General features: G+C 70.9%; 37 protein-coding genes (1 of these 37 only partly in view). 27 read left to right on the plus strand and 10 right to left on the minus strand.

Annotated elements, in window-relative coordinates:
- On the minus strand, window positions 1-67 hold the beginning of the coding sequence (locus tag PSH03_RS20395; protein ID WP_238690093.1) for a winged helix-turn-helix domain-containing protein. The gene continues 458 nt to the left of window position 1, outside the view; only the first 67 of its 525 coding nucleotides appear in the window; the start codon lies at window positions 65-67; its stop codon lies off the left edge, out of view.
- Between the two features lie 240 nt (window positions 68-307).
- Here PSH03_RS20395 and PSH03_RS20400 point away from each other — a divergent pair, with 240 nt between their 5' ends.
- Complete coding sequence (locus PSH03_RS20400; protein WP_238690094.1) at window positions 308-4,732, plus strand: S8 family serine peptidase; 4,425 nt, start codon at window positions 308-310, stop codon at window positions 4,730-4,732.
- Window positions 4,733-4,805: 73 nt separating this feature from the next.
- Here PSH03_RS20400 and PSH03_RS32700 read toward each other — a convergent pair whose 3' ends face one another.
- On the minus strand, window positions 4,806-5,312 hold the full coding sequence (locus PSH03_RS32700) for a winged helix-turn-helix domain-containing protein (RefSeq protein WP_210786315.1): 507 nt from the start codon (window positions 5,310-5,312) through the stop codon (window positions 4,806-4,808).
- 233 nt (window positions 5,313-5,545) lie between these two features.
- On the opposite strand from PSH03_RS32700, the gene PSH03_RS20410 reads away from it, so the two are divergent.
- The 4 genes from PSH03_RS20410 to PSH03_RS20425 are packed head-to-tail and all read left to right on the plus strand — an operon-like array spanning window position 5,546 to window position 9,225.
- Window positions 5,546-6,559, plus strand: a complete 1,014-nt coding sequence (locus PSH03_RS20410) for a phosphatase PAP2 family protein (protein ID WP_238690095.1) — start codon at window positions 5,546-5,548, stop codon at window positions 6,557-6,559.
- Between the two features lie 16 nt (window positions 6,560-6,575).
- Window positions 6,576-7,268: a response regulator gene (locus PSH03_RS20415; protein ID WP_210786604.1), complete on the plus strand. Its 693-nt coding sequence runs from the start codon at window positions 6,576-6,578 to the stop codon at window positions 7,266-7,268.
- Complete coding sequence (locus PSH03_RS20420) at window positions 7,265-8,725, plus strand: ATP-binding protein (RefSeq protein ID WP_238690096.1); 1,461 nt, start codon at window positions 7,265-7,267, stop codon at window positions 8,723-8,725. Before PSH03_RS20415 ends, PSH03_RS20420 begins: the two co-directional genes overlap by 4 nt.
- Entirely contained in the window at window positions 8,722-9,225 is a 504-nt protein-coding gene (locus PSH03_RS20425; protein ID WP_238690097.1) for a hypothetical protein, read from the plus strand. The genes PSH03_RS20420 and PSH03_RS20425 overlap by 4 nt, the downstream gene beginning before the upstream one ends.
- A gap of 18 nt (window positions 9,226-9,243) precedes the next feature.
- Here the strand turns inward: PSH03_RS20425 and PSH03_RS20430 are convergent, their stop codons facing one another.
- From PSH03_RS20430 to PSH03_RS20450, 5 genes are all read right to left on the minus strand, one after another.
- A complete protein-coding gene (locus PSH03_RS20430; RefSeq protein ID WP_238690098.1) occupies window positions 9,244-10,269 on the minus strand; it encodes a D-alanine--D-alanine ligase family protein in 1,026 nt (341 codons plus the stop codon).
- Window positions 10,266-11,408, minus strand: coding sequence for an alanine racemase (alr, locus tag PSH03_RS20435; protein ID WP_238690099.1), 1,143 nt, complete (start codon window positions 11,406-11,408; stop codon window positions 10,266-10,268). Before alr ends, PSH03_RS20430 begins: the two co-directional genes overlap by 4 nt.
- Window positions 11,405-12,568 carry an acyltransferase family protein gene (locus PSH03_RS20440; RefSeq protein ID WP_238690100.1) on the minus strand — a complete coding sequence of 388 codons (1,164 nt, stop codon included), beginning with the start codon at window positions 12,566-12,568 and terminating at the stop codon, window positions 11,405-11,407. Before PSH03_RS20440 ends, alr begins: the two co-directional genes overlap by 4 nt.
- Before the next feature lie 267 nt (window positions 12,569-12,835).
- A complete protein-coding gene (locus tag PSH03_RS20445; protein WP_238690101.1) occupies window positions 12,836-13,744 on the minus strand; it encodes an alpha/beta fold hydrolase in 909 nt (302 codons plus the stop codon).
- Entirely contained in the window at window positions 13,737-14,204 is a 468-nt protein-coding gene (locus PSH03_RS20450; RefSeq protein WP_210786592.1) for a hypothetical protein, read from the minus strand. The genes PSH03_RS20445 and PSH03_RS20450 overlap by 8 nt, the downstream gene beginning before the upstream one ends.
- A gap of 196 nt (window positions 14,205-14,400) precedes the next feature.
- Here PSH03_RS20450 and PSH03_RS20455 point away from each other — a divergent pair, with 196 nt between their 5' ends.
- Window positions 14,401-16,452 carry a serine/threonine protein kinase gene (locus PSH03_RS20455; RefSeq protein WP_372494819.1) on the plus strand — a complete coding sequence of 684 codons (2,052 nt, stop codon included), beginning with the start codon at window positions 14,401-14,403 and terminating at the stop codon, window positions 16,450-16,452.
- Window positions 16,453-16,516: 64 nt separating this feature from the next.
- Here the strand turns inward: PSH03_RS20455 and PSH03_RS20465 are convergent, their stop codons facing one another.
- A complete protein-coding gene (locus PSH03_RS20465; protein ID WP_308194391.1) occupies window positions 16,517-18,778 on the minus strand; it encodes a catalase in 2,262 nt (753 codons plus the stop codon).
- A gap of 184 nt (window positions 18,779-18,962) precedes the next feature.
- Between PSH03_RS20465 and PSH03_RS20470 the strand changes: the two genes are divergently transcribed.
- The 12 genes from PSH03_RS20470 (at window position 18,963) to PSH03_RS32930 (ending at window position 35,240) form a co-directional block, all read left to right on the plus strand.
- The gene (locus PSH03_RS20470) at window positions 18,963-19,862 is read left to right on the plus strand and encodes an alpha/beta hydrolase family protein (protein WP_210786585.1); all 900 of its coding nucleotides are present in this window, start codon (window positions 18,963-18,965) and stop codon (window positions 19,860-19,862) included.
- Between the two features lie 137 nt (window positions 19,863-19,999).
- Window positions 20,000-20,788: an ABC transporter ATP-binding protein gene (locus PSH03_RS20475; protein ID WP_238690102.1), complete on the plus strand. Its 789-nt coding sequence runs from the start codon at window positions 20,000-20,002 to the stop codon at window positions 20,786-20,788.
- The gene (locus tag PSH03_RS20480) at window positions 20,785-21,507 is read left to right on the plus strand and encodes an ABC transporter ATP-binding protein (protein WP_210786581.1); all 723 of its coding nucleotides are present in this window, start codon (window positions 20,785-20,787) and stop codon (window positions 21,505-21,507) included. The genes PSH03_RS20475 and PSH03_RS20480 overlap by 4 nt, the downstream gene beginning before the upstream one ends.
- A gap of 30 nt (window positions 21,508-21,537) precedes the next feature.
- Window positions 21,538-22,416 carry a branched-chain amino acid ABC transporter permease gene (locus PSH03_RS20485; protein WP_091399163.1) on the plus strand — a complete coding sequence of 293 codons (879 nt, stop codon included), beginning with the start codon at window positions 21,538-21,540 and terminating at the stop codon, window positions 22,414-22,416.
- Window positions 22,413-23,525, plus strand: coding sequence for a branched-chain amino acid ABC transporter permease (locus tag PSH03_RS20490; RefSeq protein ID WP_238690103.1), 1,113 nt, complete (start codon window positions 22,413-22,415; stop codon window positions 23,523-23,525). The genes PSH03_RS20485 and PSH03_RS20490 overlap by 4 nt, the downstream gene beginning before the upstream one ends.
- Window positions 23,526-23,610: 85 nt before the next feature.
- Window positions 23,611-24,897, plus strand: coding sequence for an ABC transporter substrate-binding protein (locus tag PSH03_RS20495; protein ID WP_238690104.1), 1,287 nt, complete (start codon window positions 23,611-23,613; stop codon window positions 24,895-24,897).
- A gap of 145 nt (window positions 24,898-25,042) precedes the next feature.
- Window positions 25,043-25,810, plus strand: coding sequence for an SDR family oxidoreductase (locus PSH03_RS20500; RefSeq protein WP_238690105.1), 768 nt, complete (start codon window positions 25,043-25,045; stop codon window positions 25,808-25,810).
- A 94-nt stretch (window positions 25,811-25,904) separates the two neighbouring features.
- Window positions 25,905-26,516: a TetR/AcrR family transcriptional regulator gene (locus tag PSH03_RS20505; RefSeq protein ID WP_238690106.1), complete on the plus strand. Its 612-nt coding sequence runs from the start codon at window positions 25,905-25,907 to the stop codon at window positions 26,514-26,516.
- Window positions 26,517-26,580: 64 nt separating this feature from the next.
- Complete coding sequence (locus PSH03_RS20510; protein ID WP_238690107.1) at window positions 26,581-29,406, plus strand: AAA family ATPase; 2,826 nt, start codon at window positions 26,581-26,583, stop codon at window positions 29,404-29,406.
- A 46-nt stretch (window positions 29,407-29,452) separates the two neighbouring features.
- Window positions 29,453-30,601, plus strand: a complete 1,149-nt coding sequence (locus PSH03_RS20515; protein ID WP_238690108.1) for an acyl-CoA dehydrogenase family protein — start codon at window positions 29,453-29,455, stop codon at window positions 30,599-30,601.
- A 17-nt stretch (window positions 30,602-30,618) separates the two neighbouring features.
- Window positions 30,619-31,083 (plus strand): MaoC family dehydratase, encoded by a 465-nt coding sequence (locus PSH03_RS20520; protein ID WP_238690109.1) that lies wholly within the window; start codon window positions 30,619-30,621, stop codon window positions 31,081-31,083.
- A 512-nt stretch (window positions 31,084-31,595) separates the two neighbouring features.
- The gene (locus PSH03_RS32930) at window positions 31,596-35,240 is read left to right on the plus strand and encodes an nSTAND1 domain-containing NTPase (RefSeq protein ID WP_238690110.1); all 3,645 of its coding nucleotides are present in this window, start codon (window positions 31,596-31,598) and stop codon (window positions 35,238-35,240) included.
- A 19-nt stretch (window positions 35,241-35,259) separates the two neighbouring features.
- Here the strand turns inward: PSH03_RS32930 and PSH03_RS20530 are convergent, their stop codons facing one another.
- Both PSH03_RS20530 and PSH03_RS20535 read right to left on the minus strand, forming a co-directional pair.
- Window positions 35,260-36,258 (minus strand): acetylxylan esterase, encoded by a 999-nt coding sequence (locus tag PSH03_RS20530; RefSeq protein WP_238690111.1) that lies wholly within the window; start codon window positions 36,256-36,258, stop codon window positions 35,260-35,262.
- 20 nt (window positions 36,259-36,278) lie between these two features.
- Window positions 36,279-37,316, minus strand: a complete 1,038-nt coding sequence (locus tag PSH03_RS20535; RefSeq protein ID WP_238690112.1) for a LacI family DNA-binding transcriptional regulator — start codon at window positions 37,314-37,316, stop codon at window positions 36,279-36,281.
- Window positions 37,317-37,634: 318 nt separating this feature from the next.
- On the opposite strand from PSH03_RS20535, the gene PSH03_RS20540 reads away from it, so the two are divergent.
- The 9 genes from PSH03_RS20540 (at window position 37,635) to PSH03_RS20580 (ending at window position 51,503) form a co-directional block, all read left to right on the plus strand.
- Complete coding sequence (locus tag PSH03_RS20540; RefSeq protein ID WP_238690113.1) at window positions 37,635-39,998, plus strand: beta-xylosidase/alpha-l-arabinosidase; 2,364 nt, start codon at window positions 37,635-37,637, stop codon at window positions 39,996-39,998.
- A 10-nt stretch (window positions 39,999-40,008) separates the two neighbouring features.
- The gene (locus PSH03_RS20545) at window positions 40,009-40,998 is read left to right on the plus strand and encodes an ABC transporter permease (protein ID WP_210786522.1); all 990 of its coding nucleotides are present in this window, start codon (window positions 40,009-40,011) and stop codon (window positions 40,996-40,998) included.
- On the plus strand, window positions 40,995-41,903 hold the full coding sequence (locus tag PSH03_RS20550) for a carbohydrate ABC transporter permease (RefSeq protein WP_238690114.1): 909 nt from the start codon (window positions 40,995-40,997) through the stop codon (window positions 41,901-41,903). Before PSH03_RS20545 ends, PSH03_RS20550 begins: the two co-directional genes overlap by 4 nt.
- 56 nt (window positions 41,904-41,959) lie before the next feature.
- Window positions 41,960-43,597 carry an ABC transporter substrate-binding protein gene (locus PSH03_RS20555; RefSeq protein ID WP_238690115.1) on the plus strand — a complete coding sequence of 546 codons (1,638 nt, stop codon included), beginning with the start codon at window positions 41,960-41,962 and terminating at the stop codon, window positions 43,595-43,597.
- A gap of 88 nt (window positions 43,598-43,685) precedes the next feature.
- Window positions 43,686-44,375, plus strand: a complete 690-nt coding sequence (locus tag PSH03_RS20560; protein WP_238690116.1) for a DUF624 domain-containing protein — start codon at window positions 43,686-43,688, stop codon at window positions 44,373-44,375.
- Window positions 44,372-46,405: a beta-galactosidase gene (locus PSH03_RS20565; protein WP_210786514.1), complete on the plus strand. Its 2,034-nt coding sequence runs from the start codon at window positions 44,372-44,374 to the stop codon at window positions 46,403-46,405. Before PSH03_RS20560 ends, PSH03_RS20565 begins: the two co-directional genes overlap by 4 nt.
- Complete coding sequence (locus PSH03_RS20570) at window positions 46,402-48,540, plus strand: alpha-glucuronidase (RefSeq protein WP_238690117.1); 2,139 nt, start codon at window positions 46,402-46,404, stop codon at window positions 48,538-48,540. The genes PSH03_RS20565 and PSH03_RS20570 overlap by 4 nt, the downstream gene beginning before the upstream one ends.
- A gap of 310 nt (window positions 48,541-48,850) precedes the next feature.
- Entirely contained in the window at window positions 48,851-50,176 is a 1,326-nt protein-coding gene (locus tag PSH03_RS20575; protein ID WP_238690118.1) for an extracellular catalytic domain type 1 short-chain-length polyhydroxyalkanoate depolymerase, read from the plus strand.
- Window positions 50,177-50,216: 40 nt separating this feature from the next.
- Entirely contained in the window at window positions 50,217-51,503 is a 1,287-nt protein-coding gene (locus tag PSH03_RS20580; RefSeq protein WP_372494820.1) for a glycoside hydrolase family 10 protein, read from the plus strand.
- Window positions 51,504-51,530 lie beyond the last annotated feature (27 nt).

Here is a 51,530-nt window from a genome sequence, read left to right on the forward strand (position 1 = left end):
CGATCAGCAGTGGGAACGGCTCGTCGGCCGGATCACCCCTGTTCACCGTTGCCTCGTCCTCGGCCACCGCACCACCCGGGATCGATGGGCATCCCTGCCCAGCTCTCGTCACGGTTCTGACAATGATTGGCAAGCGTGCCGCCAGCCAGGGCAACTCTTAGCGACAAGTTGCTCACGGCAAGTTCTTGATCGTCCGTTCTTCTCGATCATAGTGTCCACTCGGGCAACCGGCGTGACCCGCGCGGTGCATGGGGGAGGTCCACCATGGCCCATTACACCCTGGGTCGTTCTGAGGGAGGCAGCACCGATGTTCAGACGTCCACAATGGCGGCGCGCGGCCAGATCACTGGTGAGCGCCGGCGCGGCGACGATCCTCGCCGCGACATGCTTGGCGACGATCAGCTCGGGCGCGCAGGCCGCGCCGGGCGGTGCGATGGGGGCGGGCGCCCAGACCGGGGACAAGATCCGACCGGAGCTCGCCAAGCAACTCCAGGCCAAGAGTGAAGGGGACTTCTGGATCCGGTTCAAGGACCGGGCCGACCTGAGCAAGGCCAGCGCCATCAAGGACTGGTCGAAGCGTGGCACGGCGGTGGCGGACGCGCTGCGCAAGACCGCCGCAGCGAGCCAGGGCAAGATCCGGGCCGACCTCGACAGCTCGGGCACCAAATACCAGACCTTCTGGGCCACCAACGCCATCAAGGTGAACAGCGGTTCGCTGGCGATGGCCCAGAAGTTCGCCGGGCACTCGGAGGTCGAGGGCCTCTACGCGCCGGTCGCGTACAAGGTGCCGGAGACGACCAAGGGCACCGACGAGAAGACCGTGAACGCCCTGGAGTGGGGCATCGCCAACATCAACGCCGACGACGTCTGGTCCCAGTACGGCGTCAAGGGCGAGGGCATCACCGTCGCGAACATCGACACCGGGGTGCAGTTCAACCACCCGGCGCTGGTGAACTCCTACCGGGGCAACAACGGCGACGGGACGTTCGACCACAACTACAACTGGTTCAACGCCGCCAACGCGACCGGGGCCTGCGCCACCGCCCCCTGCGACGGCGACGGCCACGGTACGCACACGATGGGCACCATGGCCGGCTCCGACGGCGCGAACCAGATCGGTGTCGCCCCCGGGGTCAAGTGGATCGCGGCGAACGGTTGCTGCCCCAGTGACGCCGCTCTGGTCGAATCCGGTCAGTGGATGCTCGAACCGCTGGACCTCAACGGTCAGAACGCGGACGCGAGCAAGCGACCGAACATCATCAACAACTCGTGGGGCACCCGGGACCCGTCCAACGAGCCGTTCATGGAGGACGTGACGAACGCCTGGGCCGCGTCCGGGATCTTCGGCGCCTGGTCCAACGGCAACAGCGGGCCGGCCTGCCAGACCAGTGGCTCGCCGGGCAGCCTCGTCAGCAACTACTCGACCGGCGCGTACGACAGCAACAACAACGTCGCCGGCTTCTCCTCCCGCGGCGCCGGTCAGAACGGCGAGATCAAGCCCAACATCTCGGCGCCGGGCGTGAACGTCCGGTCGAGCATCCCGGGCAGCGCCTACGGCAGCATCAGCGGCACCTCGATGGCCTCACCGCACCTCGCGGGCGCGATCGCGCTGCTGTACTCGGCCGCGCCGTCGCTGGTCGGCGACGTCAACGCGACCCGCGCGCTGCTCAACGGCGCCGCGATCGACAAGGCCGACGACCAGTGTGGCGGCACCGCCGCCGACAACAACGTCTACGGCGAAGGCCGACTCGACGCCCTCGCGCTGCTCAACGCCGCCCCGACCGGCGACGTCGGCACGCTGGCCGGCACTGTCACCGACGCGACCTCCGGCGCCCCGATCGCCGGCGCGACACTGACGCTCACCGGCGCCTCCGAGCGTGAGCTGACCACCGGTGCCGACGGCACGTTCTCCACCCAGCTCCCCACCGGCGACTACCAGGTCGCCGTCGCGGCGTTCGGCTATGCCAGCACCACCAAGACGGCAACTGTCGCCAAGGGCGCCACCACGACGCTCAACGTCGCCCTCACGGCGGTGGCGAGTATCAACGTCACCGGAGCGGTCACCGACGGCTCCGGCCACGGCTGGCCGTTGTACGCGAAGGTGACAGTGACCGGCGTGTCCGGCGTCTACGACTACACGACCCCGTCCAACGGCCGCTACAGCATCAAGCTGCCGGCCGGGCAGACGTACACCCTGAAGTACGAGCCGCAGTACCCGGGCTACCAGACCGTCACCAAGCAGGTCGTGGTCGGCTCGGGCAACGCCACCGCCAACGTCGCCGTGCCGGTGGACAGCAGCGTCTGCACCACCGCGCCCGGATACACGACCGGCTCCGACGGTGAGTACGAGACCTTCGACGCCACGACCACGCCGGCCGGCTGGACCGTCGTGGACGACGCGGGCAGCGGTCAGGTCTGGAAGTTCACCGACGACGGCGACCGGGGCAACCTGACCGGCGGCAGCGGCAACTTCGCGATGATCGACAGCGACAACTACGGTGCCGGCACCAGCCAGGACACCTCCCTGGTCAGCCCGATGGTCGACCTGACCAGCGTCACGGCCCCGGTCATCCGGTTCAACCAGGACTTCAACCAGCTCAACGACGACACCGCCGACGTGGACCTGAGCATCGACGGCGGCGCCACCTGGACCAACGTGCTCCGGCAGGAGACCGACGTCCGGGGACCGAAGCTGACCGAAATTCCGATCCCGCAGGCGGCCGGCCAGGCGCAGGTGCAGGTTCGGTTCCACTACTACGACGCCTCGTACGAGTGGTGGTGGGAGGTCGACAACGTCCTGATCGGCAGCCAGGTCACCTGCGTGCCGGTCGACGGCGGTCTGGTCGTCGGCAACGTCCGCGACAAGAACGACGACAGCTACGTCAACGGCGCGACAGTCACCAGCAAGGACCGGCCCGCCGAGAAGGCCGTCACCGTGGCGACCCCGGACGACCCGGGGCTGGCCGACGGCTTCTACTGGATCTACTCGTCGCTCACCGGCGAGCACCCGTTCACGGCGACCGCCGGCAACTACGTCAGCCAGACCAAGCCTGTCGACGTCGAGGCCGACTGGGCGACCACCGCGAACTTCCAGCTCGCGGCCGGTCGACTGGCGGTGACGCCGACGCAGTTGAGCGCGACGCTCCAGATGCCCAACGGCAAGACCAGCAAGTCGTTCACGGTGACCAACACCGGCGGCGCGCCGGTCGAGGTCAAGTTCGGTGAGCGGGACAACGGGTTCGAACTCCTGCGGGCGGACGGCTCAAAGGTCACCCGCCAGCAGGTGCTCGGGTCCAGCGGCGCGCCGGAGCAGCGGCTCACCGTACCGACGTCGTTCGCCGCCAAGGCGTCCGGCAAGGAGGCCAAGGCGGCTGCCGCGGCGGTCGGCCCGCAGGCGGCGCCGTGGACCGACATCGCCAACTACCCGGCCACGATCATGGACAACCGGGTGGTGAACCTGGACGGCAAGGTGTATTCGCTCGGTGGTGGCGACGGTGAGGCATCCACCACCAAGAACTACGCCTACGACCCGGCCGCACAGACCTGGACGGCGATCGCCGACCTTCCCGGCGCGCGTAACGCGGTGACCGCGGGCGTGGTGAACGGCAAGATCATTGTCAGCGGTGGCTGGGGCGACGCCGGCCCGGACTCCGCCACCTGGTCCTACGACCCGGGGGCCAACACCTGGACGGAACTGGCCGACAACCCGGCACCGCGGGCTGCGGCCGGTCAGGCCGTCGTCGACGGCAAGCTGTACGCGGTCGGTGGCTGCACGACGGCGGCCTGTCTGCCGATGTCGAACAGCGTCGTCCGGTACGACCCGACCGGTGACAAGTGGGAGACGATGGCCAACTACCCGAAGTCGGTGGCCTTCGCCTCCTGCGGCGGGATCGACGGCGTCCTCTACTGCACCGGCGGCAACGACGGTTCCGCCGCGCAGAAGTCCAGCTACGCCTTCGACCCGGGCGCCAACACCTGGACCGCCATCGCCGACGCACCGGCCGACAACTGGGCCAGCTCGTACGCCGTCGCCAGCGGCAAGCTCCTGGTTGTCGGTGGCTCGCAGGGTGGGGCCATCAGCAACGCCGGCTTCGCCTTCGACCCGGCCGCCGGTTCGTGGTCCAACCTGCCCAACTCCAACACCGCGCGGTACCGCGGCGGCGCGGCGTGCGGCTTCTACAAGATCGGCGGCTCGTCCGGCAGCTTCAACGCGGCTCCGGACAGCGAGGTGCTCCCGGGCTTCGAGGGATGCTCCGAGTCGGCGGCCGACGTCAGCTGGATGACCATCGACAAGTCGGCGGTCACCCTCGCGCCGGGTGCGAAGGTCACTGTCACCGTCGGTCTGACGGCGAACGTGGACCAGCCGGGCACCTACTCCGGCGCGGTCGCGATCTCCGAGAACACCCCGTACTCGGTGGCGCCGGTCGCGGTGACCATGACCGCGAACCCCCCGAAGACCTGGGGCAAGCTCATGGGTACGGTCACCGGCACCAGCTGCCAGGGTGCGACCTCGCCGCTCACCGGCGCGGTAGTGCAGGTCGACTCGTGGGCGGCGTCGTACACCTTCGCCACCGACGCCGAGGGCAAGTACGCCTACTGGGTGGACCGCCGCAACAACCCGCTCACGATGATCGTGGCCAAGGACGGCTGGAAGCCGCAGACCCGTCAGACCAGGATCGACACCGCCACTCCGACGGTGGAGAACTTCGGGTTGGCGCCCATCAAGTGCTGACGCCCGAGCACTAGCCGAAGAAGTCCGGCCCGCCTGGTCCCCGACCAGGCGGGCCGGACCGCGCCCGGGGTGATCAGACGGGGGCGAGCCGGAAGCCGACGCCGCGTACCGAGTGGATCGTCGCCGTGGCGTTGAGACTGGCGAGCTTGCCGCGCACCCGGCGGATCACCGAGTGCATGTCGGAGCCCCGGCCGAGGTGCCGGTTGCCCCAGACCTCGAGGTGCAGGCGCTCGTAGGTCCAGACCTGACCGGGCGCGTGCACCAGGCAGAGCAGGACGTCGTGCTCCAACCGGGTCAGGTCGATCTCCTGGTCGCGCCAGCGCAGCACCCGGCGGTCGGAGTCGACGGCCAGATCCGGTGGGGGTGGCTGTGGGCTCGGCGCCACCTCGGCGAGCGCCACAGCGGTCGGGGGAGCCGGGGCGGCAGGCGCCTCGACCACCCCGAGGAACCCTCGTGCCTGCTCGACTGTCGAGACGATCAGAAAGGCGTCACTGCCGCCGAGCAGTCGGGCCAGATGTCGCCGCTCGGCCGGCGAGGATGCGATGCCGATGACCAGGCTGGCCACTGGAATTCCCTGCATTTGCCAACACCTTCCGGTTCCCCAACTCACTCCGGATGGATTTTTCGCACCGCCGACCGAAACATCGATCGGCGTCCTGACCCTAGTGGTGGCTGATCTCGGCTGGGTAAAACATCGTTGCATGTAAGCATGTGAATCCCGCCGCGCCGTCCAGGTCCACCCGGCCCACCGCCGACGATCCGCTTTTCCGGAAGCGGTGTGGGTGGTTGTGACAGAACCAAGACAATCCGAGCATGGGGTACGGACCTTCCGGGGCGAGCATGGTCGCCATGTCCATCGGATCGTTGTACTCCGTCGGGCGGTCGACGCCCGGTCCGGCGCGACCGCTGCCCCACGCCCGCGCGGCGGTGCCGCTGGGGCTTCGACTGCTCGTGGCGGCGCTGTCCGGTCTGGTTGCCCTGACCCTCACCGCCGCCGTCTTCGTCCGGACGTACCCCGGGCAGTGGCTGGACGGGGTGCTCCTGCCGCGCGCCGAGCGGGGCGGAGGGTACGAGCAGCAGACCGTGCTGGTGGGCCCGGCCAAGACCGTGCTGGCCACCTTCGGCAGCCCGAGCCTCATCGCGGCCCTGCTCGGTGTGGTGCTGCTGGTGGGTGTGCTCCGCCGGCGGCTGGTGGCGGGGGTGGCCGGTGTGGGCATTGTCGTCTGCGCCGTGCTGCTGGCCGGCGCTGTGAAGTCGGAGCTGCCCCGCCCGGATCTCCAGATCCTGAGCTCCACCACCCACAACAGCTTCCCCAGCGGCCATGTCGCGGCGGCGACCGCCCTGCTGCTGGCGTTCATGCTGGTCCTGCCCGGGTGGGCCCGGCGCTGGCTGGCGGCGCCGGGCGCGGCGGGTGTCTCGGTGATCGCCGCCGCCACGATGATCGCGGGCTGGCACCGCTTCAGCGACGTGCTCGGTGGCGTACTGCTCGGGGCGACTCTGTTCTGCCTGGCGGCGGCAGCGTTGGCGGCCTGGTCCGACGGCCGCGACACGACCGGAGGTTCGGACGGTGGCAGCCTCTGGCGCAGGCTGGCCGAGGCCGCAGTCGGGCTGGTTGTACTGGTCTGGGCGCTGCTGGTGGTCGTGCCCGGTCTGGCCGCGTCGGTGCAGCGCGGCTTGTTGATCGCCATCGTGGCCGCAGCCGCGTCGACGATGTTCCTGGTGGGCGCTGTGGTGTTCCTGGTGCGTTCGACGGAGTTCGCGGTGCCGCCCTCCCCGCGGAGCCGAGCGCAGCCACCGCCAACGACCGAAACCCGAAAGATCTCATGATGGGATACTTGACGACATGTCCCAGGTGCTGTTGATCGAAGACCACCAGACGGTGCGCGACGGACTGCAGTTGGCGCTCACCCGACAGGGCCACACCGTGCACGCCGTGGGCACCGGTGAGCAGGGGTTGGAGCGGCTGCGCGCGACCCCGTCCGATGTCGTGGTCCTCGATCTCATGCTGCCCGGGATGGACGGGTTCGAGGTCTGCCGCCGGATCCGGCAGCTCGGCGACCTGCCGATCATCATGCTCACCGCCCGCAACGACGACATGGACGTGGTCGCGGGCCTGGAGGCCGGCGCCGACGACTACGTGGTCAAGCCCGTGCAGGCCCGGGTGCTGGAGGCGCGCATCCGCGCGGTGCTGCGACGGACCGGTGGCGACTCGCGGCGCGGCGGCGAGCGGACCGGCCTGGAACAGCACGGTGAGTTGACCATCGACCGGGCCGCGCTGGTGGTCAGCAAGGACGGAACGCCGGTCAGCCTCGCCCCGACGGAGCTGCGGCTGCTGCTCGAACTCTCGCACACGCCGGGCCAGGTGCTCAGCCGCCAGCAGTTGCTGGAGGCCGTGTGGGAGCACGGCTATCTCGGCGACTCGCGACTCGTGGACGCGTGCGTCCAGCGGGTACGCGCCAAGATCGAGGCCGATTCGTCGGCGCCGGTCTTCATCCAGACGGTACGTGGTTTCGGATACCGGTTCGGGCCGCTGTGACACAGTGGCGCCGGGTCGGCGCATGGGTCTCGGGTCTACGGGTCCGGCTCGTCCTGGCGTTCGCGCTGCTGGGCGTGACCACGACGGTGGCGGTGGCCGGTGGCAGCTACTTCCAGGCTCGGAACGTCATCCTCCAGCAGGCGCAGGACGCCGCGGTGATGTCGCTGACCGACCAGCTCACCAAGGTCTACCCGATCGCCCAGCTTCCGCCGACCCAGGACGACCTCCAACTGTTGGCCCAGCGCCTCAGTGACCGGGAGAGCTTCGCGGTGGTCGTCTACCGGGACATGCGGGCACAGGGCGGCTCCGAGCTCGCCGACCCGCTCACCCCCGAGCTGCGGCAGAAGGTCCGTGACGGTCGCATCGCCTGGCAACGGGTCTCACTCTCCGGAGAGCCCGCGCTGCTCATCGGTACCCAGTTGGCGCTGGACCGCCCGGACGGCACGTCCCGCCCGTCCGGGGTGGAGGTCTACTCGGTGCGCAATCTCGTGCCCGAGCAGCAGAGCATCGACCGGCTCGCCAGCAGGGCGTGGTTGACCGGCGGATTGTCCCTGGTCCTCGCCGTCCTGCTGGCCCTGCTGTCCGCCCGCGGCGTCCTGCGACCCGTCCGCGACCTCAGTCGGGCGGCGCGCCGCCTCGGTGAGGGCGACCTGAGCACCCGGTTGACGGTCCGGGGCGCCGACGAGCTGGCGGATGTGGCGCGGACCTTCAACGACACCGCGGGCACGCTGGAGCGGCAGGTCGGCGAGCTGCGGCGGATGGAATCCGACGCCCGCCGCTTCGTGGCCGACGTCTCGCACGAACTCCGGACGCCGCTGGCCGCGATGACGGCGGTCACCGACGTGCTCGACGAGGAGGCCGAACACCTGCCCGGGGACGCGGGCCGGGCCGCCCGGCTGGTCAGCCAGGAGACGCAGAACCTCACCCAACTGGTCAACGACCTCATCGAGATCAGCAGGTTCGACTCCGGCACCGCGCGGCTCGCCCTGGACGACGTGGACGTGGCCGCGGCGGTGACCGCGACCCTGCGGATCCGCGGCTGGCTGGACCGGGTACGAACGGAGTTGCCACCCGGCATCGTGGCTCGACTCGACCCTCGCCGACTGGACGTGATCGTCGCCAACCTGGTCGGCAACGCCTTCCGGCACGGTGCCGAACCGGTGTCGGTACGACTCGGCGCCGACCCGGGCTGGGTCACCATCGAGGTGGCCGACCGGGGGCCCGGACTGGACCCGGAGGTGTTGCCGCACGTCTTCGACCGCCTCTACAAGGCCGACACCGCGCGAACCCGCTCCGAGGGCAGCGGCCTCGGCCTCGCCATCTCCTGGGAGAACGCGCGTCTGCACCGCCACGGCGAGCGACGGGGGAGTCTCGTAGCGGGCAACGGCACCCACGGCGGCGCGGTGTTCACCCTCCGCCTGCCCCGCGAAACGGCGGACACCGGAGGTGTCCGGTGACCGGCCGACGAACGGGCCGTGCGCTGCTCGCCGGCGGACTGCTTCTGACGCTGCTCGCGGCGGGCTGTGGGGTACGACCCAGTGCGGTCATCACCGGTCGTCCGCCGATCAGCGGCCCCGCCCAGGGCAGCTGGCTCTACCTGCTCGCGCAGGACGAACTGGTGCTGGTCCTCCGCCCGGTCAACACGGACCCGTCGCCCGCCGCCGCGCTCTCGCTGCTCGCAGCCGGTCCGCAGGAGAACGAACGCGCCCAGGGTTTCACCAGCGACGTTCCGGCCGGCCTGGACCCGGTCACTGTGACGGCGGGCGACAACAAGTCCGGTGACCTCACGGTGCGGGCGAACATCGCCGCGCAGGCGTTGTCAGGGCGCGCGGTCGACCAGATCATCTGCACGACGGTCGCCGCCGCGGCGCAGGTCAGCGCGGCGAACGCCGCCACCACCGTCACCATCGTCGGGTCCGACGGCGCCCGAGCGCCCCGGGCGTGCCCGATCAGGTGACCGGGCACCGACCGGCGCTCACACCAGGTGGTCGACCGCTCGGGCCGGCCGGGGCAACCCGCTGTGGTGGCCGTGGTCCTGGTCGGCCAGCGCACCGGCGATCAGGATGTCGATCAGTGCGGCGAACTCGATGCCGGCCTGCTGCCAGATCTGCGGGAACTGGGACGCGGCGGTGAAGCCGGGGAACGTGTTGACCTCGTTCACGATGGGCTCGGGCGACCCCTCGGTGGGCAGGAAGAAGTCGACCCGCAGCAGCCCACGGCAGTCGAGGGCCTGGAAGGCGCGAATCGCACGGTCCTGAAGCACCTCGGTGGTCGCCGCGTCGAGTGGGGCGGGAATTTGGAAGATCGCCCCGCCGTCGTACTTCGCGTCGTAGTCGAAGAATCCGGAGCCGGTCACCCGGATCTCCAGCGGCGGGCCGGCCTGTACCCGGCCGTCCGGGTGCTGGAGGACGGCCACGTCGATCTCGCGTCCCCGCGCTCCCTGCTCGACGAGCACCTTCGGGTCGACCTGGCGGGCCTGCTCCAGCGCGGCGGGAACTCCCGCCCAGTCGTCCACCCTGAAGACGCCCAGGCTCGACCCGGCGCGGGCCGGCTTGACAAAGACCGGCAGCTCCAGCCGACGCTGGTCCTCGGGCGACAGGGCCTCGCCGGGACGTAGGGTCACCCCCGGGCTGACCCGCAGGCCCTCCGCCGCGAGGAGCCGCTTGGTGACCCCCTTGTCCATGCCGGCGGCGCTGGCGAAGACGCCGTTGCCGACGTACGGCACGCCGAGCCACTCCAGCAGCGACGACACGGTGCCGTCCTCGCCGTACGGGCCGTGCAGGGCCGGGAACACCACGTCCTGGGCACGCAGGACGCGCAACGCCGCAGGCAGGGGCGTCGGTCGACCGCCGACGTGCCACCCGCCGTCGCGGTCGATGAGCACCTCGGTGACCTGGTACCGCCCACCGTCCAGGTGGGCGAGGATGCTCGCCGCCGAGCGGCAGGACACCTCGTGCTCGCCGCTCTGCCCGCCGTACAGCACTGCCAGTCGGGTTGTCATGAGTTCCGTGCCCTTCCATGGAGGTGCTCGCGGGCCACCCGGGCCCCGATGCCGGTCAAGATCTCGTGTGGGTTGGTGTCGGCCCAGCGCGCCCACTCGACCACCGTCGGAGGGTGCTGGTCGCCCTGGGCCGGGCCGAACACCACGACCGGGTCGCCGATCGTCACCGGAAGATCCCCGGCGTCGACCACGCACTGGTCCATGGCGATGCGCCCGACGATCGGGCACCGTCGGCCGGCGAGCCACACCGAGGCGCGGCCACCCGCGGCCCGGGGCAGCCCGTCGGCGTAGCCGAGCGGCAGCAGCGCCAGCGTGGTCGCCGCGCCGGTCACGTGCTCGGGCCCGTAGGAGACGCCGGTGCCGGCCGGCACCCGCTTGACGTTGACCACGCTCGTCCGCAGGGTCATCGCGGGGTGCAGCCCGAACTCGCCCGGACCACTCACGCCGAACGGGTCCACGCCGTAGAGGGCGATCCCGATCCGGCAGAGGTCGAAGCGGGTCCGCGGTGCGGAGAGCGCGGCCGCCGAGTTGGCCAGGTGGACGAGATCAGGGTCCAGGCCAGCCGACCGTGCGGTCCGCAGCGCCTCCTCGAAGATCGCCACCTGACGGGTGAGCGCGGGGGCGCCCGGCAGGTCGGCGTCGGCGAGGTGGGACCACACCCCGCGCACCCGGATCCCACCCTCTCGTTCGTACTTGCGGGCCCAACCGACCAACTCGGGCCAGTCATCCCCGGCGGCCCCGTTGCGGGACAACCCGGTGTCCGCCTTGAGCTGCACCATCGCCGGTACGCCGAGCAGACGGGCCGCGTCGGCGACGGCGTGCAGGTGCGTCGTCGTGGACACGCCGACGTCGACGCCACTCTTGATCAACATACCGAAGTCGTCATCCGGGCTGTGCAGCCAGCTCAACGTGGGCGCTGTCACACCCCCGTCGCGCAGGGTCAGCGCCTCGGCCGTCGAGGTCACTCCCAGCCAGGAGGCGCCGGCGCGCAGCGCGGCCCGGGCCACCTGCACCGCGCCGTGGCCGAACCCGTCGGCCTTCACCACAGCCATCAGTCCGGTGCCGGTGACCGACGCGATCGACCGTACGTTGCTGGCGATCGCGTCCAGGTCGATCAGGGCTTCGGCGAGGGCGCTCATCCGGCCGCCTCCAACCGGCGCGTGCCGGGCAGCGCGAACAGCCAGCCCGCGCGAACCGCCAGCAGCCCGCGGTGAACGACCAGGCTCAGACCGATCACCAGCCCGCTCAGCAGAATCGGATAACCGAGCACGATCAGGCCCTGAGCCGACCCACCCAGCCCGGAAACCGGTACGAGCAACAGCCGGTGCAGTAGGGCCAGGACCGGCATGTGAATGACGTAGATCGGCAACGTGATGCGGCCGAGCCTAGCCAGCGGTTTGCTGAGCGCCGACCACCGCGACAGCCGGGCAGCAGCGGTTATGCCGAAGATCACTGCCACCACGGAGACCGCCGGCCATACCCCGAGCCACTGCTGGGCGCCGGTCACCGCCATCGCGGCGAGCGCCAGGACGTAGCCACCCGAGGTCAGCAACAGCCGGCGGCGGCTGGCGGTGGCGGCCCACTGCTGGATCTGCGGCCGCAGGTACAGGCCGGCGAGGAAGAAGACCAGGTTCTGGTAGAGGCCGGCGCGGTTGCCCGGGGTGTCGAGCAGGCCGGCGGCGGCGACGGCGGACAGTGCGGCGGCGGGGACCAGGACCAGCGCGCGGGGCGCCCGGCGGGTCAACTTGGCGATCGTGAAGTACAGCGCCAGGGCGTACAGGTACCAGAGGTTGGACGGCGTGATGGTGAGCTGCTCCAGCAGGCCGAGCGCCGAGGTGGCCCGGTCGGTCGGCAGTTCCGGCGCGGCGGCGAGGACCACTGTGTGGATCAGCAGCCAGACGGCGTACAGGTAGAGGAACCCGGCGATCCGGCTGCGGGCGACGACCCGCCACGGCCGCTGGGCGGCGTTCGCCGCGAAGACGCCCGAGATGGTGAAGAACAGCGGCATCCGCAGCGGAAGGAACTGCTCGCCCAGCGTTCCCCAGAAGCCCGGCACCGGTACGCCGATGTGCCAGTCGATCTGGAGGTAGTCCTTCACGACGACGTGCCACAGGACGACGAGGATGATGCAGACGCCCTTCGCGGCATCCGCCCACTGCGCCCGGTGTGATCCGGCGGCAGGTGCGGGCGCGGAGGCAGGGGCGGGTCCGGTCCGTTGGCGGTGGCGGAACCGGACGCGCGGCGCGTTGGGCTCCAGCTCGGCGGGCCGGGGCTCGGTGGGAGACAGCTGTTGGATCACCCACCGAAAGCTGCCAGCCGGATATCCGCACGTGATCCACGAATTGTCATGGTGCGGTAATGAACGCCGCCGGACCCGATCCGTAGGCGGTTCCGAGCCGGGGTGAGCGAGGTGCAGGTGACGCCTGATCGGGACCCGATCGAGTTCGCCCGGCGGCTCGGCGGCGAGGTGCTGCCCCGGCTGGCCGACATCGGCTGATTCCGCCGCGACCGGTGCGGGTGCCACCCAGGGCCCCTTCGCCAGGAGGCGGGCTCCTGCGGGCCGCCCTCAGTTGTGAGGGTTGAGAAAGTCGGTGATGAGGGTGGCGAGCTCCTGTGGGCGTTCGGCGACCATCGCGTGGCTGGCGCCGGCGAGCTGCCGCACCCGCAGAGACGGGTTGTCCACGGTGGCAAGCCGTTCGGCGGTGACCTTGCGGTACGCCTCGTACAGGCTGTGGAACGGCTGTTGTTCGGGCAGGTCCTCAGTGGCGAGGACGAGCAGCAGCGGGCAGCGGACGTCGCGGTAGGCGGGCATCAGCTCGAGGGAGTCCATGGCGTCCCGGAGTTGCCGGGTGAGGTCCGGGCCGGGCCGCAGCCGGCTGCGGCCGTCGTCGCCGGGCACGAGGTTGCGTTCGACGGCCGCTACCCAGTCGTCGGGTGCGGCGCCGTAGCGTTGGGCCATGGCCCGCTGCCCCGCCAGCATGGCGGCCACCTGTTCGGCGGTGAGCGGCTCGGCCAGCATCGCGGCCATCCCGTCGAATACGGCCCGCAGCTTGGCCAGCTCGGTCTCGGTCTGCGCCGGATCCAGCCCGGTGAGCTGGTCCGGACGGTTCAACGGCGGATTGCCGTCGAAGCTGACGGCACCGGGGCACTCCGGGTGACGCTGTGCCCAGAGAGTGGCGAGCATGCCGCCGAGGGAGACGCCGACCACCGCTGGGGAGGTGAGGCCGAGGTGGTCGGCGACGGCGGCCAGGTCGGCCAGTACGGCGTTCCAGCGCCACGGGCCGTCTCCGGACCGGCCGTGACCGCGCAGGTCGACGGTGACCACCCGGTGGGTCGGGCGCAGGTGCTCGGCGAGGGTGGTCATCTGGGCGAGGTTGCCGCCGGCGCCGTGAAGGAGCAGCAGCGGTTGTCCGGGTCCGCCGAAGTCGCGGATCGCGATGGGCACGGTCCCGGAGTCGATGATGGTCTCAGACACGTCGGTTCCCTTCCTTGAGCAGTCGGTCGCGTACGGAGGCGGAGCGCACGCCGCCTTCGGGGTGGCGGGCGAGCTTGTCGCGGGAGACCAGGTCGTGGACGCCCTGGCGGGTGATGCCGAGCATGGCGCCGGCCACCGCGTACGACACGGATTCGGCGGTCGGGTGGCCGACCCGTCGCGCGACGGCCTGGCCGAAAGGGCTGCGCCACCAGTCGTTGGGTGGGTCGAACGGTCCGTCCCCCGGGTAGAGGGTGGCGATCGCGCGCATGACCACGCTGACGGCGGCCCGGTCGTCGCCGCTGACGATTGTGGTCGCCCAGGATCGGGCCCGATCCCGGATGACGGTGCGCAGCGGGTCGATGGCGTCGTGGCCGTCGACCAGGATTTCCAGGGGGTCGAGCAGGCGGATGTCGATCAACCGGATGAGCTGCTCGGTCAGTTCCTGGTGGGTTGGCGACATGCTGCCTCCTCCGCTACTTGACACCCATCGTCAAGCACTTGACGTCGAGTGTCAAGCACCATGGCGCGAGCGCGGTTGGCCCACGCCGTCTTTCGCTCCACAAACGACGTTGCCGGCGGGGATGAGCCGGATCACATACGGTGGTTCGCTTCGACTGCCGGAAATTGTTCGACGACGTGCCAGGTAGCCTCTCCGGGTGTCGCAGATGTTGCCGCTTCTTGTTACCGATCGGTATGACGTCGTCGAGCTCATCGGCCAGGGCGGAATGGGTCGAGTGTGGAAAGCCCGCGACCGAATGCTGCAACGGGACGTCGCCATCAAGGAAATCGTTCCACCCCCCGGCCTGACCATTGAGGCGCGACAGGAATTGCGGGTCCGGTCACTTCGGGAGGCCCGGGCAATCGCGCAACTCGACCACGTCAACGTCGTCCGGGTCTTCGATGTGCTGTTGAGCGCCGACGGCGACCCGCAGATCGTGATGGAGTACGTGCCGTCCCGTTCGCTGCACGACACCATCACCACCGACGGCCCCGTCGCGCCGGTGCGGGCGGCCGAGATCGGGCTGGCCGTGCTCGGCGCGCTGCGCGCCGCCCACCGCGCCGGGATCATGCACCGCGACGTCAAACCGGCGAACATCCTCGTCGGCGCGGACGACCGGATCGTGCTCACCGACTTCGGCCTGGCCACCGCCGTCGAGGACGTGAACCTCACCCTCAGCGGTGTGGTGCTCGGCTCGCCCGCGTACGTCTCTCCCGAGCGGGCCATGCGGGGCACGGTGGGCCCGGAGGGGGATTTCTGGTCGCTCGGCGCGACCCTGTACGCCGCCGTCGAGGGCCAGTCGCCGTACGCCCGGCCGTCGAGTCTGATGAGCCTCACCGCGCTGGTCACCGAGCCGCCACCCGCGGCGCGACGGGCGGGTCCGCTCGCACCGGTGCTGGCCGGTCTGCTGCGCAAGGACCCGGCCGAGCGGATGGACGCCGACGCGGCCGAGCAGTTGCTCCGGGCCGTGCTGGAGGGCACACCGCGGCCACCCATCGCGGTGACGTGGCGTCCGGCGCCCGCCGTGCCCGCACCACCGGCGATCACGGCCCATCCGGTCGACGCGTCCGACGTACCCCGGTCGTCGGCCCCGGTGGCGGCGGATCGTGCCGGTCCGGGACCGGCCCGCCGACGGCGGACCTGGCTCCTCGGTGGTCTCGCGGCAGTGGTCGCGCTCGGCCTGGCGGTCGGGGTTCCGCTGGCCACCCGCCGGGCGTCGCGGCCGGCCGGGGGAGGGGCCGAGCTGGTGGACGCCGCCGTGGCGGGTGCGCCGTCGACGCCCGGTGCCCTACCGACGACCGCTGCGCTCCGGCCGATCTCGTGGTCGGTCTACCGGGACAGCAGTGGCTTCTCGATGCCGGCGCCGCGCGACTGGCAGATCCTCCGGCGCGGCCAGCGCGTCGAACTGCGCGAGCCGGGCGGCGAACGGATGCTTGTCGTCAGCCAGACCGACTCGCCGCGCGGCGACCCGTTGGCCGAACTCGGCGGCCCGGCCGTCAGCGAGCGGTACCGCGACTACCGCCGGGTCGAGCTGCTCGCTGTCAACTACCAGCTCAAGGCCGCCGACCTGGAGTGGGTCTACACCAGCGAGGCGGGTACCGCGATGCGCGGACGCCAGCGCACCTTCACGACGGCTGCGCGTCACGGCTACAGCATCGCCTGGTTGACACCCGAGTCGGCCTGGCCGGCGGCCGGGGCGGACGCGTTCCGGGAGGTCACCGCGGGCTTCCGGCCGGCGTCGACGGCGGACGGGGCCACGCCGTCCGCCACGCCGGACCGTCGAGTGTCGCCGAGTCCGAGCGTGCCCCCGGCGCGGTCGGGCAACCGGCTCGTCGGGGTGGCGAGCAAGCGGTGCCTGGACATCAGCGCGCCGGACTCACCCGACCCGGTCCGGCTCGGGATCTGGGACTGCCGGGATGATCGCGCCTCCCACCAGCTCTGGGCGATGCGCTCGGACCGGAGCGTGCAGTTGGGTGGGCGTTGCCTGGACGTGCTCGCCGCGTCCAGCGACGCCGGAGCGGCGATCCAGCTCACCACCTGCAACACGACCCCGGCGCAACAGTTCACCCTGAACGAGGCCGGGCAACTCGTCAACGCGCACAGCGGACTGTGCCTGGGCACTGTCGGCCAGAGCACAGCGAACGGCGCGATGATCGAGCAGCGCAGCTGTAGCGCCGGCACGAGCCATCTGCGGTGGACCCGGCGATAGCGCCGGACACCGACGAGGGCCGTCCTCCCAGTGGTGCGGAGGACGGCCCTCGTCGGTGGTTGGATCAGGCGACCGATGCGGGGAACCGTTCCCAGACCCGGTGCGCGGCCATCAACTGCTGCACCGCGGTCAGCGCTTCGGCGCCCGAGCCCGCCGCCACGACGCCCGGGGTGCCGGCGACGCCGGCCTGCTCCAGCACTGTGACACCGGCCCCCCAGGCGCCGATCGCCTTGGCGTGCCGCCAGCACTCCTCGACGAGCAGCAGGACGCGGGGGTCCACGGCGGCCGGGCCCGGCGTGCCCGCCTTGGCGTCGCGGGCGGGCAGGGCATCCGGTGCGGGTGCCGGCGCTCCGGCCAGCAGGACCGCGTCGAACTCGACCGACCGGCCGGTGGCGAAGGTGCGCTGCACCGGCAGGTCGCCCACCATGCCGCCGTGCGGGGCGATCAGCAGCGGCACCATGCCGGCGCTGAACACCGCCCGGCGAACCTCGTCGACGCCGTCCAGGTCACCGTCGGGGTCGACGACGATCCCGACCATGCGGCCGTCGCTCGGCCACTCCCGACCGACCTGCGACAGCGCCGGGCTGGGCGTGACGTCGGGGAGCGGCACTGTCGGCTGCGGCGCGGGCAGACCCAGGCCGGTGGCGACCTGCTCGCACAGCACCGGGTCGATGTTGGCGAGGCTCCGCAGCTGACGCTCCTTGATCGCCTGGTGGTAGCACTTGCCCAGCTCGAAGGTGTACGCCCGGATGATGTGTTCCTTCTCGACCGGCGACATGCTCAGCCAGAACAGGCGGACCTGGCTGTAGTGGTCGTCGAACGAGGCCGGGTTCGCGCGTACCTTCGGCGCCTGCGCGACAGTGACCGGCACGTCGACGAAGGCGTGCTCGGCGTCCCCGGCGGGGAACGGGTTGCCGCCGTCGAGCGAGTTCGGTCGGTACGGTGCGACGCCGGCGTGCACGGCGTGCTGGTGGAAGCCGTCGCGCAGCATGTCGTTCACGGCCGCGTGCGGGCGGTTGATCGGGATCTGCGTGAAGTTCGGCCCGCCCAGCCGGGTGAGCTGCGTGTCGACGTACGAGAAGAGCCGGCCCTGCAACAGCGGGTCGTTTGTGACGTCGATGCCCGGGGGCAGGTGACCGAGGTGGAAGGCGACCTGTTCGGTCTCGGCGAAGAAGTTCGTCGGCGTCCGGTTGAGCACCAGCCGCCCGACCGGCTGCACCTCGGCCAGCTCCTCCGGCACGATCTTCGTCGGGTCGAGCAGGTCGATGCCGGCGAAGGTCTCCTCGGGCGTGTCCGGGAAGACCTGGATGCCCAGCTCCCACTCGGGGTACGCGCCGGCCTCGATGGCGTCGTACAGGTCGCGTCGGTGGAAGTCCGGGTCGATGCCGCCGATCAGCTGCGCCTCCTCCCAGGTCAGCGAGTGCACGCCCAACTTCGGCTTCCAGTGGAACTTGGCCAGCACCGTCTCCCCGGCCTCGTTGACGAGGCGGAAGGTGTGCACGCCGAAGCCCTCCATCGTCCGGTACGAACGCGGAATGCCCCGGTCGGACATGTTCCAGATGGTGTGGTGCTGCGCCTCGGTGTGCAGCGACACGAAGTCCCAGAAGGTGTCGTGGGCGCTCTGCGCCTGCGGGATCTCCCGGTCCGGGTGCGGCTTGCCGGCGTGGATGATGTCCGGGAACTTGATCGCGTCCTGGATGAAGAAGACCGGGATGTTGTTGCCGACCAGGTCGAAGGTGCCCTCGTCGGTGTAGAACTTCGTGGCGAAGCCACGGGTGTCGCGGACCGTGTCGGCCGAACCCCGCGAACCGAGCACCGTGGAGAACCTGACGAAGACGTCGGTCTCGCGTCCCTTCTTGAGGAAGCCGGCCCTGGTGACCGCCTCGGCGGTGCCGTACGCGGTGAACACACCGTGCGCGCCGGCGCCCCGGGCGTGCACCACGCGCTCCGGGATGCGTTCGTGGTCGAAGTGCGTGATCTTCTCGCGTAGGTGGTGGTCCTGCAGGAGCACCGGGCCGCGCGGGCCGGCCTTGAGGGAGTGGTCGGTGTCGCGTAGCCGTGCCCCGTTCGCGGTCGTGAGGTAGGCCCCCTGCTGACCGTTCGCGATCGTCGGCGCGCCGGTCTCCGCGCCAGTCGGCGTGCGCGTCTGCGGTGCCCCCTGTTCCGGCTGCGGCGGCAGCGGGTCGTGCGGCGTCGTCGGCTCCTCGAGCGGCGGTGGCGCGCTCCCCGGTGCACCGGGGACATCCGGGCTGAGGGCGTCGGCGATCTTTCCTGATGCGGTCTTCACGACGTTCTTGACCGCCTCGGCGGGCTTGCTGGAATCCACTGGCTGAACCTCTCCATGGCGCGTGTGCGGGCCGGCGCCTGCCCTGCTACCCCAGGTCAGAGGGTCGAAACACGACTCATCCCGGCATCCTGCGCCGGGACTGGTGATTTCGCCGATGCCGGGATCGGCGGAGCAGCCAAAACTGACACACGTCGATATCCCTCGACTTTAGGGAGTGCCCGACGTGTCCTCACCAACCACCACCCGTCCCCGTTCCGTCGCAGCTCGTGCCACCCGGCTCGCATTGGCCGCCGTCCTGGCCGCCGGTGGCGTCCTGGCCGGATCGTCCGGCGCCGCCCAGGCCGCCGGCCCGTACGAGCGGGGCCCCGCCCCGACCACCGCGATCCTGGAGGCCAGCCGCGGCCCGTTCGCGACGTCCTCGCAGAGCGTGTCCTCGCTGAGCGTCACCGGCTTCGGCGGCGGCGTCATCTACTACCCGACCAGCACCAGCGAGGGCACCTTCGGCGCCATCGCCATCTCGCCCGGTTACACCGCCGCGTGGTCCAGCATCAGCTGGCTCGGACCGCGCATCGCCTCGCACGGCTTCGTGGTGATCGGCATCGAGACCAACAGTCGGCTGGACCAGCCGGACAGCCGGGGCCGGCAGTTGCTCGCCGCGCTGGACTATCTGACCCAGCGCAGTTCGGTGCGTACCCGGATCGACAGCAGTCGGCTCGCGGTGGCCGGCCACTCCATGGGTGGCGGGGGCAGCCTGGAGGCGGCCTCGTCGCGGCCCTCGTTGCAGGCCGCGGTGCCGCTGGCGCCGTGGAACCTGGACAAGAGCTGGTCCGAGCTGCGGGTGCCGACGCTGATCGTCGGTGGCGAGAACGACAGTGTCGCGTCGGTCTCGTCGCACTCGATCCCGTTCTACAACAGCATCCCGGCCTCCGCCGAGAAGGCGTACCTGGAGCTGAACGGGGCGAGCCACTTCTTCCCGCAGACCACGAACACGCCGACCGCGCGGCAGATGGTGGCCTGGTTGAAGCGGTTCGTCGACGACGACACCCGCTACGAGCAGTTCCTCTGCCCCGGCCCGAGCGGCTCGCAGATCGAGGAGTACCGCAACACCTGTCCCAGCGCCTGACGGCGGTCACGGGGCGGTCGCCGCTGGCGGCCGCCCCGTCCACGTGCGTGAAGGCGGCATTGAAGGTCTTGACGCCAAACCCGAGAAACGTACACTGCGAGTGTAAATAAACACCCGCCACGACAGAGGGATGGGTGATGGAGCGCGGCCTCGAACTGCACCACATCGGCGTCCGTTTCGGCGGCCTCACCGCCCTCGACGACGTGTCCCTGCGGGTGCCACCCAACCGGGTGGTGGGCGTCATCGGGCCCAACGGCGCCGGCAAGACCACGCTGTTCAACGTGATCTGCGGCTTCGTCGCACCGGAGACGGGCTCACTCACCCTCGACGGCCGGCCGCTGCGGCCACGGCCGCACCGGCTGACCCGGCTCGGCATCGCCCGGACCCTTCAGGGCACCGGGCTCTTCGCCGGGCTGAGCGTGCTGGAGAACGTGATGACCGGCGCCTCGCACACCGCCCGTGCCGGCTTCGTCCCGGCGCTGCTCGGGCTGCCGGCCAGCGACCGCGACGAGCGCCGGCTCCGCGGGGACGCCCTGGCCATCCTCGACGAGCTGGGCATCGCCGAGCACGCCGGGGCCGCGCCGACCACCCTGCCCTTCGCCGTACGCCAGCGGGTCGCCCTGGCCCGCGCGCTGGCCGCCCGGCCCCGGCTGCTCCTGCTCGACGAGCCGGCCGGTGGCCTCGGGGCGGACGACATCGCCGAGCTGGCGGAGCTGGTCCGGCACCTGCCCCGGCGGGACACCGACCCCTGCGCCGTGCTCCTGGTCGAGCACCACATGGACCTGGTGATGGCCGTCTGCGACGAACTCGTGGTCCTCGACTTCGGCCGGGTCATCGCCGCCGGCACCCCGGACGAGATCCGCGACGACCCCGCAGTCACCGACGCGTACCTCGGTGCCACAGTCGAGGAAGAGGTCTCCCCATGAGCGGCACGGACCTGCTCGTCGTGCGGGGGCTGGTCGCCGGTTACGGTGCCGCGCCCGTGCTGCGGGCCGTCGACCTCACCGTCCCGGCCGGCACCATCGCCGCTGTCGTCGGCGCCAACGGCGCCGGCAAGACCACCCTCCTGCGCGCGCTCTCCGGCATGATCCGCCCGGCCGCCGGCCAGGTCCTGCTGGCCGGGGAGGACCTTCGCGGCACGCCGGTGGAGCAGCTCGTCCGGCGCGGCATGGCGCACGTCCCGGAGGGCCGGGGCGTGATCAGCGAGCTGACCGTCGACGAGAACCTGCGGCTGGGCGGGCTGTGGCGACGCGACCGGGCCGACGCCGGGCGGGCCCTCGACGAGGTCTACCAGCTCTTCGAGCCGCTGGCCCGACGCCGCCGGCACCTCGGTCACCAGCTCTCCGGCGGCGAGCGGCAGATGCTCGCGCTCGGTCGGGCCCTGGTCGGGCGCCCCCGTCTGCTGCTGCTGGACGAGCCGTCGCTCGGCCTGGCGCCGCGGGTCGTCGCCCGGACCATGGCCCTGCTCCGCCAACTGCGCGACCGCACCGGGCTGACCGTCCTGCTGGTCGAGCAGAACGTGCGCAGCGCGCTCGCCGTCGCCGACCAGGGCGTCGTGATGTCCCTCGGTCGGGTGGTGATCGCCGCCCCGGCGGTGCAGCTACGCGACGACGTCGACCTGCGCCACGCGTACCTCGGTTTCTGACCACCACCTCGTCCCCCGGAGGGAGGACTGTTGGACCGCTTCGTCTTCCTCACCGTCGACGGCCTGTCCCGGGGCGCGGTGTACGCCGCGTTCGCGCTGGCCCTGGTGCTCATCTGGCGGGCGGCGCGGGTCGTCAACTTCGCCCAGGGGGCGATGGCCGTAGCCGCCGCGTACGTCGCCTACACCGTCAGCACCGCGACCGGTTCCTACTGGCTGGGCTTCGTGGTCGCGATCGTCGCCGGCCTGCTGCTCGGTGCGCTGGTGGACCGCGTGGTGATGCGGCACGTCGATCACGCCTCACCGCTCAACCCGGTGATCGTCGCGCTCGGGCTGGTGCTGCTGATCCAGGCCGTGCTCGGCATGGTTTACGGCAGCGAGTTCCGCCCCGCCGAGGCCCCGTTCAGCCGGTCCGCCCTCACCGTGGGCGGGGTCGCCGTGCTGTCCCCGTACGACCTGTTCGTCTTCGCCACGATCGGCGTGGTGGTCAGCGGCCTGGCCTGGATGTTCGCCCGTACCCCGGTGGGGTTGCGGATGCGCGCGGCGGCCTTCGCTCCGGAGGTCTCCCGGCTGCTCGGGGTCAACGTCGGCGGGATGCTGACCCTCGGCTGGGCGCTCGCCTCCGGGGTGGGCGCGCTGGCCGCCATGCTGGTCCTGCCGACCGAGTTGGGCCTGCACCCGCACGCGATGGACCTGGTGTTCGTCTCGGCGTTCACCGCGGCGGTGGTCGGCGGGCTGGACAGTCCACCGGGAGCGGTGGTCGGTGGGCTGGTGGTCGGGTTGCTGCTCTCCTACGTGAGCGGCTACGCCGGCAGTGACCTCACCCCGCTCGCGGTGCTGGTCCTGCTGCTGGCGGTGCTGCTGGTCCGGCCCGGTGGGCTGTTCGCCCCGGTCGCGGCGAGGCGGGTGTGAGCGCCACGAGGGCGGCAGTGCCGCCGAGAGAGCAGCTCGACGACCCGGGCGGCCGACCGGTCGACCGGCGACGCGGCTCCACACTGCTGCGCCACCTCGCGGTGGTGCTGGCCGCCGGGTTGCTGCTGGTGGCGATCAGCTACTCCGTCGAGCCGTTCCGCAACTTCCAGCTCGCCACCGTGGCCGCCTACCTCTGCGCGACCGCCGGGCTGACCGTCCTCACCGGGCTCAACGGTCAACTGTCGCTCGGGCACGGCGCGCTGATGGCCACCGGGGCGTACACGGTGGCGCTGTGCCAGACCGCGTTCGCCGACCGGGGGATGACCGGCGGCTGGCTGTTGCCGCTGTCGTTGGCTGCGGCGATCGCCAGCACTGTCGCGGTAGGCGCGGTGGTCGGTGTGGCAGCGGCCCGACTGCGCGGCCCCTATCTGGCCGGGGTCACCCTCGCGGTGGCCGTGGTGGTGCCGGCGCTGGCGGTCACCTTCGACGGCGTGTTCAACGGCGAGCAGGGGCTGTCGGTGCCGGTGGAGCCGCCGCCGCTGTCGCTCGGCCCGTACTTCCCGTACGAGCGGTGGCAGCTCTGGGTCACCGGCGCGGCCACCCTGCTCGCGTTGCTGCTGTTGGCGAACCTGATCCGCAGCCGGTACGGGCGTACCTTCCGGGCGGTCCGCGACGACGAGGTGGCGGCCCGCCTCGCCGGCATCCACGTGGCCCGCACCCAGGTCCTCGCGTTCGTGGTCAGCGCGGCCACCGCCGGGCTCGGCGGTGCGCTGCTGGCGGTGCTCGCGCAGAGCGTCTCACCCGGCGCGTTCTCGCTGACCCTGTCGCTGTTCCTGCTGATGGCCGTGGTGATCGGTGGCCTGGGTCGACTGACCGGCGCGCTGTGGGGGGCCGTCCTGCTGGTCGCCCTGCCCGATCTGACCCACTCGGTGACCGAGATGCTCACGCTCTCGCCCGCTGTGGCGCAGCGGCTGGAGGGCAACCTCCCCCTGGCGATCTTCGGACTCACCCTGATCGTCGTCATGATCGCCGCCCCCGGCGGTGTGCAGGGTCTGCTGTCGCGTCTCGGCCGGGCGTTGCTGGCCAGGCGTCCGACCCGGCGTTCCTGAGCTGTCCTCGGTCCGGCCTCGGCCGGGCGCCCCACCACCACACCGTTCCCACAGACAACCGGACCGAGAAAGGTCGGTGTTTCCCATGCACCGTAACGCGCATCGCGGCCTCGCGATCGCCAGCACCCTTGCCCTGCTCATCACCGCTGCCGGCTGTAGCGGCGACGACGGCCCCGGCTCCGGCGGGGCGTCGGTGCCGGGCGTCACCGACACCGAGATCGTCGTCGGCACCCACATGCCGCTGACCGGTCCGGCCTCGGCCGGCTACTCGAAGATCGCCCCGGCGACGAAGGCGTACTTCGACTACGTCAACGCCAACGGCGGAGTGCACGGCCGGAAGATCACCTACAAGATCATGGACGACGGCTACAACCCGGCGAACACCCAGCAGGTGGTACGTCAGCTCGTCCTCCAGGACAAGGTCTTCGCCGTCCTCAATGGTCTGGGTACGCCGACGCACACCGGGGTGCTCGACTTCCTCAAGAGCAACCGGGTGCCAGACCTCTTCGTCGCCTCCGGCAGCCGCAGCTGGGACCAGCCGGACAAGTATCCGGGCACGTTCGGGTTCAACCCCGACTACACGGTCGAGGGCAAGATCCTCGCCAACTACGCGAAGGCGAACCTGGCCGGGCAGAAGGTCTGCTTCCTCGGTCAGGACGACGACTTCGGCCGGGACAGCCTGGCCGGCGTGGAGAAGGTGCTCGGCGCCGGTGCCGTGGCGGTCAAACAGACGTACGTCACCAGCAACACCAACGTGGCGCCGCAGATCGGCGCGTTCAAGGCGGCCGGTTGCCAGGTCGTCGTGCTGGCCACCGTGCCCGGCTTCACCGCGCTCTCCGTCGGCACGGCGGCACGGCTGGGCTTCAAGCCGCAGTGGCTGGTCTCCAACGTCGGCGCCGACCACCCGACCCTGGCCAAGCAGCTCGGCGCCGCCGCGCCGCTGCTGGAGGGCATGGTCGGCACCAACTACCTGCCGATGCAGAACGACACCGCGAACCCGTGGATCCAGCTCTTCACCAAGGTCAACAAGGAGCACAACGGGGACGCGCCGTTCGACGGCAACACCGTCTACGGTATGTCGGTCGGCTACCTCTTCGTGCAGGTGCTGCTCGCCGCCGGCAAGGACCTCACCCGCGAGAAGGTGCTGGACGCCGTGCAGAAGGGCGGCTACCAGGGCCCCGGTCTGGTGCCGCTGCGCTTCTCCGCCACTGACCACTCTGGGTACGGCGGCCAGCGGTTGAGCCGGGTGAGCGGGGGAGTGCAGACCTACTTCGGGCCGGCGTACGAGACGGACGAGGCGGACGGGGCGGTCAACGAGTACACCGCCACCCCGGCCGCGCCCCCGGCGAACGGGGTGCCGACCGTCTCCTGAGGCCCCGCAGCTCCGACGTCCGACCGGGCGTGGTCCCGCCTGACCACGCCCGGTCGGACGGCTGCGCGCGTGCTGCCGGCGCGGCCTGCCGGCCGATCGTCGGAGGCGTTGACCGATACCGATCGACGCTCCTACTATCTGCACCGTGAATGCATATTCGGGCCGACTCGCGGGCCGGGTCGCCATCGTCACCGGCGCCAGTCGCGGGATCGGTCTGGCCATCGCCCAACGCCTCGTCGCCGAAGGCGCGCGGGTAGGTCTGACCGCCCGCCGCCCCGAGGGGCTGGCCGAGGCGGTCGCCAACCTGGGCGGCCCGGCACACGCCCTCGCGGTGCCGGGCCGGGCCGACGACCCCGCGCACCGGGCCGCCGCGGTGAGCCAGGTGAGCGCGGCGTTCGGGCCGGTGGACCTGCTGGTCAACAACACCGGCATCAACCCGGTGCACGGCCCGCTGGTCGAGCTGGACCTGGCCGCGGCCCGCAAGATCCTCGACGTGAACGTGGTCGCCGCGCTCGGCTGGGTGCAGGAGGTCTGGGCCGCCGGCGTGAGCGAGCGCGGCGGCTGCGTCGTCAACGTCTCGTCGATCGCCGGGCTCGGCCCGTCGCCCGGCATCGCCTGCTACGGGGTCAGCAAGGCCGCGCTCAACCATCTCACCGCCAGCCTCGCCGTGGAGTTGGGGCCGACGGTCCGGGTCAACGCGGTCGCCCCCGGCGTGGTGAAGACCCGCTTCGCCGCCGCCCTCTACGACGGGCGGGAGGCCGAGGTCGCCGCGCGGTACCCGCTCGGGCGCCTCGGTCTGCCGTCGGACGTGGCGGGCGCTGTCGCCTTCCTGGCCTCGGACGACGCCAGTTGGATCACCGGGCAGACCATCATCTGCGACGGCGGCGTCTCGCTGACCGGCCGGGCCGGATGACGGCGTCGGCGGAGCGTCCGAAGCCGCTGATCAACGGCTGTCTAGACTCGGCGGTACGTCGGGGGACGCCGTGGCGGTGAGGGGGCGAGGGCGGATGGACGGGGTCGATGTGGCGGGCCGGGTGGACGGGCGTACCGCCCGCGCCGAGCGGACCCGCGCGGCCATCGTCGAGGCGCACCTCGCGCTCATCTCCGAGGGTGACCTCCGCCCCACCGGGGAACGCATCGCCGAGCGGGCCGGCATCTCGCTGCGCACCCTCTGGACCAACTTCAAGGACATGGAGACGCTCTTCGAGGCCAGCGGCGCGGAGGTGCTCCGCCAGCAGGACGCCGCCCACCGGCCGATCTCACCGGGGCTGCCGTTGGCGAAGCGGGTCGACGCGTACTGCCGGCAGCGGGCTCGACTGCTCCAGCTCATCGCACCGTCGGCGCGGGCCGCCCAGATGCGTGAGCCGGTCTCCGAACAGCTGCACCGCAACCGTCTCAAGCACATCGAACGGGTCCGCGACGAGGTCGAGGAGCTCTTCGCCGTCGAGCTGGCCGAGGCCGGGGCGGGGCGGGAGCAGTTGCTCAACGCCCTGGTGGCGGCGAGCACCTGGCAGGCCTGGTCGATGCTGCGCTACGGGCTCGAGTTGGGCGTGGACCAGGCCCGCGCGGTGATGGCCCGGACCGTGGGCGCCCTGCTGGCCGAGGTCGCGCCCGACTGATTCCGGCCCGGCCCGATATTGCCCCCTCTTTCCATTCGGTTTCCGATGGGTAACACTGGCAGGCATGGTTACTGCATCAAGAGTGCAACTAACCGTGCTGCGTGGCCGGGACGACGAGTGCCGGGCTGTCCGGAGCCTGCTCGACGGCATGACCAACGCCGGCGGTGCCCTGCTGTTGCGCGGAGAGCCCGGATCGGGCCGGACGACGCTGGTCGGCTACGCCCATCGGCACGCCGAGGGTGGCTGCACAGTGCTCGCCGGCAGCGGGCTCGCCGAGGAGGCCGCCCTGCCGTACGCCGGCCTGCAACGTCTGGTCGACCCGGTGCTCGACCGGGCCGCCGCCCTGCCCGGCGAGCAGCGCCAGTTGCTGCGGCGCGCGCTGGCCGGGAAGAGTTGCCCGGCCAGCGCGCGCCTGACCCTGTCGATGGCGGTGCTCGGGCTGCTCGCGGCCGCCGCCCGGGACCGGCCGTTGCTCGCCACCATGGACGACATCGACCGAGGTGACCCACAGACCGCGCAGGTGCTGGCGTTCGTGGCCCGCCGACTGCGGCACCTGCCGCTCGCCGTCCTGCTCACCGCGGACGTCACCGCCAACCTCGACGGGATACCGGCACACCGACTGCGCGCGCTGAGCGAGCACGAGAGCCGCACCGTCCTCACCGATCGACTCGGCCGGCTGACCGGGCGCGAGGGCGTCGACCGGCTCCCCGACCGGCCCGCCGCGTCGGCCCTGACCGCGTTGGCCACGATCGGCGGCGGCAACCCGCAGGCCCTGGTGGACCTCGCCGACGTGCTCACCGCAGGGCAGTGGCGCGGCGAGGAGTCGCTGCCCGCCGCGCCACCGGCGGACGGAGCGCTGGGTCGCGCGTACCGCGCCCGGCTGGACCGGCTGCCACCGGAGACCCGACGGGTGCTGCTGCTCGCCGCGCTCGACGAGGACGGCGAGCCGGGCACCCTGATCCGGGCCGCGGCGGCCGCCGGCGCCGAGGTCGAGGCGCTCGCCCCGGCGGAGGTCGCCGGCCTGGTCCGCGTCGAGCAACGCGGCGTCACCTTTCCGCAGCCGCTGGTGCGCACGATGATCGCGGCCAGCGCGCCGCTCGCGGAGCGCCGCGCGGCGCACCGACTGCTCGCCGAGGTGCTGGTCGCGGACGGGCAGCGGCTGCGCCGGGCGATGCACCTCGCCGCCGCGACGGCGGGTGCCGATCCGGTCCTCGCCGGCGAGCTGGAACAGGCGGCGGCCGGCGGATCCGACGGCTGGGCCGCCGCCTCGGTGGCCCTGCGGTGGGCCGCCGAACTGAGCGACCAGCCGACGCTCACCGCTGCCCGGCTGCTGACCGCCGCCCGGTACGCCTGGGCCGGGGGGCAACCCGACGAGGCGCGGCTGCTGCTCGACCGCCTCCGCGCGGTCTGCGTCGACCCGGTCGTTCGAGGCCGCGCCGACCTGCTCCGCGGTGAGCTGGAGCTTCGCTGCGGCACCGCGTCGAGTGCGTCGGCCACGCTGTTGGCCTCCGCCGCGGCGGTGGACGATACCGACCGCGCCCTGGCGTTGACCGGGCTGGTGCGGGCCGGCGAGGCGGTCTGCTTCACCGGCGACCAGTACCGGTACGCCGAGGTCGGCCGGCGGGCACTGCCGTTGCGGCGCCCAGACGACCCGCCGGCCCTGGAGGTCATGGGCTGTCTGATCGCCGGGGTGGCGGCGACCCTGCGGGGCGACCATGAGCGAGCCGGGCCGGCGCTGCGCCGCGCCGTGGTGCTGGGCGGCCGGCTGACCGGTTGGGCGTTGACCCCCACCGCGCTGAGCTGTGCCGCGGCGGCCGGACTGCTGGTGGCCGTTGACGGCGCGGCCCACCGGCTCGCCGAGCGCGCCGTCGAGCTGGCCCGGGAACGAGGCGAGTTGTCCATGCTGTCGCGGGCGTTGGAGCTGCGGGCGGTCGCCGAGTACTGGCTGGGCCGACACGAGGCGGCGGCGGAGACCTCCCGCGACGGGCTGCGTGTCGCCCGGGCCACCGGCCAGGTCAACTGCGCCAACGTCCACCTGGGCATGCTCGCCGTCCTCGCCGCGATCCGGGCCGACCGGGACACCAGCCTGCGGCGGGTCCGCGAGATCGGCGAGTCACCGACGCCCGGCAGCCGCCCGCACGCCCTCGCCGCGTGGGCCCTGGCGGTGCTCGACCTGGTCGACGGCCGGCACGCCGAGGCCGCGGACCGGTTGGCGTCGCTGGCTCGGCTCGGCACGGGTCGAGGCCAGGTCCTCGTGCAGGTGATGGCCACCCCGTACCTGGTGGAGGCGGCGGCGCACCTGGCGCACCGACCGGCGGCGACCGCCGCGCTCGCGGCGTTCGACAGGTGGGCCAGCAGCACCGCGAGCCCGCTGCGCCGGGCCCTGTCCGCGCGGTGCCACGCGCTGCTCGCCCCTCGGGGCGGTGCCGAGGCGGAACGGGACTTCCAGGCGGCGCTGCGCCTGCACCCGACGGAGGCCGGCACGTTCGAGCGGGCCCGCACCGAACTGCTCTTCGGCCAGGAGTTGCGCCGCAGTCGACGCCCGCGCGACGCGCGGACGCACCTGCACCAGGCCCGCGAGATGTTCAGCCTGCTCGGGGTGGAGCGCTGGGCCGAGCAGGCCACCACGGAGCTGCGGGCGGCCGGTGAGTCGATCGGTCCGCCGGACCTGCCCGCGGCGCGGTTGCTGACCGGCCAGCAACTGCGGATCGCCGAGCTGGTCGCCGAGGGCGCCACCAACCGGGAGATCGCCGCCCGGATGTTCCTCTCCACCCGTACTGTCGACCACCACCTGCGCAACGTGTTCCACCGGCTGGGCATCCGGTCGCGTACCGAGTTGGCTCGCGCGTTCACCGCCGAGCGGCACGTCGGTCTGGCTTCCGACCGGTGACCGTCCGGTCTGGACGGGTTAAACTATCACCGCTAGTTTGAGCGTCATGGACCTCACCCTCTCCGCCGAGCAGGCGGCGGTCCGCCAGCTGGCCGCCGAGTTCGCCGACCGCGAGCTGCTGCCGCACGCGGCCGCCTGGGATCGCCGCGAATCGGTCGGCCCCACCATCGTCGGAATGCTCGGTGACCTGGGCTTCCTGGGGCTGACCATCGCCGAGACCGACGGCGGTTCCGGCGGCGACCACCTCGCGTACTGCCTGGTCCTTGAGGAACTGGGCCGGGGCGACTCGGCGGTGCGCGGCATCGTCTCGGTCTCCCTCGGCCTGGTGGCGAAGTCGATCGCCGCGCACGGGAGCGCCGAACAGCGCGCCGAGTGGCTACCGAGGCTCTGCGCCGGCAGCGCACTCGGCTGCTTCGCGCTGACCGAGCCGGACAGCGGCTCAGACGCGGCCGCACTGCGCACCCGTGCGGTCCGCGACGGCACCGACTGGCTGCTCACCGGCACGAAGACGTTCATCACCAACGGCACCACCGCCGACGTCGCGCTGGTCTTCGCCCGCACCGGCGGGCCCGGGCACCGAGGAATCACCGCGTTCCTGGTGCCCACCGACAGACCGGGGCTGACCCGGCGGGAGATCCACGGCAAGCTTGGCCTGCGCGGTCAGGCCACCGGCGAGCTGGGCTTCGACGAGGTGCGGGTGCCCGACGCGGCCCGCCTCGGGGCCGAGGGCGCCGGATTCCGGCTGGCCCTGGCCACCCTCGCCAAGGGTCGGATGTCGGTGGCCGCCGGGTGCGTCGGCATCGCCCAGGGCTGCCTCGACGCGGCGGTCGGTTACGCCGGGCAGCGCACCCAGTTCGGCAAGCCGATCGCCGGGCACCAGCTCGTCCAACAACTGCTCGCCGCCATCGCGGTCGACACCGCCGCCGCCCGGCTGCTGGTGTGGCAGGTGGCCGACCTGATCGACCGTGACCAGCCGTTCGCCACCGAGGCGTCGACGGCCAAGCTGTTCGCCAGCGAGGCCGCCGTCCGCGCGGCCAACAACGCGGTCCAGGTCTTCGGTGGGTACGGCTACATCGACGAGTATCCGGTCGGCAAGTACCTGCGCGATGCCCGGGTGGCCACCCTCTACGAGGGCACCAGTCAGATTCAGCAACTCCTCATCGGCCGCGCGCTCACCGGCGTCAACGCCTTCTAGCTGTAGGGAGATCCGGCATGAGAGTGTTCACCTCGTTCGAGGAGTTGGCCGCCGCGACCGGCGAGAGCCTCGGGCCCGGTCCGTGGCAGCGCATCGAGCAGAGCCGCGTCGACCTCTTCGCCGACGCCACCGACGACCACCAGTGGATCCATCTCGACCCGGTCCGAGCCGCGGCGGGGCCGTTCGGCGGGACGATCGCCCACGGGTACCTCACCCTGTCACTGTTGCCGGCTCTGGCGGGTGGGCTCTACCGGGTCGAGGGGGTGGCGATGGGCGTCAACTACGGGCTGAACCGGGTGCGCTTCCCCGCGCCGCTGCGGGTCGGCGCCGCCGTACGCGCCACCGCCACCATCGCCGACGTGTCGCCGGTAAGCGACGGTGTGCAGCTGGTCGTGACGGTCACCGTGGAGAGCGACAGCGGCGGCAAGCCCGTCTGCGTGGCCGAGACCGTGAGCCGGCTCTACCGCGCCGTGGAGCGGTGACCTCCCGCGGGCTGACGGGGCGGCGACGGGACCTGTCGCCGCCCCGTCACCGCACGCCCTAGCAGGCGACGCGGAGGGAGTTGGTCCTGTTCCTTGCCGACTTGGCACCGGCGGCGACCGCGAGGGTCGCGAATCGATGACGCACCGAACGTTGGGTTCCCGAGGCGAACTGCCGAAACGGGCCACGTTCAGCCGCGATAGCGAAATCCTAATCGAATAAGAATCCCCCTTGTCTATCCGGGATTGCGTGACGCCCCCCGTACCCAGGACGGCCATCGGTGCTGTGGGTAACAGCGCCGGTGCCGTTTCTGGCGTGCATCACACACCCCCTCCCGGCCCTCCTCCGTGTCGTCGATCGCGTTGGGTCGTCGAACGTGGCCGCACGCCTAGGCGCGCGGTGGCTGCTACCCGACACTCGCCGATCGGCGTCCACGGAACTAGATATAGTCGCCAATGGATTGTTTGCCAATCATGTCGCCAGGCTGACAAACAACTCTGTGACGGGGGACATCGTGGGAAGACCTGAGCGGCCGCTCGATCCGGAGGCAGGCGAGCTGGAGCGGTTCGCGCTCGACCTACGCCAGCTGCGGACGAAGGCGGGTTCGCCGACCTACCGTCAACTGGCCAGACGCGCGCACTTCTCGGTGACCACACTGGCGAAGGCGGCCAGCGGCGAGACCGTGCCGAGCCTTCAGGTGACACTGGCGTACGTGGCCGCCTGTGGCGGTGACCCGGCCGAATGGACCGAACGGTGGCACAGCCTGATCGCAAGCGTGACGTCCGCCGGGGCGGTGGGGGGCAGCCGCGGGCCGTACTGGGGAATGGCGGCGTTTCAGCCGGAGGACTCAGAATGGTTCTTCGGACGCGAGCGCCTGGTGGCTCAGCTCTGTGAAATGCTCACCAGTCTCCGGTTCGTCGCGGTTTTCGCCCCGTCTGGTGCCGGCAAGTCATCCCTGCTCCGAGCGGGTCTGATAGCGGCCATGGTCGAGAATCCCGTCAAGGGTCAGCCGATCTGGGCCACTGTGCTGATGACGCCGGGCGAACATCCAATGGAAGAACTCGCGTTCCAGCTCGTCAATGAACAGGACCTGGATCGTGACACGGTCCAGCGTCACCTGGCCGATGACCCGGCCAGCATTCGCGGGACGATCGAGCAGATTCTTGATGCCCGTCCATCGGGAGCGAACATGCTCATCGTGGTGGACCAGTTCGAGGAGCTCTTCACGCTCTGTCGCGACGAGGGGGAGCGGTCGGGGTTCATTGCCGCGCTGCTCGCCGCGGCGGAGGTCCCCAGGGTCCGCGTGGTGCTGGGAGTGCGAGCTGACTTCTACGGTCGGTGTGCCGCCTACCCGGCCCTGGTGGCCGCTCTCCATGAGCACCAGCTGCTGATCGGCCCGATGGACGATAAGGATCTGCGTCGGACGATCACCGGCCCCGCCGAGCGGGCCGGGTTGCTGGTGGAACCGGCGTTGGTGGAGATGGCAGTGGCAGACGTCGGCGGTCAGACGAGTGCGCTGCCGCTGCTGTCCCATGCGCTGTTGGAGACGTCGCGCCTGCGGCAGGGCAAGCGGATCACACTGGCCCACTACCGCGAGTCGGGCGGCGTGAATGGCGCCATCACCCGTACCGCCGAGGGGGTGTACGCGCAGTTCGATGAGGGGCAGCGAGGGCTGGCACGGGACATCTTCCTGCGCCTGACCGCCCTCGGTGACGGCACCGAGGACACCCGACGCCGGGCACCCCTGGCCGAGTTGGTGGGCGGGGCAGACCCCTTGGCCGCGGCCGAGGTGCTGGGCAGGTTGACGGCCGCGCGGCTGGTGACGGCGGACGAGAAGGGCGTCATGGTGGCCCATGAGGCCCTGATCCAGGAGTGGCCCCGGCTGCGTCGCTGGCTGACCGAGGATCGGGATCTGCTGCGCTCCCACCGCAGGCTGACGGAGGCTGCCGCCGAGTGGGACCGGCACGACCGCGTGGACGGATTCCTGTATCGGGGGGTCCAGTTGGCGCTCTGGGCGACGCACCAGGTGATGGACCTCAGTGACCTGGAACGGGACTTCCTGGAGACCAGCCGTGCACGAGAGAGCCGCCGTCGGGCAGCCCGACGGCGGCGGACCAGCGTGGCGTTGACCGGGCTCGCGGCAATCGTTGTCGTGGTGAGCGTCCTCGCGGCGGTGGCACTGGTGCAAGCGAACCGGGCGGCCGCCGAACGAGATCTCGCTGTTTCCCGGCAGCTGACGGTCGAGGCCAACAACCAACTGCAGATCGATCCGCAGCAGGCGCAGCGCCTCGCCCGACGCGCTCTGACCACCCGCCCGACCGTCGGTGCGGAGATGGTGCTTCGCCAGGCCGCCGTCGATGACCGACTGCAGGCGATCGTGCCGATGAGCAGCAAGAAGGCATTGGGCGTGGCGTTCAGTCCGGACGGGAGGCGGGTGGCGGCCACCGGGGCGGACGGCGAGGTGCGGCTGTGGACCTGGGCCGGGCACGGCGTCTCTGGGCCAGGTCTGGCTCTCACCGGCGGACCCGAGGGACAGGTCTGGAGCCCGATGTTCAGCCCGGACGGGAAGCGACTGGTCACCGCCGGCTCGGACGGCACCGTCCGGATCTGGGAGGTCGATGGAACCGCTGGGCCCCTCGTCCTACGCGGGCACGAGGGCCCGGTCTGGGGAGTGGCCTTCAGCCCCGACGGACGGACGGTCGCCAGTGCTGGCGAGGACACCACAGTTCGGATCTGGGATGCCCGTGGCGGCGGCCGACCGGTGGTGCTGCGTGGGCACACGAAGGTCGCTGTCGGTGTGGCCTTCAGCCCCGACGGGCGCCGGTTGGCCAGCAGCAGCCACGACGCGACGGTACGGCTCTGGGACCTGGCCGCACGATCCACCAGGACGATCCTCACCGGGCCACGAGAGGCCACCAGGACGATGGTGTTCAGCCAGGACGGCACCCGCCTGGCCTGCTCCAGCACCGACGGTACGGCCTGGGTGTGGCCGCTGACCGGGTCGGCGGCCCCGGTGGTGCTGCGTGGACACGAGGGCACTGTGGAAGGGCTCGCGCTGAGCCCGGACGAGCAGTGGGTCGCGACCACCAGTGACGATCTGACCGTACGGATCTGGAACGCCAACGGCGCTGGTGACCCGTTGGTGCTGCGCGGCCACACCAACCGGGTCTGGGCGTTGGCGTTCAGCCCGGATGGATCCCGGCTGGTGAGCGCGGCCGATGATGGCACGCTACGGATCTGGGACCCGGGCAGCGATCGTCTGATCCTGCGGGGCCACGAGAAGGCCACCTGGGCCGCCGCGTTCACCCCGGACGGGCAGCGGGTGGTCAGTGGCGGCGAGGACGGCACGGTGCGAGTCTGGAACCTGGCCACACCAGCCGAGCCTCGGGTGCTCGGCCGCCACGACGGCGACGTCTACGGTCTCACTGTGAGTCCGGACGGGACGAGTGTGGCCACCGGCGGACGCGACGGCAGCGTACGAGTCTGGGACCTCGCCGGCAGACACGATCCTGTGGTGCTTCGCGGGCACGAGAAGCAGGCGTGGATCGCCGACTTCAGCCCTGACGGCCGTCGCCTGGCCAGCGTCAGCAACGACGGGAGCCTGCGAATCTGGGACCTCACCGGCCAGAGTGCCCCGGTGGTCCATCGAGGCGCCGACGAGATCCGGTACGCCGCCTTCAGTCCGGACGGCAGGAGGGTCGCCACAGCTGGCGCGGAGGGCACCCTACGGATCTGGGACGCCCTCGGCACTGCCGAACCACTGCTGCTTCCCGGTCACGAGGGACTGGTATGGGCCGTGGCCTTCAGCCCGGACGGACAACGGGTCGTCAGTGCCGGCTTCGACGGCACCGTGCAGATCCACTCCGTCACGAGCGGCATCGCGCCAATGGTGTTGCGAGGGCACGAGGGTCCCGTCTGGCACGTGTCGTTCAGCCCGGATGGGCAGTGGGTGATCAGTTCTGGAAAGGACGGCACCGCCCGGCTGTGGCGCGCTTCGGAGGCCGCGCAGTCCGTGACCTTCGGGGGGTTCGGCGCCTCAGTGGAAACCGTCGACTTCAGCCCGGACGGCGAGCGGCTCGTCTCGACGCATGACGACGGCACCGTACGCGTCTGGCCCTGCCGCGCGTGTGCCCCGGTCCAGAGCCTGCTGGAGCCGTGACCAGGAAGGGGTGGGCCGTTCAGGCTCGCGCTGTGGGGAGCACCGAGCGCAGCCAACGCAGCTGACGCCGGACGTGCACGGCCTCCCCGCCCTCATGGCCGTTGAACGGGTAGACGTGCATCTCCCGCTCGGGCGGGACCGGCCTCCGGTTCGCGGCGCCGTAGTGGTTGTAGGCGGCGAAGGCGGTTCGCGGCGGGCAGACGGTGTCGCGCGCGCCGACCCCGAAGTGCGCCGGAGCCGTCGCCCGACGCGCGAAGCTCACGCCGTCGACATAGGACAATGTGCGCCACACCGCCTCCTCGGCCTCCCGGTGCACCGCCAGGTACCGGGCGATCTCGCCGTACGGCGCGAGGTCGGTGAGCGCGACGGCCCGGCGCATGTCGCAAAGGAACGGGGCGGTGGTCAGCACCGCGCTGAGATCCTCGACGAGACCCGCCACCGCCAGGGCGACGCCGCCGCCCTGGCTGTTGCCGACCACCGTGACCCGGTCACCCTCGACCCCCGGCAGCGCGCGGACCGCCTCGACCGCCCGCACCGCGTCGGTGATCAGGCGGCGGTAGTGGTAGTTGCGCGGATCGAGGATCCCCCAGGTGACCGGCCAGGGACCGCCGGGCGCGCCGTGCGGGTCGGGGGTGTCCCCGGCGCCGTGCTGCCCCGCCTGGCCCCTGTTGTCCATCAGCAGGTGCGCGTACCCGGCCGCCGCCCAGGTCGGCCGTTCATGGGGCAGGCCGCGCCCGCGACCGTAGCCGGCGTACTCGACCACGGCCGGCAGCGGCTCTCGAACTCCGGCCGGGCGGGTGTACCAGGCGCGGACCGGGTCAGCACCGAAGCCGGCGAACGTGACGTCCCAGGAGTCGAGCAGCCGCAGGTCGGTGGGTTCGGGGCGGACGTCGACGAGCACCGGTACGGCGGACGCCTCGGCGAGCGTGTCCCGCCAGAACTCGTCGAAGTCGTCGGGTTCGGTGACCTCGGGTGCGTATCGCTGGAGGTCGTCGAAGGTGGAGGCGGAGTGGGGCACGGGTCCTCGCAGGGGCCGGGTCAGTGCGGGTGGGCGGGGGGCGCGGTGCTCTCCCGGACGACCAGCTCGGTCACCAGGTCGATCCGGCTGGTCGCCGGCTCGTTCCCCCTGGTCAGGTCGAGCAACATCTGGGTGGCGATGCCGGCCATGTCGCGCAACGGCTGGTTGATCGTGGTGAGCGCCGGGTCGGTCCAGGCCGAGACCGGCAGGTTGTCGTACCCGATCACCGAGAGGTCCTCGGGCACTCGCAGGCCGCACTGACGGGCGGCCCGGAGCACCCCCATGGCCTGGATGTCCGACCCGGCGAAGATCGCCGTGGGTCGGTCCGGCCGCTGGAGCAGTTGCAGCCCGTGGGCGTGCCCCGCTCCAGCGGAGAAACTGCCGTAGCGGATCAGCTCGCGGTCGACCACTATCTCGGCTTCGTCGTGGGCCGACTGGAAGCCGGCGGCGCGGGCGCGGCTGCACAACACGTCGGGTGGCCCGGAGATGATGGCGATCCGTCGGTGCCCCAGCTCCAGCAGGTGTCGGGCGGCGAGCAGGCCGCCGTTCCAGTTGTTCGACCCGACGGTCGGCACGGAGGCCGAGGTGGCACTGTCGGTGTCGACGACGACGAACGGTATGCCCTGCCGGCGCAGGTGCTGCTGTTGGGCCTCGGCCAGGTGGGAGAGGACGAACACCACGCCCAGGGGGCGGTCGGCCAGTAACGCCTCCAGCCATCGCGCCGGCGGGCGGTGCGCGCCGTCGAGCTGGGCGATCGACAGCCCGATGCCGGCCGCGGAGGTCACCGCCTCGACGCCGCGCAGGATCTCCATCGCCCAACCAGTGTCGAACTCGTGGAACACGAGGTCCACCCGGCCGCCGCTGGTGGCGTGTCGGCGGGCGCGGCGCTGGTACTGGTGGCGGTCGAGGCTCGCTTCCACCCGGGCCCTGGTGCCGGGGGCGACGTCGCCGCGCCCGTTGAGGACCTTGGACACGGTCGCGACCGAGACGCCGACATCGTTGGCGATGGTCGCGATGGTGGTGGAGGCGGGTGGGTCGAGCGGGCGGTGCTCTGTCATCGCGGCCTCATACAACATCCGAAAGTTTCGGGCGACCTTAACATGATGAGACATTCACGCCAGTGGGTGTCGTGCTCGGGCTGCGCATTTGCGGGACAATGCGCGGCTCGTCCGCGACGGAGCGCCGATCGTGGGGTCACCGTGTGCAGGAAACACCCCCTGGTAGTCCGATTGAGGCTCTTGACAGGCATCGATGCGGCACTTAGGTTGCCGAAAAGGTTACGCAGGTTTCCGGAAAGTTTCGGATCGTGAGAAACGTCCGCCACGGAGCTGGTTCACGAGGGCACGGGGATGTGGCCGGAGCTAAGGGGTCATGGCATGAGAAGTCAGTCGCTCGAGGACGGCGGCGCCGCGCCGTGGCGTGATCAGCGGCTGTCGCCGACCGAGCGCGCCGAGGCGCTCCTGCCACTGATGTCCCTCGAAGAGAAGATCGCCCAGCTCGTCGGGGTCTGGGTCGGCGCCGACGCCAGCGGCGAGGGCGTCGCACCGCACCAGTCGGACATGATCAGCGAGCTGCCGCCGTGGAGGACTGTCATCCGGTACGGGCTGGGCCAGCTGACCCGCCCGTTCGGCACCGCCCCGGTCGACCCGGTGTTCGGCGCCCGGTCGCTGGCGGCCTCGCAGGCGCAGATCGTGGCCGCCAGCCGGTTCGGCATTCCGGCGCAGGTGCACGAGGAGTGCCTCACCGGGTTCGCGGCGTGGCGGGCCACCGTCTACCCGACCCCGCTCAGCTGGGGCGCGTCCTTCGACCCCGAACTGGTCGAGGCGATGGCCGATCGGATCGGGCGGTCGATGCGCGCCGCCGGTGTGCACCAGGGCCTCGCCCCGGTGCTGGACGTCACCCGGGACTACCGCTGGGGCCGCACCGAGGAGACGATCGGCGAGGACCCCTACCTGGTCGGGACGACAGGCGCCGCCTACGTGCGGGGCCTGGAGCGGGCCGGCGTGGTGGCCACGCTGAAACACTTCGCCGGCTACTCCGCCTCCCGGGGCGGACGCAACCTCGCGCCGGTGCCGATGGGCCACCGCGAGCTGGCCGACGTCATCCTGCCGCCGTTCGAGATGGCGCTGCGCCTCGGCGGTGCCCGCTCGGTGATGAACTCCTACGCCGAGATCGACGGCCTGCCCGTCGCAGCCGACCGTGGGCTGCTGACCGGGTTGTTGCGTGACGAGTGGGGCTTCACCGGCACAGTGGTGGCCGACTACTTCGCCGTACGGTTTCTCCAGACCCTGCACGGAGTCGCCGGGGATGCCGCGGACGCGGCCCAGCTCGCCCTGCGGGCCGGAATCGACGTCGAGCTGCCCACAGTGGACGCCTTCGGCGAACCGCTGGTGGAGGCGGCTCGCCGCGGCGACGTCGACGAGGCGCTGATCGACTGCGCGCTGCGTCGGGTGCTGATCCAGAAGATCGAGCTCGGTCTGCTCGACGAGGGCTGGCAGGAACTGCCCGACGACGTGGCGTCCCTGCGCTTCGACGACGAGGCCAGCCAGGACATCGCCCTTCGCCTGGCCCGGGAGTCGGTCGTCCTGCTGCGCAACACCGGCGTTCTCCCGCTGCCCGTGGGGAGCCGGGTCGCCCTGGTCGGCCCGGTCGCCGACGACCCGATGGCCATGCTCGGCTGCTATTCGTTCCCCAACCACGTGGGCGTCAACCACAGCGACTTCGGCCTCGGCCTGGACATCCCCACCCTGCGCGACGAGTTCGCCCGCCGCGTCCCGCTGCTCACCCACGAGTTGGGCTGCGCCATCACCGGCGAGGACACCTCGGGTATCCCGGCCGCCGTCGCCGCGGCCGCCGCCGCCGACGTGTGCGTGCTGGCCGTCGGCGACCGGGCGGGAATGTTCGGCCGGGGCACCTCCGGTGAGGGCTGCGACGCCGTCGACCTTCGACTACCGGGCGTGCAGAGCGACCTCGTCCGCGCCGTGCTCGCCACCGGCACCCCGGTCGTCCTGGTCTTGATGACCGGTCGCCCCTACGCGCTCGGCCCGGAGTTCGACGACGCGGCGGCCGTGGTGCAGGCGTTCTTCCTCGGCCAGCTCGGTGGGCAGGCCCTCGCCGAGGTGCTCACCGGCGCGGTCGAGCCCTCCGGGCGGTTGCCGGTCAGCGTTCCCCGCGATGCCGGCGGGCTGCCGAGCACCTACCTGGCGCCGCCGCTCGGCCGGCGCAACAAGGTCTCCTCGATCGACCCGACCCCGGCCTACCCGTTCGGCCACGGGCTGAGCTACACCACCTTCGAGTGGTCCGACGCGACGGTGGTCGAACCGCGCGAGGATCCGACTGCCTGGCCGGTCGACGGCGAGGTGCGGGTGCGGATCACCGTCGCCAACACCGGTGAGCGGGCCGGCACCGAGGTCGTGCAGCTCTACCTGCACGACCCGGTCGCGCAGACCACCCGTCCGGTGGTCCGGCTGATCGGCTACACCCGGTTGCCGTTGGCGCCCGGCGAGGTGGCACACGTGACGTTCGGCGTACCGGCCGACGTGGCGTCGTTCACCGGGCTGACCGGCCAACGGATCGTCGAGCCCGGCGACGTCGAGCTGCGCTTCGGCCGATCGAGCGGCGACGTGGTGGCGGCCCTGCCGCTGCGACTGGTCGGCACCGAGCGCCAGGTCGGTTTCGAGCGGGAACTGCTCAGCTCGGTGCGGGTCGAGCCACTCGTGGCCGTTCCACAGTCGGCATAGGAGGCCACGGATGACATCCACCCTGCGGCCACCGCCGCCGGCGCCGCCGAGTTCTCCCCAGCAGGCGCAGAGCCCTGCCCCGCGCTCGCCACGACGCCGTCGCAGTTGGCGGCAGGCACTGCGCCGGGACTGGCAGCTCTACTCCCTTGCCGTCCTGCCGCTGCTGTTCTTCCTGGTCTTCCGGTACCTGCCGATGATCGGCAACATCATCGCGTTCCGCCGGTTCAAGCCGGGCGGCAGCATCTTCGGTGAGTACTGGGTCGGGCTGCGCTACTTCCGGATGTTCCTCAGCGACCCGACGTTCTGGGAGGTGTTCACCAACACCCTGGTGCTGGGGACGCTGACCCTGCTGTTCTGTTTCCCGCTGCCGATCGTGCTGGCGCTGCTGCTCAACGAGGTCCGGGCCCGCCGCTTCAAGCGGTTCGTCCAGTCCGTGTCCTACCTGCCGCACTTCCTGTCGATCGTGATCGTGGCGGCGATGGTCATGCAGCTGACCTCGATCGAGGGCACTGCCAACCAGATCGTCAGCCTCTTCGGTGGCGACCCGGTGGCGTTCCTGCAGAAACCGGAGTGGTTCCGCACCATCTACGTCTCGTCCGAGGTCTGGCAGACCGTCGGGTGGGGCACGATCCTCTACCTCGCCGCCCTCACCACCATCGACGAGGACCTGTACGAGGCCGCCCGGATCGACGGCGCCGGCCGGCTGCGGCAGACCTGGCACGTCACGTTGCCCGGCATCCGTCCGACGATGGTGACCCTGCTGATCCTCAACATCGGCAGCTTCCTGGCGGTCGGGTTCGAGAAGATCCTGCTGCTCTACAACCCGTTGACGTATCCGACAGCCGACGTGGTCTCCACCTATCTGTTCCGGATGGGCTTCCAGTCGAGCAACTTCAGCTACGCGGCCGCCATCGGTCTCTTCGAGGCGGTGATCGGGCTGATCCTCGTCCTGTCGGCGAACGTCATCTCCCGTCGCACGGTGGGGACGAGCCTGTGGTGACCCTCGGTACGAAGATCGACGCCCCGACGACGCGCGGGCCGGTGGACAGTCGGGGTTACCGGATCTTCCGGGTGGTCAACACTGTCGTCCTGCTCGGCGTCGTGGTCGTGACGCTGTACCCGTTCCTCAACATCGTGGCCCGCTCGCTCAGCGAAGAGGCCTACATCATCGCCGGCAAGGTGACAATCGTTCCGCGTGGGTTCGACCTGACCGCCTACAAGCTGCTGATGTCCGACGCGATGTTCTGGACGAACTACCGCAACACTGTGGTGTACACGGTGGTCGCCACACTCATCTCGATCGTGCTGACCACGTGTTACGCGTACGTGCTGTCGAAGCCGCAGCTCAAGGGGCGTCCGTTCCTCATCGGTGTCGCGCTGTTCACCATGTTCTTCTCCGGTGGCCTGATTCCCAACTACGTGCTGGTCACCAGCCTGGGCATGAAGAACACCATCTGGGCCGTGGTGATCCCCAACGCCATCAGCGTGTTCAACCTGCTGGTGATGAAGGCGTTCTTCGAGAGTCTGCCGAGCGAGTTGGAGGAGGCCGCGGCGGTCGACGGGCTGAACACGTACGGCATCCTGCTGCGGATCGTGCTGCCGCTGTCGAAGGCGATCATCGCGACGATGGTGCTCTTCTACGCGGTCTCCTTCTGGAACTCGTGGTTCACCGCGTTCCTCTACATCGACCGGCAGGATCTGCTGCCGGTCACCGTGTACCTCCGCAACCTCATCGCGGGCGCCACGAGCGCCGAGTCGGCCGCTGCCGACGCCGACAAGGTCCAGGCCGCGGCCACCCTCCAGGCCGTGACGATCGTGCTCACCACCCTGCCGATCCTGGCGATCTACCCCTTCGTCCAGCGGTACTTCGTCCGCGGCGTGATGCTCGGCGCGGTCAAGGGATGACGCCGGCGCCACACCGCTTCCCCAACGCAACCCCCCCACCACCGAAAGGACGAGCCATGCTCCACAAGACGTGGCGCCGCGTGGCACTAGCCACCGCGGGTCTGCTTGCGCTCTCCCTTGCCACCGCCTGTTCCGAGGACCCCGGCGAGTCGACTGACCTCTCCGGGAACCGGGTCGGCGCGATGGCCAACTACGGCGTCGGTGACCAGTTCAAGGCCACCGAGGCGCTCTCGTTCTCCACCCTCTACAACAACCACACGTTCTACCCGCTCAAGGAAGACTGGCTGTTCTGGTCGGAGCTCACCAAGCGGACCAATGTCAAGATCGATCCGGTGGCCGTGCCGCTGAGCGACTACGAGCAGAAGCGCAGCCTGCTGATCGGCGCCGGGGACGCCCCGCTGATCATCCCGAAGACGTACCACCCGCAGGAGAACGCGTTCGTGTCCTCCGGGGCGATCCTCCCGGTGAGCGACTACCTGGACCTGATGCCCAACCTCAAGGACAAGATCGCCAAGTGGAACCTCAAGCCGGAGATCGACAACCTGCGACAGTCCGACGGTAAGTTCTACCTGCTCCCCGGCGTCCACGAGAAGCCCACGCAGGACTACACGGTCCTGGTGCGCACCGACATCATGCAGGAGCTCAACCTGGCCGTCCCGAAGACCTGGGACGAGCTGTACACCGTGCTCAAGGCGATGAAGGCGAAGTACCCGAACGTCTACCCGTACTCCGACCTCTTCAGCAAGCCCAACCCGACCGGTGCCCTGCTGAACATCCTCGGCTCGGCCCACGGCACCCAGGCGGGCTGGGACTACCAGCACGCCACCTGGGACCCGGCGGCGAAGAAGTTCAACTACACCGGCGCGTCCGAGCAGTACAAGCAGATGCTCACCTACCTGCACAAGCTCGTCGCCGAGGGCCTGCTCGACCCGGAGAGCTTCACCCAGACCGACGACCAGGCACGCCAGAAGCTCGCCAACGGCAAGTCCTTCGTGGTCACCGGCAACGCGCAGACCCTGGTCAACAACCACCGGCCCGACCTGGCCAAGACCCTGCCGAACGCCAAGATGGCCAAGATTCCGCTGCCCATCGGCCCGGCCGGCGAGATCAACCCGTTCCCGCGGTTGGAGAACGGCATCATGATCTCCACGAAGGCCCGGGAGAGCAAGAACTTCGTGGCCATGATGCAGTTCATCGACTGGCTCTGGTATTCCGACGCCGGCATGGAGTTCGCCAAGTGGGGTGTCGAGGGCACCACCTTCACCAAGGACGCCTCGGGTAAGCGCTCGGTCACGCCCGACGTCGACTTCCTCGGGGTCAACCCGAAGGGCACCAAGCACCTGCAGAAGGAGTTCGGCTTCCAGAACGGCGTCTTCTCCTACGGTGGCACCCCCGACCTGGTCCGTGGGTTCTTCTCGCCGGAGGAACTGGAATTCCAGAAGGTGATGGACGCCCGCAAGCCGAGGCTGGTGCCCCCGCCCGCTCCGTTGAGCGACGAGGAGCGCGAGCAGGTGTCGCTCTGGGAGACCCCGCTGAAGGACTTCGTCACCCAGAACACGCTGAAGTTCGCCCTGGGTCAGCGTCCGCTCAGCGAGTGGGACGCGTACGTGGCCGAGCTGAAGGCCAAGAACTCCGACCAGTACATCGACCTGGTCAACAAGGCGTACGAGCGGTTCCAGAAGAACAACGGCTGATCAGCGGGAGTCCGGTCGGGCGGCCTCTCGCGGCCCGGCCGGACCCCCGGCGACCAGGGATCAGCTGAGTCGACCGGAGGGAGCGACAGTGAGTGGCGCGACTCAGACCCGGCGACAGTTCGGCGACGGACCACTGTCGCGGATCACCTCGCGCGTCTACATCCTGCTCGTGGTCGAGCTGCTCCTGCTGCTCACCACGTTGCCCGCCCTGCTCCCGCTGCTGGTACTGGGCCGCGATCCGAGCAACCTCCCGCTGGCCGCGCTCCTCCTGGTACCGGTCGGCCCGGCGATCTCCGCCACCCTGTACGCCCTGCGCCACCAGCGAACCGACCTGACCGACCTGCGTCCGGCCACCCTGTTCTGGCGTGGCTACCGGGCCAACGTGCTCGGCGTGCTGCGCGTCTGGGTGCCGACGCTGCTGTGGCTGACAGTGCTCGCCGTGAACCTCGCCTACTCCGGCGCGGTCGGACTGTCGAGCTGGTGGGCGGTGCCGCTGGTGCTGATCGGAGTGGGCGTGACGCTCTGCGCGGCCAACGCCCTGGTGATCACCTCGCTGTTCGACTTCCGCACCCGCGACGTGCTCCGGCTGGCCGTGCACTTCCTCGTGCGTACCCCCGGTGTTCCCGTCGGCAACGCCCTGCTGCTGGCCGCGGCGGCCGGGATCACCACGGTCTTCTCCGAGGCGGTGCTGATGCTGCTCGCGTCGATCGCGGTCCTGGCGTACCTGCGCATCAGCGACCCGATGATCCATCTGATCCGGAAGGAGTTCACCTCGTGAGCCTGCCCCTCAGCGCCAAGGTGCCCTTCGGGGGCGACTACAACCCGGAACAGTGGCCCGAGGACGTGTGGAAGCAGGACTACCGTCTCTTCGACACCGCACGGATCGACCTGCTCACCCTCGGGGTGTTCGACTGGGCGCTCACCCAGCCCGCCGAGGACACGTACGACTTCGCGCTGCTGGACAGGATCGTCGAGCGGGCCAGTGCCGAGGGACGCGGGATCTGCCTGGCCACCGGCACCGGCGCCCACCCACCTTGGTTGGCCAGGGCGTACCCCGAAGTGACCCGGACCGACTTCGAGGGCCGCAAGCACCGCTTCGGCCAGCGACACAACTCCTGCCCCAGCTCGCCGGTCTTCCGTCGGCTCTCGACGGAGCTGGCCCGCCGGGTCGCCCGCCGCTACGCCGACACCCCGGCGGTGCTCGCCTGGCATGTCGGCAACGAGTACGGCGGCGCCTGCTACTGCGCGCTGTGCGCGGCCGGCTTCCGGAGCTGGCTGCGCCACCGCTACGGCACCCTCGACGAGCTGAACGATGCCTGGTACACCACCTTCTGGTCGCACACCTTCAGCGACTGGGACGAGATCGAGCCGCCGTCGGCGCTGACCGAGCACTGGCGCGGCCCGGACCACACCGCGTTCCCGGGCATCACACTGGACTACCTGCGGTTCACCTCCGACGCGATGCTGACCAACTTCCGCGACGAGAAGGCCGCCATCCGGGAGTCCAGCCCGACGCTGCCGGTGACCACGAACTTCATGGGCATGTACCGGCCGATTGACTACCACCGCTGGGCCCCCCATCTGGACTTCGTCTCCTGGGACAACTACCCGCCCGACGACGAGTCGGCGGCCTGGATGGCGCTGACCCACGACCTGATGCGCGGGCTCAAGGACGGCCAGCCGTTCTGGCTGATGGAACAGACGCCGAGCTTCACCGCGTGCCGCGACGTCAACCCGTTGAAGCGCCCCGGTCTGATGCGGCTGTGGAGTTGGCAGGCAGTGGCGCACGGCGCTGACGCGGTGCTCTTCTTCCAGCTGCGTGCCTCCCGTGGTGCCAGCGAGAAGTACCACGGTGCGGTCATCGGGCACGCCGGTCGCTCCGACACCCGGGTGTTCCGGGAGGTCGCCGATTTGGGCGCCGAGCTGGAACGGCTCGGCCCGGCGTCGCTGGGCGCGCGGACCCCGGCCCGGGTGGCGCTGCTGTTCGACTGGGACAGCTGGTGGGCGTTGGAGCTGTCCGACGGCCCGTCCCGGCTGGTGCGCTACCAACAGGTCGTGCTCGCGTACCACAGGGCGCTCTGGGACGCCGGTGTGGACCTGGACGTCGTCGCGGTGACCGCCGACCTGTCCCGTTACGACGTGGTCGTGGCCCCGGCCCTGCACCTGCTCAAGGGCGACCTGCCGCAGCGGCTGGAGGCGGTGGCGACGCGCGGCGGGTCGGTGCTGACCACCTACCTGTCCGGCCGGGTGGACGAGAACGACCAGGCGTTCCTGATGGACGTGCCGGGCCCGCTCGGGCAACTCATGGGCGTCCGGGTCGATGAGTGGGACGCCCGCGGCCCGGAGGTGGTCAACCCGGTCCGCCTCGGCGACGGTGTGGATCAGCTCGACGTCGACGCGCGGCTGCTGTTCGAGCTGGTGATTCCGCAGGGCGCGCAGGTCGTCGGCACCTACCAGGCCGACTTCTACGCGGGCACCCCGGCGGTGACCCGCAACTCCTTCGGTGCCGGCGACGGCTGGTACGTGGCCGCCGGGCTGGACCAGGCCGGGGTGTCCTGGGTGGTGCGGCAGGTGCTCGCCCGGCACGACCTGCTCGGGCCCTACCCGGACGTGGCAGACCTGGAATCCGCCGTGCGGGTCGCGGCGGACGGGTCGCGGCTGCTGTTTCTGCTCAACCACCGCGCCGAGCCGGTCGAGGTGACCGCCCGGACCGGCGGCGTCGACCTGCTCACCGGCGACCGTGCGGCGGCCGGCGGTGCCCTGCGGCTGCCGGCGTACGGGGTTGTCGTGCTGAAGGAGGACCGGTGAACGCCGAAGAGTCGGTGGAGTTGGAGCAGCTGATGTTCGTCGAGGAGCCGATGGACGCTGACGAGCCACGCGTCCACCCGGCCTGGCTGCCCCCGGAGGCGTTCCGGTCGCTCGGCGCGCGCCGCGTCCTGCTGCACGGCGAGGGGTTGCTCGTCGACACCGTCCTCAACGAGGTCTCACGCGCCTGCGCCCGTTACGGCGGACGGGTGTGGCACTCCCCGTCCTGGGACGTCGACGTCGATCTGGTGCTCGCCCTGCGCGACGCCGCTGAGCTGCCCAACCCGGCCGTGGAGGCGGCGCGCGTCGCCGGCGAGGCGGCGCTGGTCGAGCTGGACGACGGCGCGACACTCGGCGACGAGGGTTTCGTGTTGGCGCGGGCCGGCGACGTGACGGCGGTGCTGGCCGACGCTCCCGCCGGCCTGCTGTACGGGCTCTTCCACGTGGTCCGGCTCTGCGCGGCGGCCTTCGACCCGGTCCGACCGCCGGAGCGGCACCGGCCGGCGCTGCGCCGACGAATGCTGAACCACTGGGACAACGTGGCCGTGCACCCGGTGATGGGCCAGGTCGAACGGGGGTACGCGGGCGGCTCGATCTTCTGGCAGGACGGCCGTCCGCGCGGCGACCTGGCCCGGGTGCGGGAGTATGGCCGGCTGCTGGCCTCCTGCGGGGTCAACGCGATCTCGGTGAACAACGTCAACGTGGCCCGTACCGAGGCGCTGCTACTCACCGAACGGCTCGGTGACGTGGCCGAGATCGCCGACGCGTTGCGCCCGTACGGCATCCGGGTGCACCTGTCGGTCAGCTTCGCCGCGCCGGTGGTCCTCGGTGGCCTGCCGACCGCCGACCCCCTGGACGAGGCGGTGCGGGTCTGGTGGGCCGCTACCACCCGGCGGGTCTACGACCGGATCCCGGACTTCGGCGGCTACCTGGTGAAGGCCGACTCGGAGGGGCAACCCGGCCCGTTCACGTACGGCCGCGACCACTCCGACGGGGCGAACCTGCTGGCCGAGGCCCTCGCTCCGCACGGGGGAGTGGTGCACTGGAGGGCGTTCGTCTACAACCACCACCAGGACTGGCGGGACCGGTCCACCGACCGGGCTCGGGCCGCGTACGACCACTTCGCCCCGCTCGACGGGCGGTTCCGCACCAACGTGGTCGTCCAGGTGAAGTTCGGCCCGGTGGACTTCCAGACGCGCGAGCCGGTCTCACCGGTGCTCGCCGCGATGCCGGCGACCCGGCTGGCGGTGGAGTTGCAGGTCACCCAGGAGTACACGGGCCAACAGCGGCATGTCTGCCACCTCGGCCCGTGGTGGAGTGAGGTGCTCGGCTTCGCCCCCTGGGGGCCGGGCGGACGGACGATCGCCGACGTGGTCACGGGGGAGTCGGCGGTGGGCGGCGGGATGGTCGCCGTCGCCAATGTCGGCGACGACCTCTTCTGGACCGGGCATCCGTTGGCACAGGCCAACCTGTACACGTTCGGTCGGCTGGCCTGGGACCCTCGGCGGGACCCGACGGCGATCCTCGACGAGTGGATCACGCTGACCTTTCCGCCGTCGGCGACCGCCGACGCGGAGCTGGTGCGGCGAACACTGCACGAGATCATGGACGATTCGTGGCGCACGTACGAGCGCTACACCGCCCCGCTGGGCGTCGGCTTCATGGTCAACCCCGGCGACCACTACGGTCCCGGCGTCGACGGGTACGAGTACACGCGGTGGGGCACCTACCACTTCGCCGACCGCGACGGCGTCGGCGTGGACCGCAGCCGCGCGTCGGGTACCGGCTTCACCGGCCAGTATCCGCCGTACTGGGCGGACGTGTACGAGTCACTTGAGACCTGCCCCGACGAGCTGTTGCTGTTCTTCCACCACGTGCCGTACGGGCACGTGCTGCGCGGCGGCTCGACAGTCATCCAGCACATCTACGACACCCACTTCACGGGGGTCGAGGAGGTGACGGCGATGCGGCGGAAGTGGCAGACGTTGACCGGCATGATCGACCCGAGCGTGTACGAGCGGGTCGCCGAACGCCTCGACGAGCAGGTGCGCTGCGCCACCGAGTGGCGCGACCAGATCAACACGTACTTCTTCCGCAAGTCCGGGGTGCCGGACGAGCGAGGGCGGGACATCTACTGAGCGGTGGTGATGCGCGGCCCGGCCAATCGGTCGGGCCGCCCTCGTGCCGCGCGCCCCAGCCGGCCTGGCAGGTCCCGAAAACGTGCCGATAAATTGTCGTCAGCCGCCGACGCCGACGATGCCCGTCGATGCCCATTGTTGCGCAGGTGACCGCTGGAACCGTTGCGGCGAAAGGTTTCCGGAAGTCTTGACAATCGAGTGTGCTCGATCGAAGCTGACATGGTCACGCGAGCCGCGGTCAAGGTCGGGCGAAGGGCAGTCCTCGACTCAAGTCCCCTTCCACGCGCCTTTTTCGCAAGGGATCGCGACGATGACACTGAAGACGAGAATGCTTGGCGTCGTCATGGCGGCCGTGACGCTGGCCGCCGCCGCGTTGACGTTCGCCACTCCCGCGTCGGCGGCGACGCTCACGCAGGTGACCAACTTCGGCACCAACCCGACCAACCTGCAAATGCACCTGTACGTCCCGGACCGGGTGGCGACCCGACCGGCGATCCTCCTGGCCATGCACTACTGCACCGGGACGGGCCCCGCGTTCCACTCGGGCACCCAGTACGCCTCCCTCGCCGACCGGTACGGGTTCATCGTGATCTACCCGTCGGCAACCCGCAGCAGCAAGTGTTGGGACGTCTACTCACCGCAGGCGTTACGCCGTGGCGGCGGCAGCGACCCGGTCGGGCTCATGTCGATGGTCGACCACGTGCGGCAGCGCTACTCCGCCGACCCCGCGCGGATCTTCGCCACCGGCACCTCTTCCGGCGCGATGATGACCAACGTCATGCTGGGCGTCTACCCGGACGTGTTCGCGGCGGGCGCCTCGTTCGCCGGGGTGCCGTTCGCCTGCTTCGCCACCGGCGGCACCTCGGAGTGGAACAGCCAGTGCGCCAACGGGCAACTCGTCCGGACCGCGCAGCAGTGGGGTGACCTGGTCCGGGAGGCGTACCCCGGCTACACCGGCCAGCGACCCCGGATGCAGATCTGGCACGGCACCAACGACGAGACGCTGCGCTACCCGAACTTCGGCGAGCAGGTCAAGCAGTGGACCAACGTGCACGGTCTGAGTCAGACCCCGACGTACACCGACTCCCCGCAGTCCGGCTACACCCGCACCCGGTACGGCAGCAGCGGCCCGATGGCACCGGTCGAGGCGATCAGCATGCAGGGTGTCACGCACAACCTGCCGGTCGACGCCGCGCAGGTGATCCGCTTCTTCGGGCTGGACGGCACCGCGCCGCCGACCACCCCGCCCCCGACGACTCCGCCGCCGACCACTCCGCCCCCGACCACTCCGCCCCCGACCACGCCGCCGCCGACCGAGGGCGCCTGCCGGGTCGGCTACACGGTCAACGCCTGGAACAGCGGCCTCACCGCGAGCGTGGCCATCACCAACACCGGTGCCACCACCGTGAACGGCTGGGCGCTGAGCTTCACGTTGCCCACCGGGCAGCGCATCACCAGCGGCTGGAACGCCCAGTACGCCCCGGCGAGCGGTGCGGTTACCGCCCGCAACGTCTCCTACAACAACACCATCGCCCCGAACGCGTCGGTCGAGATCGGCTTCCAGGCCACGCACGAGGGTGGCGCCGGCAAGCCCACCTCGTTCGCCCTCAACGGTGCCGCCTGTTCGGTGTCCTGATTTCCCTTCCCACCCCACCACCCCCAGAAGGAGTCACACGATGAGAAGTACGAGATGGAAGGCGGCGTCCAGAGCCGCCATCGCGCTGGCCGGCGCGGGTGCCCTCGCCGCCGGCATGGCGCTGTTCGTGACGGCACCCGCCTCCGCCGGGACGACGCTCGGCGCGTCCGCCGCCGAGAAGGGTCGGTACTTTGGCACGGCGGTCGCCGGGTTCAAGCTCTCCGACAGTGCGTACACGACGATCTTGAACCGTGAGTTCAACTCGGTGACGGCCGAGAACGAAATGAAGATGAACGCCACCGAGCCGCAGCAGAATCAGTTCAGCTACGGGGCGGCGGACCAGATCGTCAACCACGCGCGCAGCCGCGGGATGAGCGTGCGCGGTCACACACTGGCGTGGCACTCGCAGCAGCCCGGCTGGATGGAGAGCATGAGCGGCAGCGCGCTGCGGCAGGCGATGCTCAACCACGTCACGCAGGTGGCCACCCACTTCCGCGGTCGGGTCGTCGCGTGGGACGTGGTGAACGAGGCGTTCGCCGACGGCAGTTCCGGAGGCCGTCGCGACTCCAACCTCCAGCGCACCGGCAACGACTGGATCGAGGCGGCGTTCCGGGCGGCGCGTGCCGCCGATCCGGGCGCGAAGCTCTGCTACAACGACTACAACACCGACAACTGGACGCACGCCAAGACCCAGGGCGTCTACAACATGGTGCGCGACTTCAAGGCCCGTGGCGTGCCGATCGACTGCGTGGGCTTCCAGTCGCACTTCAACAACGACTCCCCGTACGTGAGCAACTACCGCACCACCCTGTCGAGCTTCGCGGCGCTCGGTGTGGACGTGCAGATCACCGAGTTGGACATCCAGGGCGCGTCGGCGAACACCTACCGCAGCGTCGTCGAGGACTGCCTGGCCGTGGCCCGCTGCAACGGCATCACCGTGTGGGGCATCCGGGACAGTGACTCGTGGCGGGCTTCGCAGACCCCGCTGCTGTTCAACAACAACGGCTCGAAGAAGCCAGCGTACGACGCGGTTCTCGCCGCGCTGAACAACGGCACCACGCCCACGGACCCGCCGACGGACCCGCCCACGGACCCGCCCACCGATCCGCCGACCGACCCGCCCACGACTCCGCCTCCGGGCCGGGGTGGTTCCACGGCGACGGTGTCGACTAACCAGTGGCCGGGTGGCTTCGTGGCGACTGTTCGAGTGACGGCAGGCCCGCCTGCCCTCGGCTGCTCGCCGGTGTCGACCCCGCCCCCGACCGGCCCGTCCGCCACCAAACCGTGGAGCCACACGCTCGCACGTACCGCCCTCCCAGCCACCTAGCGTACCATTGCTGACCACGCCACTAGC

The sequence above is a fragment of the Micromonospora salmantinae genome, assembly GCF_022230905.1.
GTDB classification, from domain to species: domain Bacteria; phylum Actinomycetota; class Actinomycetes; order Mycobacteriales; family Micromonosporaceae; genus Micromonospora; species Micromonospora salmantinae.

Coding starts and splice junctions, on each gene's coding strand:
- PSH03_RS20400 (WP_238690094.1), top strand. CDS start 308: ATGTTCAGACGTCCACAATGGCGGCGCGCGGCCAGATCACTGGTGAGC.
- PSH03_RS32700 (WP_210786315.1), bottom strand. CDS start 5,312: ATGCAGGGAATTCCAGTGGCCAGCCTGGTCATCGGCATCGCATCCTCG.
- PSH03_RS20410 (WP_238690095.1), top strand. CDS start 5,546: ATGGGGTACGGACCTTCCGGGGCGAGCATGGTCGCCATGTCCATCGGA.
- PSH03_RS20415 (WP_210786604.1), top strand. CDS start 6,576: ATGTCCCAGGTGCTGTTGATCGAAGACCACCAGACGGTGCGCGACGGA.
- PSH03_RS20430 (WP_238690098.1), bottom strand. CDS start 10,269: ATGACAACCCGACTGGCAGTGCTGTACGGCGGGCAGAGCGGCGAGCAC.
- alr (WP_238690099.1), bottom strand. CDS start 11,408: ATGAGCGCCCTCGCCGAAGCCCTGATCGACCTGGACGCGATCGCCAGC.
- PSH03_RS20450 (WP_210786592.1), bottom strand. CDS start 14,204: ATGTCGCCAACCCACCAGGAACTGACCGAGCAGCTCATCCGGTTGATC.
- PSH03_RS20475 (WP_238690102.1), top strand. CDS start 20,000: ATGGAGCGCGGCCTCGAACTGCACCACATCGGCGTCCGTTTCGGCGGC.
- PSH03_RS20480 (WP_210786581.1), top strand. CDS start 20,785: ATGAGCGGCACGGACCTGCTCGTCGTGCGGGGGCTGGTCGCCGGTTAC.
- PSH03_RS20495 (WP_238690104.1), top strand. CDS start 23,611: ATGCACCGTAACGCGCATCGCGGCCTCGCGATCGCCAGCACCCTTGCC.
- PSH03_RS20505 (WP_238690106.1), top strand. CDS start 25,905: ATGGACGGGGTCGATGTGGCGGGCCGGGTGGACGGGCGTACCGCCCGC.
- PSH03_RS20510 (WP_238690107.1), top strand. CDS start 26,581: ATGGTTACTGCATCAAGAGTGCAACTAACCGTGCTGCGTGGCCGGGAC.
- PSH03_RS20515 (WP_238690108.1), top strand. CDS start 29,453: ATGGACCTCACCCTCTCCGCCGAGCAGGCGGCGGTCCGCCAGCTGGCC.
- PSH03_RS20520 (WP_238690109.1), top strand. CDS start 30,619: ATGAGAGTGTTCACCTCGTTCGAGGAGTTGGCCGCCGCGACCGGCGAG.
- PSH03_RS20535 (WP_238690112.1), bottom strand. CDS start 37,316: ATGACAGAGCACCGCCCGCTCGACCCACCCGCCTCCACCACCATCGCG.
- PSH03_RS20540 (WP_238690113.1), top strand. CDS start 37,635: ATGAGAAGTCAGTCGCTCGAGGACGGCGGCGCCGCGCCGTGGCGTGAT.
- PSH03_RS20545 (WP_210786522.1), top strand. CDS start 40,009: ATGACATCCACCCTGCGGCCACCGCCGCCGGCGCCGCCGAGTTCTCCC.
- PSH03_RS20555 (WP_238690115.1), top strand. CDS start 41,960: ATGCTCCACAAGACGTGGCGCCGCGTGGCACTAGCCACCGCGGGTCTG.
- PSH03_RS20575 (WP_238690118.1), top strand. CDS start 48,851: ATGACACTGAAGACGAGAATGCTTGGCGTCGTCATGGCGGCCGTGACG.
- PSH03_RS20580 (WP_372494820.1), top strand. CDS start 50,217: ATGAGAAGTACGAGATGGAAGGCGGCGTCCAGAGCCGCCATCGCGCTG.